We start from the raw sequence: 51,189 nt of genomic DNA on the forward strand, positions 1-51,189 counted from the left end.
CTGACCATCCACCGGGAGATCGACCTGGCCACTCACCGGGATTTCCGGTGACCACACCAGGAATTTTGATGGCCACCAGCCGGGAGAAATCTGGCCGCTCAACTGGAGAACGGCGTGTCCGCTAGCACTCGGATGGCGCGCCAATCGGCCGTCCTTAATCGTGATTAACGTCCACAGCTCGTCTGTCTCCTGAACGAGGCCGTAGTGCGACGACCCGTCGGCGGCCCTTCGACCATGCGCGCGCAACTGCGGCGGCTTATTGAGATCGGCGCGGGACCGAATGTCGCCATTCGGATCGTCCCGTTCCGGACTGGTGCCCATGCGGCGATCGAAGGTCCGTTCGTCCTGCTCTGCTTCCCCGAAGAGCACGCACCCGACGTCGCCTACGTCGAGGGAGCGATGGGTGACCTCTATTCGGAGAGTGTTGAAGAAGTGCAGCGCTAAACGCTGTTGTTCGAGCGTATATGTGACCTTGCGCTGGACGTCGAGGAGACCGCGACGATGATCGCGGCAGCGGCTGAGGAGTTGTAGTGCCCGACCAGGTTGAGCTTGCTGGCGTGTCGTGGCGGAAGAGCAGCTTCAGCGGTGGTGGAAACGACTGCGTAGAGATCGCGACGATCAACGACACCGTCGCCCTCAGGGACTCCAAGAGGCCGGGCGGCCCGCTCCTCCGGTTCTCTCACAGGGAATGGAACGCCTTCCTCGACCACCTGCGGGCCGGTGACCTCGTGCTTTAGCTTCTTTCGTGCCTGGCGGCTTCATCTGCGCCGCGTGGCGGCGTGGCTGTGCAGGACTCCGGCGGCAGGATATGAGGCACCCGCATGAGAGGACCTCCTGTGCAGAACGATCAGGGGCGTGTTTTTCGCGAAGCGTGGATCACCGGGGTGCGCAAGTACTACCCGGGGGAGCCCAAGCCGGGATATGTCGCGCCTTGGGATGAGACTCCCGAGTGGGAGCGGCAGGCTGCGGCGGCTGTGTACGGGCAGGTGCGGGAGTTCATCCTGGTCAGTGGGGGTGCCGCGGGCAGGCTGACGCGGGTGCAGAAGGGGCGGTTCGTGGCGTTGTGCTGGATCGCGCAGATTTACCGGCACTTCGAGGATCCCAAGCCTTCTTATGTGGCCGACTGGGATGAGATGCCGGAGTGGCAGCGGGAGACGGACGCCGACATCTTCGAGCGGATCGAGTCGGAGGCTTAGCGGGCCAGGGGCGAACGGCTCTCTGTCTGCCGAAGAGCTTCCTCGGTTGGGAGATGCCGTGGCCCCGTCCCGGTGGAGAGGACGGGGCCGGTCGACGTCGGGTCGGCTTGTCAGCCTGTGACGGCGATCTTGGCGCGGGGCTTCGGGTGGCCCTTGTGGTGAACGTATGGGCGCTCGTGGAACTTGTGGATCTTGTGTCTGGCGTGGTGGTGCCCCGGGTGATGTGAGGACCAGGACCTGTGGGCGCGGTGGTGGCCCCTGTGCCCGCCCTCGCCGATCACTCCCTGAAGGGTGTGGAGCGTCTGGACGTCCACCAGGCGGCCGTGGTCGTCACGGTGGTGCCCGCGGTCCCATTTCCGGTGTTCGTGGGCACGCGCCTTTGCCTCCTTCACATTCCGAGACCTTTCCTGGTCCCCCTCGTCTTCGCACTTCTCTTCCCCGGCATGATGAGCGCCGCCGGGGACGACGGGCGGTTTCGGCGTCGATGTGGGCGTCGATGTGGGTGTGGGTGTGGGCGTCGGAGGCGGTGTCGGAGGCGGTGTGGGCGTGGGTGTGGGTGTGGGAGGCGGTGTCGGAGGCGGTGTGGGTGTGGGTGTGGGCGTCGGAGGCGGTGTCGGAGGAATGGGGCCGCTGGTGATGACCTGGGTCAACGGCGGTGAGGCGCTGGAATCCAACTGGGGCGAGCCCGAATAGGTGGCGACGATCTGGTGCGTGCCCACGGGAAGGTTCGCGACCGTGAGGCCCGCGTGGCCGGTCGCGTCAAGAGGGGCCGAGCCGATGTTCCCTCCGTCGGAGGTGAACGCGACCGTGCCGGTAGGGACGAATCCGGCCGTGGCCGTCACCGTCGCGGTGAAGGTGACCGGAGTTCCCACCTGAGCCGTCGGGGCCGACGAGGTCAGTGTGGTCGCGGTGGTCCTGTCGGGAGGGATCAGGCAGTCGGACCGCGTGATGGTGTCCGAGTCCAGCGTGACGGCGCCGTTGCGGGCGAGGACGCGGCCGTTCACCTTCACACCGGTGGTCACGGTGATCGACGTGAGCGCGAGGATGGTGCCGACGAAGCTCGAACTCGTCCCCAGAGTGGCCGAGCTGCCGACTTGCCAGAAGATGTTGCACGCCTGAGCACCCCCGATGAGGGTCACCGTGCTGGCGGACGCGGTGATGAGGGTGGACGCCGCCTTGAAGATGAAGACCGCGTTCGGGTCGCCCTTGGCGTCGAGGGTCAGGTTCCCGGTGATCCCCAGGGTGCCCGCGGCCGAGGCGTACACGCCTGGCGTCAAGGTGGTGCCACCCAACTCGGTGGGCACCAGGGTGACGGGTGTCCGTCCGGCGGCGTCGTTGTAGGCGGTGGTCAGGTCGACCTGCGCCTGCACTGCGGCGGCGTCCGCCGCGTGGATGGCTCCGATCACGGTGCCGGGCGGAAAACCGGTCACCGAGGAACCGGGGCTGACTCCGAGATCTCCGGTGACGACCGTGGGGCCGGTGTTGGTGACCGCGGCGCCGGCGAGGACCGCATAGCTGGTGGCCGTGCCGAGGCCCACCGGAGCCTGCGCGGCCCCGGCGCTCTGTGGCGTGACGACGAGGACCCCGATGGCGACGATCACCGCGAGGGTCGCCGTCAGCGAGGATCGGAAGAGACTTCGTGGCACGGCACGAATGCGAGCGACATTTTTCATAAAGCCGTCCTCTGCTTTTAGTATTTCCCCGCCCGGGCGCTTGGTGATGGTGCGCCGCTCTTTCCAATCCTATCGATCAAGCGTGCCTTACTTGTTTTCCGACATGAAGTGAATTCGGGTGTGGCGGCTATTTTCTGATATAGGCTGAAATTTGTCTTTCCGCTGGTCAGGCATGATGAGCTGGCTCCGTGTCGCCGGCGGGGGATCAGGGTGGAGCTCGTTGAGCAGGTCACCCGTGGGTCAGGCCGAGGGTCGCCTAATGCGGTCGGACTATTAAGTCGGGAATGCTGCGCCAGAGCATCGGGCCGGACGCCCGTATCGTTGCCCGGTCCCGCCCGGGTGATCATCTGCGGCGCCGTCGGCGAGCCCGTCGGCGCGCACACGTCAGGTGTCTTCCGGGCGGACTCATTGACATGACCTCATGCGGCGGGGATGCTGAATGAAAGTATGCATTCGAGGTGGGGAGTGAAACCTAGTGATCGCATGCGGTCCGCCGGGCGAGGTCCATCCGGACGGCACGACGGCCGTGGCCGCCCTCGGCGGGCGCACCCGCGCCAGGGACCGGCAGGTGGGTGACCCGGCCAAGCCCGGAACGGCGGTCGCCTCGGAGGACGCGTCGCGGGTGGCCGCCCGCCTCAGGGAGATCTTCGAGGGCCATCGGCTGTCGCCCTCCCAGCGGCGGATCGCTCGCTACCTCCTGGAGCGCCCCGGCGAGGCCGTCTTCCTCACGAGCATCGACATCGCCGAGGCGGTCGGCACCAGCCAGCCGTCGGTGACGCGTTTCGCCTTCGCCCTGGGGTACACCGGCTTCCCGGAGTTCCGCGAGGATCTGAGGGCCGCGCTGCGCGACGGCCGGGGCTTGGATGCCGGGCCGGCCGGGTTGAACCACGTACAGGCCATGGTCGGCTCCGAGATCCGCAACCTGGAGTTGCTGCGCGACGGCCTCGGCGACACCCGGCGCCTCAAGGAGGTCGCCGCCGGGCTGGCCGCGTCCCGCCCGCTCCCGGTCATCGGCCTGCGCGTCTCCGCGCCGCTCGCCCACCTGTTCGGCTACCTGGCGGCCAAGGCTCATCCTGACGTCAGGGTCATCGACGCGGCGGGGTCGACCTTGGAGGACCGGCTGAGCCGGGCGGCCGACGCCGGGGCCACCTGGACGCTGGCGTTCGCGCTGCCCCGTTACCCGCGCGAGCTGCGCGACGGGCTCGTCTGGGCCAGGCGCGCGGGCCTTCGCGTCGCGCTCGTCAGCGATCACGCCGTCGGGGCGCTGGCCGAGCACGCCGACATCGTCCTGACGGCGCCGGTGAGCTCGCAGTTCGCCTTCGACTCCCAGGCCGCGCCGAGCGTGCTGTGCGTGGTGCTCGTCCACTCGATGCTGGACGCGCTGCCCACGCGGGAACAGGCGTCCATGGAGGACTTCGAGAACAGCGCGGCCGAACGCAGGGTGTTCCTGTCCGAATGACCGGTGTTCCCATGAAAGAACGACCCGGCACGTGCACAAAGGAGATGACGAGCGATGAGTGAGGACGCCGGGCGGGTGATCCGCGCGCCGCGGGGGACGGACCTGTCGTGCCGGGGGTGGCAGCAGGAGGCCGCGTTCCGGATGCTGCACAACAACCTCGACCCCGAGGTGGCCGAGCATCCGGACAAGCTGGTCGTGTACGGAGGGACCGGGAAGGCGGCGCGGGACTGGCCGTCGTTCGACGCCATCGCCCGCACGCTGCGCGGGCTGGAGCAGGACGAGACGCTGCTCGTGCAGTCGGGCCGCCCGGTCGGCGTGATGCGCACCCACGAGTGGGCGCCGCGCGTGCTGATCGCCAACTCGAACCTGGTGCCCGACTGGGCCACCTGGGAGGAGTTCCGGCGCCTGGAGGCCGCCGGGCTCACGATGTACGGCCAGATGACCGCCGGGTCGTGGATCTACATCGGCACGCAGGGCATCCTGCAGGGCACGTACGAGACCTTCGCCGCCGTCGCGGCCAAGCGGTTCGGCGGCAGCCTCGCCGGGACGATCACCCTCACCGCCGGGCTCGGCGGCATGGGCGGCGCGCAGCCGCTGGCGGTGACCATGAACGACGGCGTCGTGATCTGCGTCGAGTGCGACCCCTCGCGGATCGCCCGCCGCATCGAGCACCGCTACCTCGACGTCGAGGCCAAGGACCTGGACGACGCCCTTCGCCTCGCCGTGGAGGCCAGGGACGCCCGCCGTCCCCTGTCGATCGGCCTGCTCGGCAACGCCGCCGACGTGCTGCCCCGGCTGCTCGCCATGGACGCCCCCATCGACGTCGTCACCGACCAGACCTCGGCGCACGACCCGCTGTCCTACCTGCCGGTCGGCATGGCGTTCGAGGACATGCGCGACGAGGCCGCCAAGGACCCGGCCGGCTTCACCGAGCGCGCCCGCGCGTCCATGGCCGGGCACGTCGAGGCGATGGTCGGCTTCCTGGACAAGGGCGCGGAGGTGTTCGACTACGGCAACTCGATCCGCGGCGAGGCGAAGCTGGCCGGGTACGCGCGGGCCTTCGACTTTCCCGGCTTCGTGCCCGCCTACATCCGGCCGCTGTTCTGTGAGGGAAGGGGCCCGTTCCGCTGGGCCGCGCTGTCGGGCGACCCGCGCGACATCGCCGCGACCGACCGGGCGATGCTGGAGCTGTTCCCGGAGAACGAGTCCCTGGCCCGCTGGATCAAGCTCGCCGGCGAGCGCGTCGCCTTCCAGGGGCTGCCCGCGCGCATCTGCTGGCTCGGGTACGGCGAGCGGGACAAGGCCGGGCTGCGGTTCAACGAGATGGTCGCTTCCGGGGAGCTGCGTGCCCCCCTCGCCATCGGCCGTGACCACCTCGACTGCGGGTCGGTCGCCTCGCCGTACCGCGAGACCGAGGGCATGCTCGACGGCTCCGACGCGATCGCCGACTGGCCGCTGCTCAACGCCATGGTGAACGTCGCCTCCGGCGCGTCCTGGGTGTCGATCCACCACGGCGGCGGCGTCGGCATCGGCCGGTCCATCCACGCCGGGCAGGTCGCCGTCGCCGACGGCACCGAGCTGGCGGCCCGGAAGCTTGAGCGCGTGCTGACCAACGACCCCGGCATGGGCGTCATCCGGCACGTCGACGCCGGGTACGACAGGGCGGCCGAGGTCGCGGGGGAGCGCGGCGTGCCGATCCCGATGGCGGCCGGGGACACGACCGGGGAAGCGCGGTGATCGGCGCGTCCCACGGCCCGGCGTACCTCGAACAGGCGCAGGGCCGGGTCACGCCGGTCGGGACGGCCTTCGCGCGCGACTGGGCCGACCTGGCCGGCATCGGCGGCGGGGGAGCGGGCGGCTACCGCCGGTTCGCCTGGACCCCGGCCGACCTGGCCCTGCGCGCGTGGTTCCGCGAGCAGGCGGCCCGCCGGGACATGGCCTGCGAGCAGGACCGCAACGGCAACCTGTGGGCCTGGTGGGGCACCCCCGGCGCCGGCGCGGTGGTGACGGGCAGCCACCTGGACAGCGTCCCGGGCGGCGGCGCCTTCGACGGCCCGCTCGGCGTGGTCTCGGCCTTCCACGCGGTGGACGTGCTGCGCGAGCGCGGCGTCGTCCCCGCGCGGCCGATCGCGGTGGTGGACTTCGCCGACGAGGAGGGCGCCCGCTTCGGCGTGGCGTGCGTGGGCAGCCGGCTGCTCACCGGCGTGCTGGCCCCGCAGGACGCCCGCGCCCTGCGCGACGGCGACGGGGTGTCCCTGGCCGAGGCGATGCGCGCCGCGGGCGCCGACCCGGCCGCGATCGGCCGCGACGAGCGCGCCCTGGAGCGCATCGGCGTCTTCGTCGAGCTGCACGTCGAACAGGGGCGGGGCCTGGCCGGCCTCGACGCGCCGATCGGCGTGGCCACCGCGATCTGGCCGCACGGCCGGTGGCGCTGCACGTTCCACGGCGAGGGCGACCACGCGGGGACGACCCGGCTCGCCGACCGGCACGACCCCATGCTGCCGTTCGCCTCGGCCGTGCTCGCCGCCCGGGAGACCGCCGCGCGGCTCGGCGCGCTCGCGACGTTCGGCAAGGTGCGGGTCGAACCAGGAGGAACCAACGCGATCCCCTCGCGCGTCGACGCCTGGCTGGACGGCCGCGCGCCCGACGAGGCGACGGTGGCCCGCATGGTGGAGGAGATCTCCGACGCCGCCCGCGACGCGGGGAGACAGCACGGCGTGCGGGTCGAGGTGGCGGTGGAGTCCTCGACGCCGCTCGTCGAGTTCGGCGACGGCCTGCGCGACCGGATCTCCGCCGCGCTCGGCGGCGTCCCCGCCCTCCCGACCGGCGCGGGCCATGACGCGGGCATCCTGTCGGCCGAGGTCCCGGCCGCGATGCTGTTCGTCCGCAACCCGACCGGCGTCAGCCACAGCCCGGCCGAGCACGCCGAGACCGCGGACTGCGTCACCGGTATCTTCGCCCTGGCCGCCGTCCTGGAGGACCTGGCATGCCGGTGAGCCTCTATTACGCCGACCTCGCCTGGCTGGGCACGGGCGCTCCGGCCGTACGGCCGGGGGAGGACGACGTCACCGCGCGGCCCGGGGACGAGATCGCGCGGCGTGGGGACGAGAGCGCGCGGCCGGGCTGGGACCGCGTCGTGTCCGGCGTGGTCATCGAGGTCGCCGACGGGCGGATCACCGCCGTGCGAACCGGCGTCCCCGCGCCGCCGCCCGGGGCCGTCCACCTGCGCGGCCTCACCCTGCCCGGCCTGGCCAACGCGCACAGCCACGCCTTCCACCGGGCGCTGCGCGGGCGCACCCAGCGCGAGCGCGGCACGTTCTGGACGTGGCGCCGGCAGATGTACGAGGTCGCCGGGCGTCTCACGCCGGAGAACCACCACGCGCTCGCCCGGGCCGCCTACGCCGAGATGGCGCTCGCCGGGGTGACCTGCGTGGGCGAGTTCCACTACCTCCACCACGACGCCGGCGGACGCCCGTACCAGGCGGCCAACGCCATGGGAGAGGCGCTGATCGCCGCCGCCGCGGACGCCGGCATCAGGATCACGCTGCTGGACACCTGCTACCTGCGCGGCGGCTTCGCGGCACCGCTGGAAGGGCCGCAGCTGCGGTTCGGCGACGGGGACGCGCACGCGTGGGCCGAGCGGGCGGACGCCCTCAAAGGCGGCGGCCAAGCGAGAATCGGCGCCGCGATCCACTCCGTGCGCGCCGTCCCGGCCGGGGAGCTCGCCGTTGTGAGCGGCTGGGCGCGCGAGCGCGGCGCGCCGCTGCACTTCCACCTGTCCGAGCAGGTCGCCGAGAACGAGGCGTGCCTGGCCGCGCACGGACGCACCCCCGCCGAACTGCTCGACGCCCACGGCGTGCTGGGCCGGAACGCGACGGCCGTCCATGCCACGCACCTGACGCCGGGCGACGTGACGCTGCTCGGCGGGTCTGGGACGGGCGTGTGCATGTGCCCCACCACCGAACGCGACCTCGCCGACGGCGTCGGCCCGGCCCGCCGTCTGTTCGAGGCGGGCTCGCCGCTCTCGCTCGGCAGCGACAGCAACGCCGTGGTCGACCTCTTCGAGGAGGCGCGCGGCGTCGAGCTGGACGAACGGCTCGCCACCCGCGAACGCGGCCACTGGCGCGCCGCCGAGCTCCTGCGCGGCGCGACCTCCGGCGGGCACGCGGCGCTCGGCTGGCCGGACGCGGGCCGCATCGAGGCGGGCGCCCCCGCCGACCTGGTCGCCGTCGCCCTGGACTCGGTCCGCACGGCCGGCGCCTCCGAGGACGCCCCGCTGGAGACGGTGGTCTTCGCGGCCACGGCCGCCGACGTCCGCGAGGTGGTCGCCGGAGGCCGTCACATCGTCTCCCAGGGCCGCCACCTGCTCGTGGACGACGTCCCGGCGGCTCTCGCCGCCGCAGTGTCGGCCGTGACCTCGCCATTCACCCTCAAGCCGTCGACTTCGGAGCGGGTATGACTTCGCTGCTCATCGACCACATCGGCTCTCTGGTCACGAACGACCCCGGCCTCGGCGAGGGGCCGCTCGGGGTGATCGAGGACGCGGCGGTGGTCGTCCAGGACGGCGTCGTCGTGTGGGCGGGCCCCCGGGGCGGGACACCGGAGGGAGCGGCGAGGGACCGGTTCGACGCCGGAGGCCGGGCGGTGATCCCCGGGTTCGTGGACAGCCACGCCCACCTGGTCTTCGCCGGCGACCGGGCGCGGGAGTTCGAGGCGCGCATGTCGGGCCGCCCGTACACCGCCGGGGGCATCCGCACCACCGTGGCGGCGACCCGGGCCGCCACGGACGAGGGACTGCGGCGCAACGTGCGGCGGCTGGTGGCGGAGGCCCTGCGGTCGGGCACGACGACCGTCGAGTGCAAGTCCGGATACGGCCTCACGATCCAGGACGAGGAGCGCGGCCTGCGCCTGGCCGCCGAACACACTCCCGAGGTGACCTACCTCGGCGCGCACGTGGTCCCGCCCGAGTACGCCGGGAACCCGGACGCGTACGTCGACCTGGTGCGCGGCCCCATGCTGGACGCGTGCGCGCCGCACGCGCGGTGGATCGACGTCTTCTGCGAGCGCGGCGCCTTCGACGGCGACCAGACCCGGGCGATCCTCGAAGCGGGGGCGCGGCGCGGGCTGGTGCCGCGGGTGCACGCGGGCCAGCTCGGTCCGGGCCCGGGCGTCGCGGTCGCCGTCGAGCTCGGCGCCGCCTCGGCCGACCACGTCACCCACCTGACCGACGCCGACGTGGACGCCCTCGCGTCCGGGAGCACGGTCGCCACGCTGCTGCCGGGCGCGGAGTTCTCGACCCGCTCGCCCTACCCCGACGCGCGCCGCCTGCTGGACGCCGGGGTGACGGTCGCGCTGGCCGCGGACTGTAATCCCGGGTCCAGCTACACCACGAACATCCCGTTCTGCGTCGCCCTCGCCGTGCGGGACATGAACATGACCCCCGCTGAGGCCGTGTGGGCGGCCACCAAGGGCGGCGCCAGGGCCCTGCGCCGCACGGACGTCGGCCACCTCGCCCCCGGCGCCCGCGCCGACCTCGTCCTCCTGGACGCCCCCTCGTACATCCACCTCGCCTACCGCCCCGGCGTGCCCCTGGTCGCGCGCGTGTGGAAGGACGGCAGCCCGCAGCCTTGACGGACGGCGATCGCGCCGCCGGCGGTCAGATGAGGCCGAGGGCGAGCATCGCGTCCGCGACGCGGCGGAAGCCGGCGATGTTGGCGCCCGCCACGTAGTCTCCCGGCATCCCGAACTCGTCGGCCGCCGTCAGGCAGCGGTCGTGCACGTCGCGCATGATGTCGCGCAGCCGGTTCTCGGAGCGCTCGAACGTCCAGGAGTCGCGGGCGGCGTTCTGCTGCATCTCCATGGCGCTGGTGGCGACGCCGCCCGCGTTGGCGGCCTTGCCGGGCCCGAACGCGACGCCGGCCTCCCGGAACACGCGGATCGCGGCCGGGGTGGCGGGCATGTTGGCGCCCTCGGCGACCGCCAGGCACCCGGAGCGGACGAGCAGCCCGGCGTCGGCCTCGCCGATCTCGTTGTGCGTCGCGGACGGTATCGCCACCTCGCACGGCACCTCCCACATCGACCCGCCGGGGACGAACACCGCGTCGCGCCCGCGTCGCTCGGCGTAGACGTGCAGCGGAGCGCGCTCGACCTCCTTCACCTGCTTGAGCAGGGCGACGTCGAGGCCCTTCTCGTCCAGCACGTACCCGGAGGAGTCCGAGCACGTGACCGCCACCCCGCCGAGGTGCTGGATCTTCTCGATGGCGTGGACGGCGACGTTGCCGGCCCCCGAGACGACGACCCGCCGCCCGTCCAGGGACGTGCCGCGCACGGTGAGCATCTCGTCGACGAAGTACGCGCACCCGTACCCGGTGGCCTCCGTGCGCGCGTGCGCGCCGCCGTACGCGAGGCCCTTGCCGGTGATGACCCCGGACTCGTAGCGGTTGGTGACCCGCTTGTACTGGCCGAACAGGTAGCCGATCTCGCGGTGGCCGACCCCGATGTCCCCGGCGGGGACGTCGGTGTGCTCGCCGATGTGCCGGTGCAGCTCGGTCATGAAGCTCTGGCAGAAGCGCATGACCTCCCTCGGCGAGCGTCCCTTAGGGTCGAAGTCCGAGCCTCCCTTGCCGCCGCCGATCGCCAGGCCGGTGAGGCTGTTCTTGAAGATCTGCTCGAAGCCGAGGAACTTGACGATGCCCAGGTAGACCGAGGGATGGAAGCGCAGGCCGCCCTTGTAGGGGCCGAGCGCGCTGTTGAACTCGACCCGGAATCCCCGGTTGACGCGCACCTCGCCCCGGTCGTCCTCCCAGGGCACCCGGAAGATGATCTGCCGCTCCGGCTCGCAGATCCGCTCGACGATCTTCGACTCGGCGTACTCGGGATGGCGGACGAGCACGGGCCCGATGCTCTCCAGCACCTCCCGGACGGCCTGGTGGAACTCCGCCTCCCCGGGATTGCGGCGGACGACGTCGTCGTAGATCTCCGACGGACTCTGGTGCGACATCAAGGCTCCCCTCGGCGTCGGGCCGCCCCCCGGCCCTCCTTCAGGGTGCCGGGTGGCCGCCCCCGCGCCGCTTCGCCACGCCGCCTGGACCTCCTGGAGCCGCGGTCAGATGCAGGCCGTGTCCGCGACCGACCGGGCCTCCTCGGGCGCGAGCCTGCCGCCGCGGGCGAACTCGGCGGCGAACCCGTCCTCGCCGAGGGTGTGCCGGGCCCGTGCCTCGATGCGGTCGACGTCGCCGCGCTCGGCGGGCGAGCGCGGCAGGGCGCTGGACGCGCGGGTCGCGGCGGCGGCCCCGAGCAGTTGCGCGGCGGGCCCGGCGCACTCCGACAGCGCGAGCGCGCCGGCCAGGCCCTCCAGGGCGAGCGCCTTCCCGCGCGGCGCGTCCAGCCGGTCGGCGACGGCGAACGCCTCCAGGTGCAGGGCCTTGGCCGCCGGGGCGTCGCCGCGCTGCTCGGCGACGAAGCCCAGCTCGGCGAGGATCAGCCCCAGGTGCGGCGCGGGCTCCTGCGCGGCGTCCCTGCGGGGCGTGGAGTCGAGGACGTCCCGCAGGTGGCGCTCGGCGACGTCCAGCAGCCCGTCCTTGCGCGCGGCGAACGCGAGCCCCATCTCGGCGAACACCTGGAGCGGCCGGAAGGTCTGCTCCCTGGCCAGGCGCACGGCCTCCTCGCAGTACTCACGGGCCCGCGCGTAATCGCCCTGCTGCAGGGCGATCCAGCCCAGCCACGCCAGCCGCCCGGAGACGTCCGGCCACAGCGCGAGCTCCTCGGCCATGCGCAGGCCGTCGGCGTGCAGCGCGCGGGCCCGCTCGTAGTCGCCGGTCATCTCGGCGAGCGCGCCGAGCCAGCCGTTCGCCTGCAGCTCGCCCCAGCGGTCGCCGAGCGTCTCGAACAGCTCGGCGCTGCGCTCACCGTCGCGCCGCAGCGCGTCCACGTCGCCGCGCAGGTGTGCGAGCTTGGTCCGGGTCACCAGGGCCGCGGCGACGCCCCAATCGTCCCCGATGGCGCGGGAACCGTCCAGCGCGTGCTTCAGCAGCTCCTCGCTGGCGGCCAGGTCACCGGCGTCCAGTCCGGCGAAGGCCAGGAACCACTGCGACCGGGCCAGCCCGCACGCGTCCTCGACGCCGTCGTACGCGCGCAGCGCCGTCTCGCGCGGCTCGGCACGGGGGGCGTCCGCGGGGCCTGTGCCGCCCGTGTCGCCCTGGAGCAGGACGACGCCGGCGTGCCAGGCGGTGGCGCGTGCGCGCAAAGCGGCGTGCGGGTCGCCTTCGCCGTCCCCGCCTACGTCCATGGGCTGGGCCAGGGCCAGCGCGGCGGCCAGGGACCGCCGCGCCTCGGCGAGGCGTCCGCGCAGGAACCAGTACCAGGCGAGCGCGTTCACCATGCGCAGCGCGCACTCGGCGTGCCGGTCGGCGAGGGCGGCGTCCAGCGCGGCGCGCAGGTTGGCGGTGGCGCCGTCGAGGCGGGCCAGCCACCGGCGCTGGTCCTTGCCGTACAGATGGGGGGCGGCCTTCTCGGCCAGGTCGATGTAGTACTCGTGGTGGCGCCGCCGCACCTGCTCGAACTCGCCCGCCTCGTGCATGCGCTCCAGGCAGTAGGCCGACACCGACTCCAGCAGGCGGTAGCGGGGGCCGTCGACGCCGTGCACGGCCACCACCAGCGACCGGTCGACCAGGCGGGCCAGCAGGTCCAGGACGGCCGCGGCCGGCAGGTCCTCTCCCGAGCAGACGGACTCGGCGGCCTCCAGGGTGCAGCCGTCGGCGTGGACCGCCAGGCGGCGCAGCGCGATCCGCTCGGGCGCGGTCAGCAGTTCCCAGCTCCAGTCGATCATCGCGGTCAGGGTCTGCTGGCGCGGCGGCGCGCCCCGGTGGCCGGTGGCCAGCAGCCGGAAGCGGTCGTCCAGCCGGGCGACCAGCCCGTGCACGCCGAGGGTGGGCACCTTGGTCGCGGCCAGCTCCAGCGCCAGCGGGATGCCGTCGAGACGCCGGCACAGCACCGCGACGTCCGGGGCGGTGTCCTCGTCCAGGGTGAAGCCGCGCGTGGCGGCCGAGGCCCGCGTGACGAAGAGCCGGACGGCGCTGGACTGTTCGAGCTCGGCGGGGTCCTCGGCCGCCCCGCGACCGGGCACCCGCAGAGGGGGTACGTTCCAGACGACCTCGCCCGGCAGCGCGAGCGGCTCCTGGCTCGTGGCGAGGACGCGCAGGCCGGGGGCTGCCCGCAGCAGGGACTCGGCCAGCTCGGCGACCTGGTCGACGACGTGCTCGCAGTTGTCCAGGACGAGGAGCGTCCTGCGCGTGCGCAGCGCGGCGATCAGCCGCTCCAGCGGGGTCATGGGCCGGCCGGGGGCGCCGCCGTCGCGGATGTCCAGCGCCGACATGACCGCGTCGATCAGCGAGCCGAGAGCGTCGGGCGTGCCGAGCCGTTCCAGGACGGCCAGCTCGACCAGCCACACGCCGTCGGCGTAGGAGTCCACCAGGCCCCCGGCGGTCTCCAGGGCCAGCCGCGTCTTGCCGACGCCGCCGGGGCCGGTCAGCGTGACGAGCCGCGACGTCTGGAGCTGCGCGCGGACGTCGTCCACCGCCTCCTCCCGGCCGATGAGGTCGGTGAGCGGGGCGGGCAGGTTGGTGACCGGGCGCGCGGTGGCGGTGTGGCGTCCCGGCGGCGGGTCCAGCGAGGGGTCCTGGTTGAGGATCGCGCGGTGCAGGGCGACGAGATCCGCGCCCGGGTCCAGGCCCAGCTCGTCGGTGAGGCGGACGCGCAGCTCCTCGTAGCCGTCCAGCGCCTCGCTCTGCCGGCCGGCGCGGTACAGGGCCCGCATGTGCGCGGCGCGCAGCCGTTCGCGCAGCGGGTACCGCCGGAGGACCTCGGCGAGTTCGTCGGCGAGTAGCGTGTGCTCGCCGAGGGCGAGCCGCGCCTCGGCCTGGTCCTCGCAGGCGGTGAGCCGCTGCTCGTCGAGGCGGGCGACGGCGGGGCGGGTGAACGCGTCGTCGGCGAAGTCGGCGTAGGCGGGGCCGCGCCACAGGGCGAGCGCGTCCGCGAGCAGGGACGCTCGGACGCGGGGGTCGTCGGTGGCGCGGGCCTCGGCGACGAGGGCATGGAAGCGGCGCGCGTCCACGGCCTCGGCGGGGACGTCCAGCAGGTAGCCGGCGGGCCGGGCGACCAGGAGGTCGCGTGCGCCCGGTTCGGCGTCGTCGAGCGCGCGGCGGAGCTGGGACACCTTGGCGGACAACGCGCCCGCGGGGTTGCCGGGCGGCCTGTCGCCCCACAGGTCGTCGATGAGGCGGTCGGCGGGCACGGGCCGGGCGTCGTGCAGAAGAAGGTCGGCGAGCAGGGCGCGCACTTTCACGCCGGGGACGGTCACAGGATCACCGGTGGCCGTCCATACAGCGAGCGCTCCCAGAACCCCAAAACGCATGAATGCCACGATATCGCCACGCACCCTCAGGAATCACGACCTTTACGGGGGCACAGAGAGGACCCGTAAGCGAGTGAGCAACATGCCGTAAAACCTCTGCCCCAGAGTTAAACACAATAGGCCGGACACACGCGCGAAGGAGCCGCAGATGGCACCGCACGACGCCAGCCCGCAGGGCAGCGGACGCGGTCCGCGGCGTACGGGCGCCGGGCGAGCGGCCTCCCGTCCGGATCCCTCGCGCCGGCCCTTGAGCCGGGTGCGGAGAACGGCTCGCCTGCTCCGGCTTTCCCCGAGAAGGCCGCCCACCTGGGCGCCGACCACCGAACGCCCGCCAGGACGATCTTCGATGGATATGACGGAAGGGTTTTGAGATGAGCCAGAACGTGCAGGAGCAGACGTACCGATATCCCGGGATCGACGCCGCCGCCGTCGCCGCCCGCCTTTCGCGCCTCGGTTTCGCGGGCGCCGTTCACCGTCCGGACGACCCCGGATACGACGAATACCGGGAACCCCTATATGACACGATCGACCCCTACCCGGTGATCGTCGCCGAGGCTTCCGGGCCCGCGGACGTCCGCGCCGCCGTCCTCACCGCCCGCGAGGAGGAACTGCCGCTGGCCGTCCAGGTCACCGGGCACGGCACCTGGGTCCCCTCCGACGGAGGCGTCCTGCTCAGGACCGACTCCCAGGCGGCCGTCATGGTCGACCCGGACCGGCGGATCGCCCGCGTCGGCCCCGGCGCGCTGTGGGGCGAGGTGATCGCCGAGGCCAGGCGGTCCGGCCTCGCGCCGCTCGCCGGCTCCTCGGCCGTCGTCGGCGTCACGGGCTACACTCTCGGCGGCGGGGTCGGATGGCTGGGACGCAAGCACGGCTTCGCCGCCGACAGCGTGCTGCGCGCCGAGGTCGTCACCGCGGACGGCTCCCTCGTCACCGCGAGCCCGGACAGCCACCCCGCGCTGTTCTGGGCGCTGCGCGGAGGCGGCGCCAACTTCGGCGTCGTCACCGCGCTGGAGTTCCGGCTCTACCCGGTCCCCGAGGTCTACGCGGGCCAGTCGTACCACTCCATCGAACGCGGCGCCGAGACGCTCGACTTCTACCGGCGGTGGGCGGCCGAGGCCCCCGACGCGCTGAGCACCGCCATCGTCCTGCGGCGCGTTCCCGACACCGAGGACTTCCACGAGGCCGTGCGCGGCCGGCGCGTGCTCGTCGTCAAGGCCATGTACGCCGGCGACCCGGCGGAGGGCGAGCGGCTGCTGCGCCCGCTGCGCGAGGTGGCCGGGCCCGCCTTCCTGGACGACATCCGCCCGACGGCCTTCGCCGACGCGGTCATGGGCGGCCAGGCCGCGCCGTTCCTGGACTTCTACCACGAGCTGCCCGACCCGGTCGTGGACGCGCTCGCCACCGCGATCCAGGAGGACCCGGAGTCGCCGGTGGCCAGCGTGGAGCTCCGGCACTGGGGCGGCGCCATGTCCGCCCCCGGCCCGGACGCCGGGCCGATCGGCCCGCGCATGGCGCCGTTCGCCATCAGCGTGGACGCCGACGTGCCGGAGGTGACGGCGAAGCTCAGGCCGCACGGCACCGGCGCCACGTTCCTGAACTTCCTCGGCGACCCGGAACGGGTGCCCGCCGCCTACACGGCCGCCGACTACCGGCGGCTCGCCGAGGTGAAGCGGGACTACGACCCCTCCAACCTGTTCCGCCTGAACCACAACATCCCCCCGGCCATGCCACCCCACGCCGGCTGACCGCAGGCGCACGAAAGGGGGACCGGGCCGGCCCGGTCCCCCTTTCGTCGTGCCGCGCTGGGCCACCGGCACGCGCGCGACGCGGAAGGGGCGCGCACGGTGGCCGTGCGCGCCCCTCGGTGGTCGTTCGGTGATGTCAGTCGGCGGTCGTGGCCGGGCGGTAGGACAGGACGGCGATGCCGGAGTCGAAGGTGGTGGCCTCGGCGAGTTCGAGCAGGGCCTTGCTGCCCTCGCGGACGATCTGGGCGCCGGGGGCGGTGATGCCGACCAGGACGGGGTGGATCCAGATCTCCAGCTCGTCGAGCAGGCCGTGTTCGAGCAGGGTGTGGGCGAGCCGCCCGACGCCGTAGATGAGGATGTTGTCGCCGGGCTTGTTCTTCAGCTCGGTGATCTGCTTGATGACGTCGTCGCGGATGACCGTGACCGGGCCCCATTCCGTCTTGTCGATGGTGGTGGAGACGACGTATTTGGGCAGGGTGTTCATCCGGTGGGCGAACCCATCCAGGCCCTCCTGCTCGGCCATGGTGGGCCAGGCCTGGGCGAAGCCCTCGTAGGTGCCCTTCCCGAGCAGCAGGGTGTCGCTGGCGAACAGGGTGGCGCGGGCGCGCTGGCCGGCCTGTTCGTTGAAGTAGGGCATGGACCATTCGGGGTTGTCGATGACGCCGTCCAGCGAGGCGTACACTACGGCGATGATCTTGCGGGACACGGAAGCTCCAGGTGGTAGGTCGGGTGGCCGATTTGGACCGGACCCGCCCACGACCTCCGGGGCGCACCGGCGATCAGGGACGGTGCGCCCCAGAGGAGGCACACGGCCGGCCGGGGCGGGTCCGGGGGATGACCAGGCCAGGTCCGGGTTCAGGACGGACCTGGCCTGGAGACGTGGGGCCGGGTCAGGTGAGGGACTTGGTGACCAGGGCGGAGATGGGGGCGATGGTGGTGAAGTCGCCAGAGGTGAAGCGGGTCTTGGTGACGGCGAAGGCGATGTCGTTGGTCAGGTCGACATCGGCCACGCTGCCGCCGGCGCCCGGCCAGCCGATGATGGTGGCGCCGGCGGGCGCGTCGGGCACCGGGCGGCCGATCGAGTAGCCCAGCGCGTACTGGGTGGGCATGCCGAAGATCTGGTCGGTGTCGGCGACGGCCACCGCCGAGATCTCGGCCAGCCGCTCGGCCGACACCAGCGGCTTGGTCCCGGGAAGCTGCCCGGCCAGCGCCGCGTACACCTTGGCCACGCCACGCGCGGTCAGCGTGCCACCGGCCGGGATGTCGGCCTTGAGGTAGTCGTCGCGATTGCACAGCTCGGCCGACAGCTGCACGGCCGGCGGCGCGATCTTGAAGAAGGTCGGCATCATCGCGCGTAGCTGCTCGATGTCGATCTGCGGGCCCGTCTGCTCCAGCCGCGCGACCCGCGACAGCTCGGTCTCGGGGACGCCCAGGTAGATCTCCCGCTCCAGTCCCAGCGGCCGGGCGATCTGCTCGTGCAGGACCTGGGAGATGGGCTTGCCGGTGGCGCGGCGGACGATTTCGCCCAGGATGTAGCCGAAGGTCTGGGGGTGGTAGCCGACCTTGGTGCCCGGCTCCCACCACGGCTCGGTCCCGGCCAGCGCGGTGGTGATCTTGTCCCAGTCGAGCAGGTCGTCGGCGGTGGTGTCCTCGGGGACGCCCGGGACGCCGACGGTGAAGGCCAGCGCGTGGCGGATGGTCGCGGCCTGCTTGCCGTGCGCGGCGAACTCCGGCCACACCTCGGAGATGGGGGTGTCGTAGGAGAACACGCCCTGCTCGGCCAGCACGTGCACCACGGCGCTGGTGAGGGACTTGCCGGTGGAGCTGCTGTAGATCGGGGTGTCGCTGGTGATCGCGCGCCCGGTGGCCGGGTCGGTGCCGGCGACCGCGTCCACGACCAGGTCACCGTCCTTGTACACGGCGACCTGCAGCCCCCGCTCGGCTCCGGACTCGACCAGCTCGTCGATGGTGTTCTGCACCTGCTGCTGAAGGTCGCTCATGGCTATCGCTTCTGTTCTGTGATGGATGGGAGGGAGGTCTCAGGTCGTGTACGGACGCTCGGCCCGCGCGGCGCGCAGGGCGTGCGCCCACCAGGCGAGCTGGTCCAAGGTCGTCTTGATGGCGCTGTTGCAGTCCGCGCCCGGTCTCGGCCAGCTCCCGTCGGCGGCGAACAGCTCCCAGTAGCAGGGGAGGCTGATCGTGTTGCGGATCGGCACGGCGTGCAGTTCGGTGAAGACCTGGCGCAACTGGGCGACGGCGTGCAGTCCGCCCGACTCCCTGCCATAGGAGACGAAGGTGACGGGCTTGGCCTTCCATTCCTCGTAATACCAGTCGATGGCGGTCTTCAGCGGCGCCGGAAAGCTCTGGTTGTACTCGGGCGTGACGATGACGAAGGCGTCGGCGGCGGCGAGGCGGGGCGCGAGGGCGCGGACCTGGGGCGGGATGGCCTCGTCCTGGTCGGTGAGCGTCTCGGGCAGGCGGGTCTCGGCCAGGTCGATCAGGTCGACGTCGAGGTCTCCACGCCTGACGGCACGGGCGCTGAACCAGCGGGCCACCGTGGGGCCGAACCGGCCGTTACGGGTGCTGCCGATGATGACGGCCACCCGCAACCTATGGCTCTCCGGCATCTCCGGCCTCCTCAGCGCTCACGTCCGCCTCGACGTTCTCACTGTGCCCGGCGCCGTTTACGGTTTGTTGCTCACGGGCTTACGGCCCTCTGCTCACGTCCTCACGCCGGGGTGGCGGCGGCGCGTCAAAGCCGCGTCGGTTCTCCGGGCACAGCCGTCAGAAGGGCGTCAAGAGCAGATATCAGACGCCTTCTCTCGTCCTAGCGTGGCGTTCGAGGCGAATGTGAAGGGCCTCGAGAACCGCTGCCAGGAGGAAAGATCGTGGGAACCGAAGCCGATCCGCTGTTAGTGGTCCCGGTGCGAGGGGCCGACGTCGTGTCGCTGCGCCTGTTCCGGACGGTCGCCGGGGCGAGGACGGCCGTCGCTTTCTCCTCGCCCCTGGCGCTGACCAGGGTGCTCGGCGAGGGGCAGCACTGGATCCGCCTCAGCGAACCCGCCCTGCGGCACATGCTCGCCGATCTCGGTGTCACCGGGATCGTCCTCGACCCCGCGGGCGCCACGCCCGCCCGCGCCCCCGAGCGCGGCGTCGTGCGGGCCGCGTGATGTGCGTCCTGGCGCAGTCCCTGGAGACCACCGGAGACCTCACCGAGGACCCCGCCGTCCCCGCGGCCGAGGACTCCGCCGACATCCCCGAAGACCCCGCGGGAGGCGAGGCCCCATGTCTCTCATGACCGAAACCACCCACTGGCCGTGGTCCGCGACCACGGTGTTCGAGCCCGACGGCGACGCCACCGTCTCGGGAGCGTCCCTGACGGCGATCGCGAACCGGTTCGGCACGCCCACCTATGTCGTCGACGAGACCGACGTCCGCGGGCGGTGCCGCGCCTACCGGGCGGCCCTGCCGGACGCCGAGATCGCCTACGCGGCCAAGGCGTTCCTCTGCCGCGCGATGGCCGGCTGGATCCGCGCCGAGGGCCTCGGCCTGGACGTGTGCAGCGGCGGCGAACTGGCGGTCGCGCGGGCGTCCGGCTTCCCGGCGGAACGGATCCTCTTCCACGGCAACGCCAAGACGCCGCACGAGTTGCAGTACGCGGTCGCCGAGGGCGTGGGGCGGATCGTCGTGGACAACATCGCCGAGATCAACCGCCTAGCGGCGCTGGTCCCGGCGGGCCGGCGGCAGAAGGTGCTGATCCGGGTCATCCCCGACATCGACGCCGGAGTCTGCGCGGCCGTCCGCACCGGGGGAGAGGACCAGAAGTTCGGCCTCTCGATCGCCACGGGCGCCGCAGGCGACGCCGTGGGACGGGTCCTGGCGCAGCCCCGGCTGCGGCTCGCCGGCCTGCACTGCCACCTGGGCTCCCAGATCTGCGCGCCCGAGCCGTACGAGGCCGCCGCGCGGGTGATGGTCGAGCAGATGGCCCGCATCCGCGAAGGCCACGGGATCGCCCTGCCCGAGCTGGACCTCGGTGGCGGGCACGGCATCGCCTACCTCGAAGGAGAGCACGGGCTGGACATCCCGTCCTACGCCCGCCGGCTGACCGCGGCCGTCGAGGATCGGTGCGCCGGCCTCGGGCTGCCCGCGCCCCGGCTGATCGTCGAACCCGGGCGGGCCATCAGCGGGCCCGCGGGCCTGACCTTGTACCGGGTCATCTCCCTCAAGAAGGGCCTCAACCGGACGTACGTCGCCGTCGACGGCGGCATGAGCGACAACCCCCGCCACGCCCTGTACGGCGCGCCGTACGAGATGCGGCTGATCGGGCGCAGGACGCACGCGGGCACGCGCGCCGTGACCGTGGTCGGGCACCACTGCGAGGCCGGGGACACCCTCGCCGAGGACGTGCCGCTGCCCGCCGACGTCCACCCCGGCGACCTGATCGCCGTGGCCGCCACCGGCGCGTACCACCACTCGATGGCCTCGACCTACAACCTCACCGGCCGCCCGCCCGTGGTCGCCGTCGGCGAGGCCGGGCCCCGCCTGGTGGTCCGCAGGGAGGACCCGGACGATCTGATGCGCCGGGACGTCGGGTTCTAGGCCGGAGCCGTGACCTTGAGGATCTTGAGGAACTCGCGCATCCAGGCGGGGTGGTCCGGCCAGGCGCGGCCGGTGACCAGGTTGCCGTCGATGTGCGCCTCGCTGTCCACCCAGGTCGCCCCGGCCAGCTCGACGTCGGGCGCGCAGGCGGGGTAAGCGCTGCTCGACCGGCCCTTCAGCACACCGGCGGCGGCCAGGACCAGCGGGCCGTGGCACAGCGCGGCGATGGGCAGGCCGTTCTCGGCGAAGTGGCGCACGATGCGGCGGCAGTCGGCGTCGTTGCGGATGTACTCGGGCGCGCGCCCGCCAGGGATCACCAGCGCCGCGTAGGCGGACGGGTCGACGTCCGCGAAGGCGACGTCGGCGGGCCAGGAGTGGCCGGGCTTCTCGGTGTAGGTGTCGAAGCCGGCCACGAAGTCGTGCACGACGAACTGGAGCTTCTTGGCGCTCGGCGCGGCGATGTCGACCTCGTATCCCTCCTCAAGCAGCCGCTGGTACGGATACATCACCTCGAGATCCTCGGCCGCGTCACCGGTGATGATCAGAACTCTCGCCATCGCGGACACCCCTCCCTCGTCCGTGCGTCCTTCCCCGTCGATCGTGTCGAGCCGCCCCCTGCCCGGTCAACCACCAAGCTATGTCCCGTTCCGGTTCGTACGGGACACGACACCGGCGCCGGCGGCGACGGGCTAACCGCCCACCAGATCAGGAGGGCCGCCGCGCACACGCCGGCGACGGCCAGGACGACGGGCAGCGCGCGTCTGAGGTCCACGTAAGTGAGACGTCCGCTTCATCCGTTCGGTTCGCCGCGCCGGGGCCCATCGGGCCGGGGAAAGCAGAAAGCCCAGGCCGTCGGCCTGGGCTTCTGATGGTGGGCGATACTGGGATTGAACCAGTGGCCTCTACCGTGTCAAGGTAGCGCTCTCCCACTGAGCTAATCGCCCTCGATGAGGAATCAGAGCGGACGACGGGATTCGAACCCGCGACCCTCACCTTGGCAAGGTGATGCTCTACCAGCTGAGCCACGTCCGCGCGATCACCAAGAACCTCGGAGGGCCCTTGCCGACGCCTGGTACAACTTTACCGGATCCCGGAAGTGCGAGATCCCGTCGAGGTGGAGACGGGATTTGAACCCGTGTACGCGGCTTTGCAGGCCGCTGCCTCGCCTCTCGGCCACTCCACCAGGATCTTTCGAGCGGACGACGGGATTCGAACCCGCGACCCTCACCTTGGCAAGGTGATGCTCTACCAGCTGAGCCACGTCCGCGTGAGCCCCGGGAACGCTCCCCGGTCACGCAAAGACTCTAGCGCGTCCACGGACCTGGTGTGCGCAGTCCGCCGCGTGAGCCGTCTTCGAACGTGCGAACCTGACCGGCGGCCCGCCCTCCCGTGGCATCCTCGGGCGAGGTGGGCGGCGCGCGGCGCGTGACCGGCCGGTTCGCGGGTACTGGGCGTCCATGCCCCTGCCGGATCGGGAGCGCCCGGTGTGCTCGACGTGTCCATTGCCTGCTCGATGCCGGACGGCAAGCCCTTCTAGTGCGTATCCTTGCCCGAATTCGGGCAGAAATCTTGGCGTGTCATCTCTTTCCTGCGTAAAGTCCTGGCCTGTGTCAACGGCCCGGCATTCCTACGAGGATCTGATCACCCACCTGACCCGGACGACCTCCCTCGGCCCGGGGGAGGCGGCACGGGTCGTGGCGGAGGTGGTGGCCTACTTCTCCGAGTCCGTCGAGGAGTACGTCCGCCGCCGTCACAGTGAGATGAAGGCCCGAGGTCTCACCAACGATCAGATCTTCCCCGGTATCGCCGCCGAGCTGTCGGCCCGCCGCGTCGCGGCCCCCGAGCTGTCCCTGCGCCAACTGCGCCGCATCGTGTACGGCTAGCGCCAAGGAGATTGAAATGTGCGGAATCGTCGCTTATATCGGGCCGAAGGACGCGGCGCCGATCCTTCTGGAAGGACTGCAGCGCCTGGAGTACCGAGGCTACGACTCGGCCGGTCTCGTGGTGAACAACAAAGGGCTGAAAGTACGCAAGGTCAAGGGCAGGGTCGCCGACCTGGCCGGGGCCGTGCCCGCGCGGTTCAAGGGCGGTCTCGGCATCGGGCACACCCGCTGGGCCACGCACGGCGTGCCCAACGACGTCAACGCCCACCCCCACCTGGACACCAAGGAGCGCATCGCGGTCGTCCACAACGGCATCATCGAGAACGCCGACGAACTGCGCGCCAAGCTGATCGCCGACGGCGCCGTGTTCGTCTCCGAGACCGACACCGAGGTGCTCGCCCACCTGATCGCCCGCACCGTCCAGGACACCGGCTCGCTGGAGGAGGCCGTCAGGAAGGCGCTGAAGAGCGTCGTCGGCACCTACGGCATCGCCGTCGTGGACGCCGAGCGCGGCTCCGAGATCGTCGTCGCCCGCAACGGCAGCCCGATCGTGATCGGCATCGGCGAGAAGGAGATGTTCTGCGCCTCCGACGTCGCCGCGCTGGTCCGCTACACCCGCCAGGTCGTCCACCTGGAGGACGGCGAGCTCGCCGTGCTGAAGGCCGACGGCTTCCACACGTTCACCATGGACGCCCGCGCCACGTCCAAGGAGCCGCTGACCGTCGACTGGGACGCCGGGCACTACGACACCGGCGGGTACGAGCACTACCTGCTCAAGGAGATCTCCGACCAGCCCGAGTCGGTGGCGCGCACGCTGCGCGGGCGCCTCGACGACCGCTTCCACATCGCCCACCTGGGCGGGCTCAACCTCGACCCCCGCGAGACCCGCGCCTTCCGCCGCGTCAAGATCATCGGCTGTGGCTCGGCCTACTACGCCGGCCAGATCGGCGCCCAGCTCATCGAGGAGCTCGCCCGCATCCCCGCCGACGCCGAGCCCGCCTCCGAGTTCCGCTACCGCAGCCCCGTGGTCGAGCACGACACGTTGTACGTCGCCGTCAGCCAGTCGGGCGAGACCTACGACACGCTCGCCGCCGTCCAGGAGTTGAAGCGCAAGGGCGGGCGCGTGCTCGGCGTCGTCAACGCGGTCGGCAGCGCCATCGCCCGCGAGGTGGACGGCGGCGTCTACCTGCACGCGGGGCCCGAGGTCTCGGTGGCCTCCACCAAGGCGTTCACCTCGACGGCCGTCGCGTTCGCGCTGATCGCGCTGCACTTCGGCCGCGTCCGCGACCTGTCCCCCTCCGACGGGCGGCGCATCGCCGACGGGCTCAGGAGGCTGCCCGAGCAGATCGAGCGGATCGTCGAGCAGGGCGACGCCATCGCCGCCCTCGCCCGCAAGTACGCGCCCCACCCCGGCATGATGTTCGTCGGGCGGGTGCGCGGGTACCCGGTGGCCCGCGAGGGCGCGCAGAAGCTCAAGGAGATCTCCTACGTGCACGCCGAGGCGTACCCGGCGAGCGAGCTGAAGCACGGCCCGCTGGCGCTGATCGGCCCGGACATGCCCACGGTGGCGGTCGTCCCCGACGACGAGCTGCTCGACAAGAACCTCACCACCCTCGGGGAGATCCGCGCCCGGGGCGGCAAGGTGCTCATGATCGGCCACCGCGAGCCGGACGCCAAGCTGGCCGAGGACGTCATCGTGGTGCCGAAGAACGAGGTCGAGCTGGACCCGATCCTCCTCGGCATCCCCCTCCAGCTCTTCGCCTACCACGCGGCCGTCGCCCTGGAGCGCGACGTCGACAAGCCGCGCAACCTGGCCAAGAGCGTCACCGTCGAGTGACGTCTCCGGGCTGACCTGTCGACGCGTGCCCGCCCGGCTTCCCGGTCCCCGGACGGGCGCGCTCGTCCGGGGACCGGGACCCACCGTGCGGGGCACGGCCGGGCGGGTGGGTCGTACAGTCGTCGGGTGAGCAATCTGGAAAGCGATCCTCAGGAGACGGTGTGCGAGGGCTCGGCGCAGGCCGCGGGTGTCGCGCACGAGCTGCTGGAGGGACGGGACGTCGTCCTCGGCGGCACCCGGGGCATGAAGGTGACCCGCAGCCTCCCCGGCCGCGACCGCCGCATGGTCGGCGCGTGGTGCTTCGTCGACCACTACGGCCCCGAGCCCGCCGCCATGCGGGTGGCCCCCCACCCGCACACCGGCCTCCAGACGGTCACCTGGCTGCTCGAAGGGGAGGTCCTGCACCGCGACAGCCTCGGCAGCGAGCAGGTGATCACCCCCGGGCGGCTGAACCTCATGACGGCCGGCCGCGCGATCTCCCACGCCGAGGAGTCGCCGGTGGAGGGCGTCCTGCACGGCGTCCAGCTCTGGGTGGCGCTCCCCGACGCGTCCCGGCACACCGAGCCGGCGTTCGACCATCACCCCGACCTGCCGGTGCTGACCGGGCCGGGCGTCAGGACGACCGTCATCATCGGCGAGCTCGGCGGGGCGACCTCACCCGCGCGCGCCTACACCCCGCTCGTCGGCGCCGAGCTGGCCCTGGAGGAGGGCGCGGCGACCACCCTGCACGTCCGGCCCGACTTCGAGTACGCCGCGCTGGTGATGAGCGGCGCGGCCGAGGTGGACGGCGCCGCCCTGGAGCCAGGGCCGCTGCTGTACCTCGGGCAGGGGCGCACCGAGCTGGCCTTCGCCGCGGGACCCGCGAGCCGGGTGCTGCTGCTCGGCGGCGAGCCGTTCGAGGAGCGGCTCGTCATGTGGTGGAACTTCGTCGGCCGCACCCACGAGGAGATCGAGCGGTTCCGCAAGGAATGGGCGGAGGGCACCGCGTTCGGCGCCGTCGAGGGCTTCGACGGCGCGCCGCTGCCCGCCCCGGCCCTGCCCGGCGCCCGCCTGAAGGCCCGCCCCCGCCACCGCTGAGGAACCGCCGGGGCTGACGGACCGTCCGACGCCGCCGGCGAGCCCCCGTCACCGGACGGTCCGGCGCCCGGCCGTCCGGTGACGCTCACCCGCCCGTGACGGCGGGCCGGACGCGGGGCAGGCCGAACGTCTCGAACAGCCCGGGGCTCATGAAGTTCGCCACGTGGGTGATGCCCGCCGGGGCCACCGTCAGCACCTGCAGGGTGAAGGCCCTGTAGCCGCCGTCCTCGCCGTCTCGCAGGTACAGCCCGAACGCGGGCCGGCCGTTGGCGGTGACCGGCACCAGGAGGACGCGGCCCGGGCGTGCCGGGCACACCGTCTCCAGATGGCGGGCGATGCGCTCGCGGCCCTGATACCAGGCGGTGTAGGGCGGCATCTCCCAGACGGCGTCGGCCCTGAACAGCTCGACGATCGCGCCGACGTCCTTGCGCTCGAAGGCCGCGACGTACCGGTCGAGCAGCTCGCGCTCGCGGGCCGCCGTGGGCTCCGCGACGGTCTCCTCGCTCGGCGACACGCGGGCGAGCTGGGCGCGGGCGCGCTGCAGGAGGCTGTTCACCGCCGTCGTCGTGAGGTCCAGCATCGACGCGACCTCGGCGGCCCGCCACTGCATGACGTCCCGGAGGATCAGCACGGCCCGCTGGCGCGGCGGCAGGTGCTGCAGGGCCGCGACGAACGCCAGGCGCACGCTCTCGCGCGAGGTCACGATCGCGGCCGGGTCGGCGGGGGCCGCCCCGGCGAGCGCGTCGGGCAGCGGCTCCAGCCAGGTGACCTCGGGCAGGGCGGTCAGAGGATCGGCGGGGTCGGCTCCGGGCCCGCCCAGACCGGTGGGCAGGGCGCGGCGGCCTCGGCTCCGCAGGGCCGTCAGGCACGCGGACGTCGCGATGCGGTACAGCCACGTCCGCAGCGACGAGCGCCCCTCGAAGCCGTCGAAGGAACGCCACGCGCGCAGGTAGGTCTCCTGCACCAGGTCTTCCGCGTCGTGCACCGAGCCCGTCATCCGATAGCAGTGGGCCAGGAGCTCGCGCCGGAACGGATCGGCCAGGCGAGGGAAGTCCTGCCTCGGATGGGTGTGTGCTGGTTCGACCTGGGTTCTCGTCATGACCGTGACCTTTCGTCCCCCTCATTCGGCGCCGGCCGAGGGCCGTCGGCCCAGCCCACCGGTGTCCGTCCCTGTATAGCGCCCGCCTACGACGAAAACGTGAGCCAGGCGCCGTCCGGGTGGCTGAGAGACGGCGGAGCCGGGAGTGGGTGGTCTGGGAGAATGGCGGGCGTGTGGATCCGCGGCCTGGTCGCCCCGCTCGTCAGCGGCACGACGTACCGGCGCGCCGTCCACCTGCTGCTCGGCGCGGTCCTGCTCCTGCCGTACGTCCTGCTCGGCGTGGCCTTCGCCGGCATGTTCGCCGTCCCCGGCGCGCCGTACGGGCTGCTCGTGCTCGTGCTCGCCCTCGTCGCCGTGATCGGCCTGGTGCCGCCGTTCCTGCGCGGCACGCGCGCCCTGGAGATCGCGGCCGCGCGCTCGCTGCTCGGCGTGGCCCTTCCCGACCCGCCCGTGACGGCCGAGCCCGGCCGGGCAGGGCGTGAGACCCGCCTGCGGGCGGCCCTGTGGTTCGCGGTCCACTTGGTCGCCGGGGGACTGGTCGGGTTACTACTGCTCATCCCGCTGGTGATGGGGCTGGCGTTCGCCGGCGAGTCGCTCGGCATCGTGAGCGGCGCCCTCGACGGGATGTGGCTCGGGCCGCTGGACCGGCACGGCAGCCTGTGGCTCGGGTTGCTCGGCGTGCTCATGCCGGTCGGCGTGCTCTACGCCGTCGCCGGGCTCGGCGGCCTCGCGGCCGTGATGGCGCCGGTGCTGCTCGGCCCGTCCTCCTCCGAGCGGATCGCCGCGCTGGAGGCGCGCGCCGCCAGGCTGGCCGAGCGCAACCGCCTGGCCCGCGAGCTTCACGACTCCATCGGCCACGCGCTGACCGTGACGACGTTACAGGCCGCCGCCGCGCGCGAGCTGCTGCGCACCGATCCGGACTTCGCGGGCCGCGCCCTCGCCGCCATCGAGGAGACCGGCCGCGCCGCGGCGGAGGACCTGGACCGCGTGCTCGGCATGCTGCGCGAGCCCGACCCCGCCGAGGCGCCCGCGTTCGCGGGCGACCGCATGGCCGGAATCGCGGACGGTGGCACGTTCGGGATCATCGGTGACGGCACGGCCGGGTTCGCGGACGGTGGCGTCCGTCCTGTCGGCGGCTCGTCCGAGGACGGCGCCCCCCACCACGGGCTGGCCGACCTGGGCCGCCTCGTGGAACACTCGCGTGGCACGGGCGTCGAGGTGCGCGCCCAGGTCGTGGGGCCGGTGGCGGAGCTGTCGGCCCCCGTGTCGCGCGAGGGGTATCGCATCATCCAGGAGAGCCTCACCAACGTGCTGCGGCACGCGGGCCCGGTCCCGGTGGCGGTGCGCGTCGCCGCCGACGCCCGCACGCTGGCCATCGACGTGACCAACCCCGTGACCGGCTCCCTCGTGCGCCGCGAGGGCGGGCGGGGGCTGGCGGGCATGCGCGAGCGCGTCATCCTGCTCGGCGGCTCCATGTCCGCCGGGCCTGACGGCGGGCGGTGGAAGGTGTCCGTACGCCTGCCGGTGGAACGGCCCCGATGAATGCGCCCGTATTCCGCCCTGTTGCCGATACCTCGATACGCGTGGGCATCGTCGACGACGAGGAGCTGATCCGGGTGGGGCTGCGCGTCATCGTCGACGCACAGCCCGATCTGGAGGTCGTCGGCGAGGCGGCCGACGGGGCCGAGGTGATGGCGTTGGTGGCGCGCTCCCGCCCCGACGTGCTGCTCATGGACGTGCGGATGCCCGCCATCGACGGCATCGAGGCGACGCGCCGCCTGCTGGCCGCCTCCGCCGCGCCCCCGAAGGTGCTCGTCGTCACCACGTTCGAGAACGACGACCACGTGTACGAGGCGCTGCGGGCGGGCGCGAGCGGCTTCCTGCTCAAGCGCGCCCGCCCGGCGGAGGTGGTGCAGGCCGTGCGGGTGGTGGCGCGGGGAGAGTCTCTGGTGTTCCCGGCCGCGATCCGCCGCCTGGCCGGCGCCCACGGGCGCGGGCCCGCGGCCACGGGCCCGGCCGCCGACCGGCTGCGCCGCGCCCGGCTGACCGAACGGGAGGAGGCCGTCCTGCGGCTCATGGCCACCGGCCTGTCCAACGCCGAGATCGCCGCCCACCTCGTGGTCGGAGCCGAGACCGTCAAGACCCATGTCGGCAACATCCTCACCAAACTCGCCGTCCGTGACCGCACGCAGGCGGTGATCGCCGCCTACGAGTCCGGCTTCGTCAGCCCCGAGGGGTGACCGGGAGGGCCCGCCTCGGAGGCCGGAGGGCCGGACGCGCGGGACACGAGCTCGCCGCACATGCCGTCGAGGGCCGCGCGCGCCGGGGAGTCCGGCAGGGCGCCGAGGGCGCGCCGGGCCCGGTCCGCGTACCGCTCGACCTCGGCGCGGGCCTGGGCGAGGCCCGGGGAGTCCCGCAGCAGGCGGGTCACGGCGGCCAGGCGGTTCGCGTCCGTGATCGGCCCCCGGGCCACCAGCCTGCGCAGCCTCGCCGGTCCGCGGCCCCGCCCCCGCAGGGCCCGCAGCATCGGCAGCGTGGGCACGCCCTGCCGCAGGTCCGCGCCCGCGGGTTTCCCCGCGCGCGCGGACGGCTCGGCGAGGTCGAGCACGTCGTCGCACAACTGGAAGGCGATGCCGTACGCCTCCGCGAACTCGCCGAGCGCGTCGCGGAGCTCGGGGCGCGCCCCCGCGGCGTGCGCCCCGAGCCGCGCGGCCAGCGCGAACAACGCGGCCGTCTTGTCGGCGATGACCCTCATGTAGTACCGCTCGGGGTCACCGTTCCGTACGTCGCGACGTCCCCCCCGGTCGCCGCATCGCACGGTGGAGCCCGGTCCCGGGACGGCGGCCCGCGTCCTGGCATGCTGGTGCCGGCCGGTGGCCACGCCGGCGGCTTCGCGGATCTGCCCGGCGACGAGGCGGGTCAGCATCCTGGCCTGCTCCTCGGCGGCGGCCGGTCCGAGGGGCGCGGCCAGTTCGGCGGACTTGGCGACCAGGTAGTCCCCGGCGAGGATGGCCACGCGGTTCCCCCACCGCGCGTTGACGCTGGGCACGCCGCGGCGCGTCGCGGCCTCGTCCATCACGTCGTCGTGGTACAGCGACGCCACGTGCGCCAGCTCGACGGCCGCCGCCGCGCGGATCACGCCGGGCCGTCCGGGGTCGCCGAACGTCGCGGCGAGCAGGGCGATCCTCGGGCGCAGCCGCTTGCCGCCCGCGCCGAGCAGGTGCGTGGCGACGGAGGTCAGGAAGGGGTCGCCCGGGCTGCGCAGGGACGAGGCCAGCAGATCCTCCACCTCGGCCAGCGCCCGCCGCGTCCACATGGCCAGGCCGTCGTCCGTGCCGGGGGCGCCGGTCGGGGAGACGCGGTCGCCGCTCCGGTCGGGGACGCGGTGGTGCCGGCGGGAGGGCGCCGGTCCGGCGGCGAGGGTGGCGGGTTCGGGAACCCCGCGCATGTCAGCCCTCCCGCCCGCAGGTCCGGCAGGCGCCGCGGCGTCGCGGGGCCGATGAGGGCTGCGGGGGCGGCCCCGGAGTGGCGGGCGACACCGGCGACGAGGACGAACTCGCCGTGTGCTGTGCCATCGACACGATGATCTCCTTGGCGGGAACACGAATTCAGCGCACTCCCACGTTCCCGCCCGGCCCGCCCCCGGCGACTCCCCCCACATCGGGAACTCCCTCCCCCGCATGGGGGACACGTCCGGAGCCCTCCCTCCGGGCGGCTCTACTCCACCCGGCCGTTCCCTTCACTTCCGGCTCGGCCGCGATCACACCTGGTGCGGCGCGCGCGGTCGCCGAGGAGCGACCCGCGGATGGTCTGTACGGGGCCGGGCGGGGGCCGTGTGTGGGGGCGGTGATCTGGGCATTTAGGTGATATCGGGGGAAAGGGCGTGAACCATGCGTCGTCGCCAGGTGCTCGCGCTCGGGGCGGGGCTTGTCGCAATGGCCACCGGATGCGGGAGCGCCACCGACTCCCGCAGGCTCGCCTCCGCCACGGTGTCGATGGTGGTTCCAGGGCCGGCGGGCGGCGAGACGGACATGATCGCCCGGTCGCTCAAAGGAGTGGCCGAGCGCGAGGCGCTGGCCGGGGCGGTGCGGGTCGTCAACCGTCCCCTGGAGTCGGCGCTGGCCGAGTTCACCCGCGCCCGGCAACCCGGCCTGATGCTGATGGCCGAGCCCGAGCTGGTCGGGACGGTGCGGGCCGTCCGCCAGGCCACCGCCTTCGCCGGCACCACCCCGCTGGCCCGCCTCTGCGGCGAGTGGGAGCTCCTCGTCGTCCCGGCGGCCTCGCGGCTGGCGACGTTCGGCGCGTTCGCCGACGCGCTGCGGCGCGACCCGTCCCGGCTCGCCGTCGCGGGCAGGAACACGGGCGGGGTCGACCACGTCCTGCTCGGCATGCTGGCCCAGAGCCTCGGCGTCGACCCGCGCCTGGTCCGGTACGCGGCCTATCCGACCTGCGAGGAGGCCGTCGCCGCGCTGGCCGCCGGACGCGTTCCCGTCGCCATCTCCGGGCACGCGGCGGTGCGGGCGCGCGTGCGGTCGGGGGAGCTGCGGGTGCTCGCGGTGTCCTCGCCCGACCGCCTCGCGGGCGTCGAGGCCCCGACCCTGCTGGAGTCGGACGTCCACCTGTACTGCGCGAACTGGCGGGGCCTGCTGGGCCCGGCCGGCCTGGCAGAGACCGACAGGGCGGCCCTGGTCCAGATGTGCCGCGGCGTCGCCGACTCCCCGCGCTGGCAGGCGATCTGCGTGCGCAACGGCTGGACCCCGCTGTACCTGGACGGCGACGACTTCCGCCAATGGCTGGGCGTGGAGTCCGCCCGCCTCGGCCGCGCCCTCGGCGACCTCGGCGTCCGCGTCTAGAGCCACGCCGTGCCGGGCCGCTCGTGCCTCTCCCGCCGGTCGTTGCCCCGCGCCGCCATCTGGGCGGCCATGCCGCGTACACCCGGCGCCACTCGTCCCTCGTGCCGGTGGTCATGCTCGGTGCGTAGGGCCGACACAACTTATAGGGGTTGTTGCCGGGCAGGCCACTAGATGTAGGATCCATGCTCGTCGCTGGTTCGCTCCTCGGGGCGAGGCAAGAGGGAATCCCGGTGTGAATCCGGAACTGCCCCGCAGCGGTGAGCGGGAACGACCGCCGTCACATCAGCACTGGGCCGCCCGCGGCCTGGGAAGCGACGGCCATTAGGCGTGTGGAGTGCGCCCGCGAGTCCGAAGACCTGCCGGTGACGTCGTCCAGGCCCCGAGGGAGGGCCGCGAGACGGAGTGACCGGCATGCCCGCCCGCGGGCGCCCGGTCGTGCTCCGCCGTGCCCTTCCGCCCGGGGTGATCCGAGCGCACGAAGGAGACAGCACGTGACGGTGACTGATTCGCGGCCGAGGCGGCGGCCGGACGGGGGGAGCGAGCACAGGCGGCTCGCCATCGAGGAGGCCGCCGCCCGGGTCATCGCCGACCCCGCCAACTCCCGCGTCGCCGCGCGGCTGCTCGCCGAGGAGATCGCCGAGGAGGCGGCGGCGCACGGCGTGCGGTCGTTCTCGGAGTCGATCGCGGCCACGCACGCGGTGGGGCTGGTCCAGGACCGCCTGGCCGGCTTCGTCCGGGACGACGCGGCCGTGCTGGACGGGCTGGTGGACCCCGCCGGCGACGACCGTTTCGAGTACTTCGGGCTGCGCACCGTCTACGACCGCTACCTGTTGCGTCACCCCGTGACCCGGGGCGTGCTGGAGCGCCCGCAGCACTTCTTCCTGCGCGTGGCCTGCGGGCTGGCGGACACCGTCGCCGAGGCGGGCGAGCTGTACCGGCTGATCTCCACGCTGTCGTACATGCCGAGCTCGCCGACGCTGTTCAACTCCGGCACCCGCCGCCCGCAGCTCTCGTCGTGCTTCCTGCTGGACTCGCCGCGCGACGAGCTGGACGCGATCTACGAGCGGTACGGCCAGGTGGCGCGCCTGTCGAAGTACGCCGGGGGCATCGGCATCGCCTGGACCCGGGTCCGCTCGCGCGGCTCGCTGATCCGGGGCACCAACGGCCACTCCAACGGCATCGTCCCGTGGCTGCGCACGCTGGACGCGAGCGTGGCCGCCGTCAACCAGGGCGGGCGGCGCAAGGGCGCGGCCTGCGTCTACCTCGAACCGTGGCACGCCGACGTCGAGGAGTTCCTGGAGTTGCGCGACAACACCGGCGAGGAGGCCCGGCGCACGCACAACCTGAACCTGGCCAACTGGATCCCCGACGAGTTCATGCGCCGGGTCGAGGCCGACGGCGAGTGGTCGCTGTTCGACCCCAAGGAGGTCCCGGAGCTCACCGACCTGTGGGGCGAGGCGTTCGACGCCGCCTACCGCGAGGCCGAGGCCGCCGGCCGGCACGTCAGGAAGGTGCCCGCCAGGGCCCTGTACGGGCGCATGATGCGCACGCTGGCCCAGACGGGCAACGGCTGGATGACCTTCAAGGACGCCTCCAACCGCGCCTCCAACCAGACGGCGCTGCCGCGGAACGTGATCCACCTGTCCAACCTGTGCACCGAGATCCTGGAGGTGACCAGCGACGCCGAGACCGCGGTGTGCAACCTCGGCTCGGTCAACCTCGCCGCCCACCTGGTGGAGGGCGGCCTCGACTGGGAGCGGCTGCGCGCCACGGTGGCGACGGCCGTGCGGTTCCTCGACAGGTCCATCGACCGGGGCTACTACCCGACACCCGAGGCGGAGGCGGCGAACAAGCGCTGGCGGCCGATCGGCCTGGGAGTGATGGGCCTGGCCGACGTGTTCTTCGCGCTGCGGCTGCCGTTCGACTCGCCGGAGGCGCTGGCGCTCTCCACCCGGATCAGCGAGGAGATGGCGCTGGCCGCGTACCGGACGTCGTGCGATCTCGCCGAGGCGCACGGCGCGCACCCGTCGTACGCCGACACGCGGGCGGCGCGCGGGGTCCTGCACCTCGACCACTATCCGGCGGCGCGGCCCGTCCACCCCGGCGAGTGGGCCGTCCTGCGCGAGCGGATCGCGGCCACCGGCCTGCGCAACTCGCTGATGATCGCGATTGCGCCCACGGCCACCATCGCCTCGATCGCGGGATGTTACGAGTGCGTCGAGCCGCAGGTGTCCAACGTGTTCAAGCGCGAGACCCTGTCGGGCGAGTTCCTGCAGGTCAACCGCTATCTCGTGCGCGACCTCCAGGAGCGCGGGCTGTGGACGCCGCAGGTCAGGGACGCGGTCAAGCGCGCCGACGGCTCCGTCCAGGACATCGCGGCGATCCCGGCGGACCTGAAGGAGCTGTACCGCACCGCGTGGGAGCTGCCGCAGAAGGCGCTGATCGACCTCGCCGCCGCGCGCCAGCCGTACATCGACCAGTCGCAGTCGCTGAACCTCTTCATGGCGACCCCTACCATCGGCAAGCTCTCGTCGATGTACGCCTACGCGTGGCGGGCGGGCCTGAAGACGACGTACTACCTGCGTTCGCGCCCGGCCACCCGCATCGCGCAGACGACGGTCGCCGCGGAGCCGGCCGAGCCGGCCGCCCGGACGGACACAGGACCGGACACAGGACCGGGCGCCGTCTCCGTGCCCGAGGCCGTCGCCTGCTCCCTGGAGAACCCCGAGATCTGTGAGGCGTGCCAGTGATGCTGCTCGACCCCGGCATGAACCTGACCCTGCGCCCGATGCGCTACCCGGAGTTCTACGAGCGGTACCGGGCCGCGATCCGCAACACCTGGACGGTCGAGGAGGTCGACCTCCAGTCCGACCTCGCCGACCTGGCCAAGCTCGGCGCGGGGGAGCGGCACCTGATCAACCGGCTGGTGGCCTTCTTCGCCACCGGCGACTCGATCGTGGCCAACAACCTCGTGCTGAACCTCTACCAGCACGTCAACGCCCCCGAGGCGCGGCTGTACCTGTCGCGGCAGCTCTTCGAGGAGGCCGTGCACGTGCAGTTCTACCTGACGCTGCTGGACACCTACCTGCCCGACCACGACGAGCGGGCCAAGGCGTTCGCGGCGGTCGAGCACATCCCGTCCATCAGGGACAAGGCCGAGTTCTGCTTCCGCTGGATCGACTCGATCAACGGGCTGAGCCGCCTGGAGACGCGGGACGACCGCCGGGCGTTCCTGCTCAACCTGATCTGCTTCGCCGCGTGCATCGAGGGGTTGTTCTTCTACGGCGCCTTCGCGTACGTGTACTGGCTGCGCTCGCGCGGGCTGCTCGGCGGGCTGGCGACGGGGACGAACTGGGTGTTCCGCGACGAGTCCATGCACATGGAGTTCGCGTTCTCGGTCGTGGACACCGTGCGCGCCGAGGAGCCGGACCTCTTCGACGACGAGCTGGGCGACCAGGTGACCCGGATGGTCGAGGAGGCGGTGGCGGCCGAGCTGGCGTTCGCCCGCGACCTGTGCGGCGACGGCCTGGCGGGGATGAGCGCCGAGCGCATGCGCGAGTACCTGGAGTACGTCGCCGACCGGCGCCTGGCCCGGCTCGGGCTGGCGGTGCGGTACGGGACGGCCAACCCGTTCGCCTTCATGGAGCTCCAGGACGTGCAGGAGCTGGCGAACTTCTTCGAACGGCGGGTCTCCGCCTACCAGGTGGCGGTGGAGGGCAGCGTCAGCTTCGACGAGGCCTTCTGACCCTCGTCCCACGCCGTTTCTCCGAGGCGGCCGGCCGTCCCGCAGCCGCCTTGTGATCCTTGTCACTCTATTTCTAGATTCATGGCCGGATGTCTGGTTATGGATCGCCCGAGCCGGCGCGTGGCCCCCGCGGCCCACGCCGGTGGCGGGCACCCGCGACGCCGGGATTTACGCCTTTCGCCTGCACACGATAAGAAAGGACGACGAAAGGGGCACTGTCGGTGTCGTCGGTAGCAAGCTGGATACTTCTGGTGGTCGTGGTGCTCGCCGCGATCGTCGCGGTCGAGTTGGTCAGACGGGTGCTGCGGTCCCGTCACGTCAACGGACGGTTCTCCCTCGCGGGCCCGCTGGTCCAGCGCTGCACGTGGCCGAGCTTCGCGACCGCGGCCCTGGTCGCGTTCAACACCGTGTACGCGCCGAACATGTTCGGGAAGCAGAACACCTCCGGGACCCCGGACGCGCCCTCGACCACGACCGCCGCCGTGGTCGAGCAGGCCGTCACCCTCCTGCTCATCGCCTGCGTCGCCTGGCTGGTCATCCAGGCCGCGTACGCGGTGACGGACGTGGTGCTGGCGAGGCTCAGCACGGTCGAGGGGGAGGGGAACCGCAGGGCGCGGCGCATCCGCACCCAGATCGCGCTCGTCCGCCGCGTCGCCGCCGCCGTGATCATCATCGTGGACATGGGCGCCATGCTGTTCAGCTTCCCTGCCGTCCGCGCGCTCGGCGCCGGGCTGCTGGCCTCGGCGGGCATCGCGGGCGTGGTCGCGGGCATCGCCGCCCAGTCCACGCTGAGCAACCTCATCGCCGGGCTCCAGCTCGCCTTCAGCGACGCCATCCGCCTCGACGACGCCGTCGTGGTCGGCGGCGAGTGGGGCCGCATAGAGGAACTGACCCTCACCTACGTCGTCGTGCGGCTGTGGGACGAGCGGCGGCTCATCCTGCCGGTCTCCTACTTCACCACGACGCCGTTCGAGAACTGGACCCGCTACGAGAGCCGCGTCATCGGGCACGTCCTGCTGTACGTCGACTGGTCGGTGCCCGTGGACGAGCTGCGGGCCGAGCTGTACCGCCGCCTGCGCGACCACCCCCTGTGGGACCAGAAGGACTGGACCATCCAGGTCACCGACGTCCAGCCCAACGGCCTGGTCGAGCTGCGGGCCCTGATGAGCGCCTCGGACGCGCCGAGCGTGTGGGACCTGAAGTGCGACATGCGCGAGCACCTGGTGGCCTACGTTCGCGACCACTACCCCGAGGCGCTGCCCCGCCTGCGCGTGGAGGACTTCCCGCCCGCCGGGCGCGGCGACGGATCCGCCCCCGGGGCGGACGGGTCCGCCGCGAAACCGGGAAGGTCCCCCGTACGCGCCGGCGCCCTGCGGCCGCCCGGCGGTCCGTACCCCGACGACACCCCCGACTCCCAGGCCGACGGCGGCCCGGTGCGCTGAGCCGGCGGGTCAGTTCTGCTGCGGGCGCAGGAGGCGGGTGGCACCGGCGATGAGCGCCGTGGCGAGGATCCACCCCGACGCGATGAGGATGTTCGCCAGCCACTGCGTCCAGCCCACCGGCTCCCAGGCGGCCCGCTGCTCGAAGACGCTCACCGGGACCAGCAGGTCGAGGGTGTAGGGGAAGGAGTGGAAGACGCGCCGCTCGTCCAGGCCGACCTGCGCCGGGGGGTTGAGCGTGAACACCACCGTCCCGACGGCGAGCAGCAGCCCGAACCACACCCCCGCCAGCCACGCGCGGTGCCCGTACCCGACGGCCACGTCCAGCGCGTAGCCGCCGACCCTGCCGGGCATGTCCAGGGTGGCGCGCCGGGCCCGCTGCTTGGCGAGCAGGACGGCGCGGGCGTCCGCGTCGTGGCCGATCCTGCGGTACCACGCGGCGAGCTGCTCGTAGGGCTGCGGCCGGTAGCCCGCGGGGTCGCGTCCCAGCCAGGACAGGCGCTCGGCCAGGGGAGTTCCGCCTCGCAGCGACTCGAAGGTGAGCCCGTTGAGCTCCACGCCGCCGGGGTAGGCGCCCGGGGAGTCGAGGAGGACGCCGATCCGGGAGTAGCCCAGGTTGACCCTGCCGCTCACCGACGCGGGGGTGAGGATCAGCTCGTCGACCTGCATGTGGCTGAGGTGGAGGCAACGGCCGGGGGCGCTGAGCACCGCCCGGTCGAACGACAGCACCCCCGCCACCCGGGCGCCGCGCAGCCGTACGGTGCCCTCGGCGGTGAAGCCGGCGCTGAGCTCGGCGCTGGACGCCTGCATGTGATCGGCGTAGATCGCGTGCTTTCCTGTGCCCTTGATCACCGCTCGCTCTAGGTACAGGCCGCTGTTGAAGCGGGCGCCGATCATCCGCAGCCCGCCGTTGGTGCGCAGGTCACGGCAGAAGGCGCCGCCGTCCACGGTCAGGCCGCCCGCCCACAGCGCCCAGTGGTCCTGGTCCCACCCGCGCTCGCGCCGCTCCGCCTCGCTGAACGGGCGGCGGACGTCCTCCTTGTCGCTCTCCGAGGCTCCGAGGGGGACCGGCGCGTTCAGTGTGGCCCGCGCCAGCCGCAACTGGCCGGTGATGTGGGCGTTGTCGAGCCATACCCCGGCACGCACCGTGCAGGCGTCCAGCTCCAGCAGCCCGTCCACCGTGCACCGGGCCGCCCGGATCCGGTAGATGTCGCAGCCGCGGAACCGCAGGCCCTTGGCGGTGCTGTCGGTCAGCGAGACGATGCCCGGCAGGTGGCAGTTGTGCAGATGCAGCTTGGTGGTGAGCGACGCGTCGGACAGGTTGAGTTCGCCCGCTATGCGCGCCCCGGCGAGCCGCAGCCCCGCGACCTGCCCCGGTCCGGCGGGGTTCGCCCCGAGCATCAGCGCGGCGACGACCTCGGCGCGCACCGTGCGATGCCGGCCCCACGTGGAGCCCTTCGCCGGGTCGTCGGTCTCGGGGTCGCCGGTGCGCAGGTCGACCCAGGCTCCGGAGGGATAGGCGTCCCAGACCCGGCGTTCCGCAGGGGTCAGCCGCCAGAACGGCCGTGATCTCCGCACATTGGGGACTCTAGCGTGAGATATCCCGCCCGGTCCGGCCTTGATCGGTTTCCCACCCGCGCCGATTCCTCGCCGCTCCCGCCGATCCTCCCACGCCCGCCGGGCACGGGATGACGTACGGGAACGTCAGTCGCGCTCGATGTGCATGGCCCGCTCCTCGGCGGACAGGTCGCCGTCGTCCGCGCCGACCTCCTGCGCCCACTCCTCGGACTCCACGTCGGGGTGCGCGCCCTCGTCCGGGGCGACGAAGCGGTACTCGTCGCGCGGCGTGCGGGAGCGCTCCGGGGCCTCCTGCCACACCCGGCGCGAGATGCCGTCGCGCTCGTCGGGAGCGTCCTCGACGATCTCGTGACCGATGGGCAGGTTGTCGGTCCATTCCTCGATCTGGGTCAACTGTTCGTCATCGCCCATGTTGTCGGGCCCGCGTGTCGTCTCGGTCATACCTAAGGCCCTACCCCCGAACGGTCATGTGTTGCCCATCGGCCGCCATGCTATCGGGCAACGCCTGCTAGATCCTGGATCGGGCGGGGGGCTACCTCTCGACGATCTCGTTCTTGCCGATCACGACCACGCCCTCGCGGGTCACGGCGAAGCGCGAGCGGTCGTACTCGACGTCCAGGCCGATGCGCGCGCCGTCCGGGATGACCACGTTCTTGTCGATGATCGCGCGCCGCACGACGGCGCCCCGGCCGATCTTGACCCCTCCCATGAGCACCGAGTCCTCCACCTGGGAGTGGGAGTGCAGGACGACCCCCGGCGACAGGATCGACCGGGAGGCCATGCCGCCGGAGACGATCACGCCGGGGGACACCAGCGAGTCGATCGCGCGCCCGACCCGGTCGCCGTCGTTGTGCACGAACTTGGCCGGCGGGTGCGGGTCGTGGCCGGTGTAGATCGGCCAGCGGTCGTTGTAGAGGTTGAACACCGGGTGCACCGACACCAGGTCCATGTGCGCGTCGTAATAGGCGTCGAGCGTCCCGACGTCGCGCCAGTAGCCGCGGTCGCGCTCGGTGGAGCCGGGGACGACGTTGTGCGCGAAGTCGTACACCTCGGCGCCGCCGGACTTCACGAACATCGGGATGATGTTGCCGCCCAGGTCGTGTTTGCTGCTCGGGTCCAGCGCGTCCTCGCGCAGCGCGTCGATCATGGCCTGCGTCCTGAAGACGTAGTTGCCCATCGAGGCGTAGACCTGGTCGGGGGCGTCCGGCAGGCCCACGGCGTCGGTGGGCTTCTCGCGGAACGCGACGATGCGGTGCCCGGCCGGGTCGGTCTCGATCACCCCGAACTGGTCGGCGAGGGACAGCGGCTGGCGGATGGCGGCCACCGTCACGTCCGCGCCGGAGTCGATGTGCTGGTCCACCATCTGGCGCGGGTCCATGCGGTAGATGTGGTCGGCGCCGAAGACGATGCAGTGCTCGGGCAGCTCGTCGTAGATCAGGTTGAGGTTCTGGAACAGCGCGTCGGCGGACCCGGCGAACCAGCGCGGGCCGAGCCGTTGCTGGGCGGGCACCGGCGTCACGTAGTTGCCGAGCATGGTGGACATGCGCCACGTCCGCGAGACATGCCGGTCGAGGCTGTGGCTCTTGTACTGGGTGAGGACGACCATCCTGAGGAAACCGCCGTTGGCCAGGTTCGACAGGACGAAGTCGACCAGGCGGTAGATCCCGCCGAAGGGCACCGCGGGCTTGGCGCGGTCGGCGGTCAGCGGCATCAGGCGCTTGCCCTCGCCACCGGCCAGCACGATCGCGAGGATTCTCGTCGTCATAGCACCGACGTTACCCGGCTTTTCCCTGCTAAACCCGACGAAACACCGTCGAACGCTAAGGTCGAGTCATGCGAGTCGATCTCCTGACCCGAGAATACCCGCCGGAGGTCTACGGCGGGGCCGGAGTCCATGTGGAATACCTTGCCAGGGAGCTGCGGAACCTGGCCGACGTGCGGGTACGCTGCTTCGGCGCCCCCCGGCGGGAGCCCGGGGTGCACGCCTACCCCGTTCCGGACGGCCTGGCGGGCGCGAACGCGGCGCTGCAGGTGCTCGGCGTCGACCTGGAGATCGCGGCGGCCTGCGCGGGCGCGGACCTGGTCCACAGCCACACCTGGTACGCCAACTTCGCCGGCCACACCGCCAAGATGCTGCACGGCGTCCCGCACGTCGTCACCACGCACAGCCTGGAGCCGCTGCGCCCGTGGAAGGCCGAACAGCTCGGCGGCGGGTACACCCTGTCCTCCTGGGCCGAGCGGACGGCGCTCCTGGCCGCCGACGCGGTGATCGCCGTGTCGGAGGGCATGCGGCGCGACGTGCTGACCTGCTACCCCGAGATCGCGCCCGAGCGCGTCACCGTGATCCACAATGGTATCGACACCGGCCAGTACGCGCCCGACCCCGGCACGGAGGTCCTGCTCCGGCACGGCATCGACCCCGCGCGTCCGTACGTCGTCTTCGTCGGCCGCATCACCCGCCAGAAGGGGCTCGTCCACCTGCTGCGCGCCGCCCGCGCGTTCGACCCCGCGGCGCAGCTCGTGCTGTGCGCGGGCGCCCCCGACACGCCGGAGATCGCCGCCGAGGTCACCGGCCTGGTGGACGAGCTGCGGGCGAGCCGTGCCGGGGTGGTGTGGATCTCCGAGATGCTGCCGAGGCCGGAGGTCATCCAGATCCTCACGCACGCGACCGTGTTCGTCTGCCCGTCGGTGTACGAGCCGATGGGCATCGTGAACCTGGAGGCCATGGCCTGCGAGACCGCCGTCGTGGCGACCGCGACCGGGGGGATCCCCGAGGTGGTGGCCGACGGCGAGACCGGGCTGCTCGTCCCCATCGACCAGGGTGCCGACGGCGAGCCCCACGACCCGGAGGCGTTCGCCGCGGCCATGGCCAGGGGAGTGAACACCCTGCTCGCCGACCCCGCCAAGGCCGCCGGGATGGGGTCGGCCGGCCGCCGCCGCGCCGTGGAGCACTTCTCCTGGCCCGCCATCGCCGCGCGCACCCGGGAGCTGTACGCGTCCCTGGTGTGACCCCGCGCGACGTTGAGGGGATGGGCGGCAACAAAACCGGTGGCCGGCGCGTCCAACGAGGCATGAGAAGCAAGAACGTGGCGCGTCTCGCGCTGGCCGCCGGGGTGGCGGCCGCCGCGCTGAGCGCGTCGGGGGTTACGGCGGCGGGGGCTTCGACGGCGAAGACGTCGGCGTCTGGGGCCTCGGTGGCGAGCGTTTCCCAGGCGCAGGTGGGGCCTGGGCGGTGTCACACCTCGGCGCTCGCCGCGCGTGCCGGGCGGGTGGACGCCGGGGCGGGGCAGCGCTACGCGCCCGTGGTCCTGACGAACAGGTCGTCCCGGACCTGCTGGGTGTACGGGTACGTCGGCCTGATCATGATCGACGGCCGGGGGGACGTGCTGCGCACCAGGACGCGCAGGGACGGCACCACACCGCGCAAGGTCACGCTGCGGCCCCGGGCGTCGGCGTACACGACCCTGCACTGGACCGAGGTCAGGTCCGGGCGCGAGACCGCCTGCCCGGCGTCGGCCCGCCTGATCATCCTGCCGCCGGACGAGGTCGGCACCCACCTGGAGATCCCGTTCAGGGCGGCCCCCTGCGACGACGGACGGCTGGACGTGTCCCCGCTGGCGGCCGGGCGTCGGGGGCCGGCTCGGTAGACTGGCGGCGTGCTCGCGATCGATCGGGTCAGGATGGCCTTCACCGACCGCCACGGGGGAGTCAGCTCGGGGCCGTACGGCACGCGTAACCTCGGCGGGTCGGTGGGGGACGACCCCGCCGCCGTGGCCGAGAACCGGGCACTGACCGCCCGGGGCTTCGGGCTCGATCCCGGCGGCGTGGTGTTCATGCGGCAGGTGCACGGCCGGGACGTGAGCTACGTGACCGGGCCGTTCGGGGCCGATCCCCCCTCGCTCGACGGGGTCTTCACCGACAGGCCGGGGCTGGGGCTGGCCGTGCTGGCCGCCGACTGCGCGCCCGTCCTGGTCGCCGACCCCGTCCTCGGGATGGTCGGCGGCGCGCACTCCGGCCGGGTGGGCACGGCGGCCGGCGTGGTGAGCGCGCTGGTGGAGGCGATGCGGGCGCACGGCGCGGGCGACCTGGTCGCGATGGTCGGCCCGCTCGCCTGCGGTTCCTGCTACGAGGTGTCCGGCGAGCTGCGCGAGGAGGTCTGCGCGGTGGTTCCCGAGGCGTGGTCGTCCACCCCCACGGGCGCCCCGGCCCTGGACCTGCGGGCCGGGATCTCGGCCCAGCTCGCGCGGGCCGGGGTGGACGACGTCCGGCACGACGACCGGTGCACGATCGAGACCGCCGACCTGTTCTCTCATCGCCGCGAGAGGCTGACCGGCAGGTTCGCCGGGTACGTCTGGCTCACCGGCTGATCGGCGGCCGGTACCGTCCCCCGGCGTCCCGCCGCCAGGTCGCGCGCGGATCGGCGGGCGGACCACGGCGTCCGCAGAGCGGCCCGCCGCCGCATCGGCGTGATCAGCGCCAGGCCGGTCAGCAGGGCGGCGGCTGCGAGCATCGGTGCCACCCCCGTGGTGAAGCCGGTCACGGTGAGGGTGAGCAGGCCCGCGCCCACCAGGGCCGTCGCCACCGCCACCCGGACGGCGCCGGGCCGCGCGCCGGAAGCGGACGGGGGCTCCTCGAAGCGGGCGAACAGCCGGATCAGCGGGCGGGCGGCCAGCGCGAGCGCGGCCAGCCAGAGCGGCCATCCGGCGAGCCAGGCCGCGCTCGCGGGCGCCGGGGTGGCGAGGCCCAGGCCGACGACGGCGACCCCGGCGACCACGAACAGGGCACTCATGTGCCAGAGGTAGACGGTCATCATGCGCGGGCCCGCCCACGCCATGACGCGGGCCACGCGCGGCCGGGACGCCAGGCGCACGAGACGGGGACGCAGCAGCATCGCCAGCCCGATCTGCCCGAACGCCACCCCGAGCAGCGCGACCGTCGGCGGGGCCATGTTGGAGACCGCCCCCGGCAGCCCGATCATGCTCCCCGGGTACGGGCCGAAGGCGACCAGCGCGGCGGCGGCGCCGAACCCGCCGGCCGCCATGAGCCGGAACCCGGCCAGGCGCCCGCTCGCGTACAGGAAGCCGAGCTGGTGCACGGCCGGCCAGACGAACGCGACGTTGAGGAACCCCGCCGCCTCGAATCCGTTGAACCGGACGACGTCGGTCAGCACGGCGGCCACGGCCATCGCGGCGGGCACGCGCCACCCGAACCGTTCGCCGAGCCGGAGCAGCACCGGCGTCGCCGCGACGGCCACCAGGTAGATCGCGAGGAACCACAGAAGCTGCCCGGCCAGGCGGGCGGCCGTCTGCACGGGCTGGTCCGGCAGTCCGAGCGCGAGGAGCAGGTGGGGGAGCGGGATCCACACCGCGGCCAGGGGGAGCACCGGCCAGGCGAGCCGGCGCACGCGACCGGCCAGCCAGCGCGCGTCCCCGCCCCCGCGGGAGACGTGCGACCGGTGGCTGATCGCGTTGGCGGCCCCGCCGGCGAAGAAGACCAGCGGCATGACCTGGGTGATCCAGGTGATGACGAACGCGCCCGGCGAGGCGAAGGCGTTGCCCGTGGTGATCTGCCCGTCCGGGCCGCCGGTGTAGGAGAGGACGGGGATGCTCCAGTGCTCCAGCACCACCATTCCGATGCCGAACAGGCGCAACAGGTCGATGAACAGGTCGCGCCCCGGCCTGGCCTGGCGGGGGAGTGAGGACGACGGGCCGCCGCGTCCCGCCCGTGCCTCGGTGACCGGGCCGGCCGGAGCGGCCGCAGTGGCGTCTGGCCGATGGCGCCCGGGTGGGGCGACGGTGGTGGGGGGCGGGGGACCGGCCGGGTTCGCGGGCATGGGAGACCTCGTGTCGTGAGGGGAGCCAGGTGTCCGGGAAGCCCCGCTCCGGCGGGATCCCGATGGACTCGACCCTCTCGCCGGCGCCCCCGCCGGCGCACTGACGGATACGGGTGTCTTCGGAGAAGATCACCTGACCGCGCGCGGTAGGGCTGGCCCTACCATCGGGCGACCTGTGCGCCGGGTCGATCGGCTCGGGCGGGGCTCGTACCTTTGACGGCATGACCTCCCCTTTCAAGCGGCTCGGCGCCGACACGCGGTACACGTTGCTCGGTCTCCCCCTGGCGATCCTGAGCTTCTGCCTGCTGGTGCCGGGCCTGGCCGCCGGGACCGGCCTGGTCGTCGTGTGGATCGGTCTGCCGGTGCTCGCGCTGACCCTCGTGGCGGCCCGGGGCCTGGCCAACGTCGAGCGGAGCCGGCTGCCCGAGATCCTCGGCCGCCCGGTCGCCCTGCCGCGCCGCAAGAGCGCGCCCGCGGGATCGCGCTGGCCGCGCCGCATGATCCAGCCGGTCCTGGACATGCAGTCATGGCTCGACCTGCTGCACGGCATCGTGGTCTTCCCGGTGGCGATCGTCACGTTCGTCGTCACCGTGACGTGGTGGGCCCTGGCGCTGACCGGCCTGACCTACCCCCTCTACGGGTGGATCACCTCCAGCATTCCCGGCAACGTGCAGCTCCCCGAGCTGCTCGGGCTCGGCAGGGGCTACACCGTGGACTCGCTGTTCTACGTCGCCCTCGGCGCGATCGCCGGCCTCACCCTGCCCCTGGTCCTGCGGGGCGCCGCCCTGCTGCGGGCCGGGCTCGGACGGGCGCTGCTCACCAGCGTGGCCGAGCTGCGCGAGCGCATCGACGACCTGACCGAGGGACGCGCCGCCGCCGTGTCCGCGGAGGCGGGCGCGCTGCGCCGGCTGGAGCGCGACATCCACGACGGGCCGCAGCAGCGCCTGGTGTACCTGGCGATGGAGCTGTCGCGGGCCCAGCGCCAGCTCAAGAAGGACCCGCAGGCCGCGCACGCCACGCTGGCGGAGGCCATCACGGCGACCCGCGAGACGCTGGACGAGCTGCGCGCGCTGTCGCGGGGCATCGCGCCGCCGATCCTCAGCGACCGTGGCCTGGCCCCCGCGCTGGCGGCGCTCGCCGGCCGCTGCACCGTCCAGGTCGACCTCGACGTGCAGACGGTCGAGAGGTACACCGCCGTGGTGGAGAACACCGTCTACTACGTGGCGGCCGAGACGCTGACCAACATCGCCAAGCACAGCCGCGCCGAGCTGTGCACGCTGTCGCTCACCCGCCTGGGGGACACGCTGGTGCTCAGCATCGGCGATGATGGGGTCGGCGGCGCGCACGTCGCCAAGGGACACGGCCTGGCGGGCCTGGCCGACCGGCTTCGCGCGGTCGACGGCGAGCTGGTCGTGCAGTCGCCGGCCGGGGGGCCGACCTTGATCGTCGCGGAGGTGCCGTGCGGGTAGTCGTGGCCGATGACGCCGTCCTCATCCGATCCGGCCTGATCAGGCTGCTGGAGGAGTTCGGCTGCGAGGTGGTGGACGCGGTCGGCGACGGCGACGCGCTGGTGAAGTCCGTCGCCGCCCACCGTCCGGACATCTCGGTCGTGGACGTGCGCATGCCGCCGAGCTTCACCGACGAGGGCCTGCGGGCGGCGGTGGAGGCGCGCCGGCGGGTGCCCGGCTCCCCGATCATGATCCTCTCGCAGTACGTCGAGGTCTCCTACGCCGACGACCTCCTCGCGGACGCGCGGGGCGCGGTCGGCTACCTGCTGAAGGACCGCGTGGCCGACGTGGACGAGTTCCTGGAGGGACTGCGCCGCGTGGCCGCAGGAGGAACCGTGTTCGACCCCCAGGTGGTGGCCCAGTTGATGGTGAGGCGGCGGCGCGACGATCCGCTGGGGTCGCTGACCCCGCGCGAGCGCGAGGTCCTCGGGCTGATGGCCGAGGGCAGGTCGAACCCGGCGATCGGCCGTCAGCTCGTCATCACCGACGGAGCGGTCGAGAAGCACGTCAGGAGCATCTTCAACAAGCTCGGCCTCTACGCAGACGACGGCGACCAGCACCGCCGGGTGCTCGCGGTGCTCGCCTACCTGCGGTCCTGAGACGGGCGGCCACGGCGTCAACCGGGGGCCGGCGACGGGGGCGCGCCGTGGTGAGCGGGGACGATGACGGGCGCCCCGCCGCGGTCAGCCGGGGACGACGACGGTGACCGACGTGAGCAGGTGCCGGAAGCCGAGCCGTTCGTACAGCCGCCGGGCCGGATTGCCCTCGGTCACGGCGAGGCCGAGCGCGGGCAGGCCGTGCAGGGTGGCGAGCGCGAGCGCGCGGCGCAGCATGACGGCGCCCAGCCCGGCGTACTGCGGGCTCGGGTCGCGGAAGACGTCGTAGACCCACGGGCCGCCCAGCGGCGGCGGGTCGCCGCGGTCGCCGACGAGCACGCCCGCGACGACGCGCCCGTCCCGCAGGAGCAGCCCGCCGCAGGGCAGCAGCGGACCGTAGGACCGCCCGGCGAGCAGCGGTTCCAGCTCCTTTTCGAGCAGCTCGGCGTCGTCGACCGGGTGGTGGTCGGGGTGGCCGGGCCCGTAGGCGGCGCGCCAGGCGGGGAACACCTCGGCGGCGGGGACGGCGTCGCAGGAGACCACGCCGTAGCCGGTCTCGGCCCACTCGGCGGGGGCGGGGGCGGCGCGCAGGTCGCGCGAGTGGACGTGGGCGTGCCGCCTCGGGCGTGCTCCGGCGGCGAGCAGGCGCCGTCCGAGGTCCTCGCCGCCGGAGATGATCCAGCCCGGCATGTCGCGCAGGATCACCTCGACCGCACCGGGGGCGAGCTCCTCGGCGAGGTCGGCGCAGCGGCGCCCCTCACGGGTGCCTTCGACGTAGCTGAGCACCGGGCGTCCGGCCTGGTCGGTGGCCGTCCTGCGGCTGAGAGTCTCCACGTCGACCAAGTTAGGGCCGGTCAGGGCCCGCAGCCACTTATTTTCGGGCTGTTTGCCCCGTTGTGTCCACTTGTGCGTTGATCATCCGGCGGGTATTTACAGGAGTCAGATGATCATTCAAGATCACGAAATTTCTGTAACGTTCTGGTACCAGCGGTGGTGGGGAGACGCTAGTGTGATCGCGCGCGCAAATGTCCCGATAGATCCCGAAGGCACCCAGCAGCACGTTGACCCGGTTTGTACCCGGGGAGCGTTATGTGGCGGAGGACGGGATGAAAGAAACGCGGCATAGACGGGCCCCCCAGCGGTCTCGGTCACGAGGTCCTCTGGTGGTCGGGCTGTTCACGTCCACGTCGCTGATCGCCGGGACGGCTCTCTTCGGAGCGTCGGTCTTCGGTGAAGTACAGAGCTTCCTCATCTTCTACTCGGGGGTGTTCACACTCGTTGGACTGACCGCAACGGTGCTGGCCGGGCTGGCCGCCACCGATCGAATCCTCCTCGCGGTACGGCACCGTGTCCTCCTCCAGGGCGTCCATCGGGCGGCCGCCGTCCTGTCCGTCGGCTTCCTCATCACCCACGTCGTCCTCCAGATCATGCGCGGCCGGTTGGGCGCCGCGGAGGCGTTCCTCCCGTTCGGACGGGCCGGACAGGCGGTCGGACTGGGCACCATCGCCGCGTACCTGCTGATCCTCGCCGCCGCGACCGGCGCGTTCCGCGGCCGCTTCGCGACCATGACCAGACCCTGGGTCTGGCGAACCCTGCACGTCACGGCATATCTGTGCTGGCCACTCGCGATCGTGCACGGGCTGACCGCGGGCCGCGAGCCCGCCTACTGGGTGACCTTGAGCTATGTCGCCTCCCTCGTCGCGGTCGGGCTCGGCCTGCTCGTGCGGATGGTCGTCACCGTCGGCCCCAAGGCCGGCGGCCCCGCGGTCCGTCCGTCCAACATCGGGCGCAAGGCCGAGTACATCCGCGTCGACGACGTCTTCGACGAGGAATTCTGGGTGACCTTGAGAAAGGAGGTGCGGCGATGAGGGCCGACGGCGTCCCCGATGTCTTCAGGATCGGCCCCGGCCGGCTCACGGCCGGTCTGGACAGCTCGCCCCGCCTCGACTACGACACGCACCGCAGGGTGCACGGCCGGCTCCCGCGGCTGCCGATCGACGACCTGATCGCCCTGGCCGAGCTGGGCGACCTGCGCGGACGCGGCGGCGCGGGCTTCCCGTTCGCCCGCAAGCTCCGCGCAGTGATCGACTCCGCGGGCCGCCGCGGCGCGCCCATCACGGTGGTCGTCAACGCGACCGAGGGCGAGCCGGCGGCGGCCAAGGACAAGGTGCTGCTCACCCGTGCCCCGCACCTCATCCTGGACGGCGCCGACCTGGTGGCGCGGGCGCTGGACGCCCGCGAGATCGTCGTGGGCGTCGCCCACGGCGGGCCGGGGGAGCGCTCGCTGCTCAACGCCGTGCACGAGCGCGGCATGACCGACGTCGTCCGGGTCGTGCGCATGCCCGACCGGTTCATCTCCGGCGAGGGCGGCGCGCTGGTCGCGGGCATCAACGGCGAGCGGCCGATCCCTCCCGGCCGCAAGGTGCGCTCCAGCGACATCGGCGTCGGCGGAATGCCCACGATGCTCTCCAACGCCGAGACGTACGCCCAGCTCGCACTGCTGGCGATGCTCGGCGTGGACCTGTACTCCTCGGTCGGCACCCCGCTGGAACCGGGCACGGTCCTGCTGACCGTCACCGGGTCCGCGCGGCGGCCCGCCGTCGTCGAGACCCCGACCGGCGTGCGGCTGCGCGAGGTGCTCGACCTGTGCGACGCCGTGGTCGGCAGGGGCGTCCTGCTCGGCGGCTACCACGGCAAATGGATGCCGGCCGAGGCGGTCGAGCAGGCCGAGGTGTCGCGCGCCGGGTTCGAGGCGCTCGGCGGAGCCCTCGGCGCGGGCATCGTCATCCCGCTCGGCGAGGGCACCTGCCCGCTCGGCGAGACCGCCCGGGTGGCGCGGTACATGGCCGAGCAGAGCGCCGGCCAGTGCGGGCCGTGCTACATGGGGCTGCCCGACCTGGCGCGGGCGTTCGGCGCGCTCGCCGACGGCGACGGGCACATCGAGGCGGTCAGGCGCGCCGCCGACGGCGTGCGCGGCCGGGGCGCGTGCGGCCACCCCGACGGCACCTCGCGGTTCGTCCTCTCGGCGATCGACGTCTTCGCCGAGGACATCATGACGCACGCCGCGTACGGCACCTGCGGGCTGCCGGTGCGGGGCGTGCTCCCCCTGCCCGCGGAGACCAGCCGCGCCAAGGCGCAGGAGGCCCAGCTCAGCGTCGACTGGTCGCGGTGCGAGGGCCATGGCCTGTGCGCCCACGTCGTGCCCGAGCTGATCAGCCTGGACCAGCACGGGTACCCGGTGGTCAGCACGGCGTCGGTGCCGTTCCAGCTCGAAGGGGACGCGCGCAGGGCGATCGAGATGTGTCCCGCCCTCGCCCTGCGCCTGGCCCCCGCCCCCGCCGAGGCGAGGAGATGAGAGCGCGCAGCCTCGAAAAACCCCCGTCACCCCCGGCCCGCGTACGGGCGTTCGCGGCCCCCGCCGCCCGGATTCCCGTCGCCGCCGCACTCAGGCGACGGGGATCTCCAGCAGGCGGACGCCGTCGTCCCTGCGGACCTCGAAGCGGACGATGTCCGTCCGCGCCAGCGCGGTCGCGCCCGTGAGCCGCAGCGGATCGGGATGCCCGGGGACGCCGAAACCGCCCCCGGGCGGCACCCGCCAGCCCGACACGATGTCGGTGTCACCGCTGCGGGCGACGGCCACCAGGCTGCACCGCTCGGGCCCGGTGACGCCGCTGAGCTGGAAGCCGACCTCGGTTCCCCAGCTGCGGGCCACCAGCCCGACCCTGCCGCTGACCCCGGTGTCGGGGCTGGTGCCCTCCCTGACGTCGGGGGTCGTGGCCGCGCCCGTCGGGCCCGCCGCCACGACCGGGTTCGCGCCCGGCCACAGACGGGACGTCGCCACGCCGCCGGTGACGCCGATGAACAGCACCGCGGCCACGCCCAGCACCATGGCGCGCCGGCGCCGCGCCCGCGCCGCCGCGAGCTCCTCCCGCGTCGGCTCCCCCCAGGAGTCGGAGGTGCGCCGGTGACCGGGACCGGAGGAGCGGGAGCGCCGCTGGGGTGACCACAGGTCTGTGACGACGCCGTCGGCCCGCGGATCGGAGACCGCGCCGTTCGCCGTGCCCCGGGCCGCGCCGTTCGTCGTGGTCGCCGGGTCACCGAGGCCGCCCAGGCCGCGCTTGAGCGCGTCGAGCGCGTCGGGCAGTTCGTACATCTCGCGCAGCTCGTTCTGGCAGCTCACGCAGTCGAGCAGATGGCGGTCGAACGCCTCGGAGTCCTCCTTGTTCAGGGCTCCGAGGATGTATGCCGCCACCTCGACATGAGGGGGCGAATCCATCAGACCGGTCACCCCCTCTCCTTCATCGTCTTCTGGAGGGCGCGAAGCGCGTAGTACACCCGGGACTTGACCGTCCCGGGCGGAACTCCCAGCACCTCGGCCGCCTCATTGATCGTACGGTCGTGAAGGTAGGTCTGCACGAGCGCTTCCCGGTGTTCCTCCGAGAGGCTGTACAGGGCCTCCGATACCACCATCGCCGACAGCATCGGTTCCGATCCGTCGGGGATGGCGACGCTGTCAAGCCGGTCAGGTTCGACCTCCTGCGGACGCACGGAGCGTTGCCTGCGCGCGTCGATGACGATCCTGCGGGCCACGGTCATGAGCCATGCCCACAAGAGGCCGGGCTCCCTGTTCAGCTTCCCCGCGTTCCGCCACGCGCGGA

44 protein-coding genes, 4 tRNA genes and 1 riboswitch are annotated in these 51,189 nt (G+C 72.8%); of the genes, 28 read left to right on the forward strand and 20 right to left on the reverse strand.

What is annotated here, in order from left to right; genetic code table 11:
- The first annotated feature begins 204 nt into the window (after positions 1-204).
- From DQ384_RS44310 to DQ384_RS33310, 3 genes are all read left to right on the forward strand, one after another.
- A complete protein-coding gene (locus DQ384_RS44310; RefSeq protein ID WP_425451544.1) occupies positions 205-444 on the forward strand; it encodes a Scr1 family TA system antitoxin-like transcriptional regulator in 240 nt (79 codons plus the stop codon).
- Positions 445-530: 86 nt separating this feature from the next.
- Positions 531-737: a DUF397 domain-containing protein gene (locus DQ384_RS33305; protein ID WP_114032857.1), complete on the forward strand. Its 207-nt coding sequence runs from the start codon at positions 531-533 to the stop codon at positions 735-737.
- Between the two features lie 99 nt (positions 738-836).
- Positions 837-1,196, forward strand: coding sequence for a hypothetical protein (locus DQ384_RS33310; protein WP_245966955.1), 360 nt, complete (start codon positions 837-839; stop codon positions 1,194-1,196).
- A gap of 110 nt (positions 1,197-1,306) precedes the next feature.
- Here the strand turns inward: DQ384_RS33310 and DQ384_RS33315 are convergent, their stop codons facing one another.
- Positions 1,307-2,842 (reverse strand): ice-binding family protein, encoded by a 1,536-nt coding sequence (locus DQ384_RS33315; protein WP_220183272.1) that lies wholly within the window; start codon positions 2,840-2,842, stop codon positions 1,307-1,309.
- Between the two features lie 502 nt (positions 2,843-3,344).
- On the opposite strand from DQ384_RS33315, the gene DQ384_RS33320 reads away from it, so the two are divergent.
- Genes DQ384_RS33320 through hutI form a run of 5 tightly spaced genes read left to right on the forward strand, consistent with a single transcriptional unit; the run spans position 3,345 to position 9,959 of the window.
- Positions 3,345-4,328, forward strand: coding sequence for a MurR/RpiR family transcriptional regulator (locus DQ384_RS33320; protein ID WP_220183273.1), 984 nt, complete (start codon positions 3,345-3,347; stop codon positions 4,326-4,328).
- A 54-nt stretch (positions 4,329-4,382) separates the two neighbouring features.
- Positions 4,383-6,065 carry a urocanate hydratase gene (gene hutU / locus DQ384_RS33325; RefSeq protein WP_114032860.1) on the forward strand — a complete coding sequence of 561 codons (1,683 nt, stop codon included), beginning with the start codon at positions 4,383-4,385 and terminating at the stop codon, positions 6,063-6,065.
- Positions 6,062-7,324: an allantoate amidohydrolase gene (locus tag DQ384_RS33330; protein WP_114032861.1), complete on the forward strand. Its 1,263-nt coding sequence runs from the start codon at positions 6,062-6,064 to the stop codon at positions 7,322-7,324. The genes hutU and DQ384_RS33330 overlap by 4 nt, the downstream gene beginning before the upstream one ends.
- On the forward strand, positions 7,315-8,787 hold the full coding sequence (locus tag DQ384_RS33335; protein WP_114032862.1) for a formimidoylglutamate deiminase: 1,473 nt from the start codon (positions 7,315-7,317) through the stop codon (positions 8,785-8,787). The genes DQ384_RS33330 and DQ384_RS33335 overlap by 10 nt, the downstream gene beginning before the upstream one ends.
- On the forward strand, positions 8,784-9,959 hold the full coding sequence (gene hutI, locus DQ384_RS33340) for an imidazolonepropionase (protein WP_114032863.1): 1,176 nt from the start codon (positions 8,784-8,786) through the stop codon (positions 9,957-9,959). The genes DQ384_RS33335 and hutI overlap by 4 nt, the downstream gene beginning before the upstream one ends.
- Before the next feature lie 25 nt (positions 9,960-9,984).
- Here the strand turns inward: hutI and gdhA are convergent, their stop codons facing one another.
- Positions 9,985-11,328 carry an NADP-specific glutamate dehydrogenase gene (gene gdhA / locus DQ384_RS33345; protein ID WP_114032864.1) on the reverse strand — a complete coding sequence of 448 codons (1,344 nt, stop codon included), beginning with the start codon at positions 11,326-11,328 and terminating at the stop codon, positions 9,985-9,987.
- Between the two features lie 105 nt (positions 11,329-11,433).
- On the reverse strand, positions 11,434-14,739 hold the full coding sequence (locus DQ384_RS33350; protein ID WP_114032865.1) for an ATP-binding protein: 3,306 nt from the start codon (positions 14,737-14,739) through the stop codon (positions 11,434-11,436).
- Positions 14,740-15,110: 371 nt separating this feature from the next.
- Between DQ384_RS33350 and DQ384_RS33355 the strand changes: the two genes are divergently transcribed.
- On the forward strand, positions 15,111-16,484 hold the full coding sequence (locus DQ384_RS33355) for an FAD-binding oxidoreductase (protein WP_114032866.1): 1,374 nt from the start codon (positions 15,111-15,113) through the stop codon (positions 16,482-16,484).
- A gap of 136 nt (positions 16,485-16,620) precedes the next feature.
- On the opposite strand, the gene DQ384_RS33360 is transcribed toward DQ384_RS33355, so the two are convergent.
- The 3 genes from DQ384_RS33360 to DQ384_RS33370 form a co-directional block, all read right to left on the reverse strand.
- Positions 16,621-17,190 (reverse strand): dihydrofolate reductase family protein, encoded by a 570-nt coding sequence (locus tag DQ384_RS33360; RefSeq protein ID WP_114032867.1) that lies wholly within the window; start codon positions 17,188-17,190, stop codon positions 16,621-16,623.
- A 184-nt stretch (positions 17,191-17,374) separates the two neighbouring features.
- Complete coding sequence (locus tag DQ384_RS33365) at positions 17,375-18,484, reverse strand: serine hydrolase domain-containing protein (RefSeq protein ID WP_114032868.1); 1,110 nt, start codon at positions 18,482-18,484, stop codon at positions 17,375-17,377.
- A 39-nt stretch (positions 18,485-18,523) separates the two neighbouring features.
- Entirely contained in the window at positions 18,524-19,111 is a 588-nt protein-coding gene (locus DQ384_RS33370) for an NADPH-dependent FMN reductase (protein WP_114032869.1), read from the reverse strand.
- Between the two features lie 261 nt (positions 19,112-19,372).
- On the opposite strand from DQ384_RS33370, the gene DQ384_RS33375 reads away from it, so the two are divergent.
- Genes DQ384_RS33375 through lysA form a run of 3 tightly spaced genes read left to right on the forward strand, consistent with a single transcriptional unit; the run spans position 19,373 to position 21,083 of the window.
- Positions 19,373-19,654, forward strand: a complete 282-nt coding sequence (locus tag DQ384_RS33375; protein WP_220183274.1) for an SAV_915 family protein — start codon at positions 19,373-19,375, stop codon at positions 19,652-19,654.
- On the forward strand, positions 19,651-19,782 hold the full coding sequence (locus tag DQ384_RS43835) for a hypothetical protein (RefSeq protein ID WP_281274156.1): 132 nt from the start codon (positions 19,651-19,653) through the stop codon (positions 19,780-19,782). The genes DQ384_RS33375 and DQ384_RS43835 overlap by 4 nt, the downstream gene beginning before the upstream one ends.
- Positions 19,779-21,083, forward strand: a complete 1,305-nt coding sequence (gene lysA, locus DQ384_RS33380) for a diaminopimelate decarboxylase (protein WP_220183275.1) — start codon at positions 19,779-19,781, stop codon at positions 21,081-21,083. Before DQ384_RS43835 ends, lysA begins: the two co-directional genes overlap by 4 nt.
- Here the strand turns inward: lysA and DQ384_RS33385 are convergent.
- From DQ384_RS33385 to DQ384_RS33405, 5 genes are all read right to left on the reverse strand, one after another.
- Positions 21,080-21,640, reverse strand: coding sequence for a DJ-1/PfpI family protein (locus tag DQ384_RS33385; RefSeq protein WP_114032954.1), 561 nt, complete (start codon positions 21,638-21,640; stop codon positions 21,080-21,082). The genes lysA and DQ384_RS33385 overlap by 4 nt on opposite strands.
- A gap of 312 nt (positions 21,641-21,952) precedes the next feature.
- Positions 21,953-22,027 (reverse strand) — tRNA-Val (locus DQ384_RS33390).
- A 15-nt stretch (positions 22,028-22,042) separates the two neighbouring features.
- Positions 22,043-22,115, reverse strand: a tRNA-Gly gene (locus DQ384_RS33395).
- An 80-nt stretch (positions 22,116-22,195) separates the two neighbouring features.
- Positions 22,196-22,266, reverse strand: a tRNA-Cys gene (locus tag DQ384_RS33400).
- An 11-nt stretch (positions 22,267-22,277) separates the two neighbouring features.
- Positions 22,278-22,350 (reverse strand) — tRNA-Gly (locus DQ384_RS33405).
- A 340-nt stretch (positions 22,351-22,690) separates the two neighbouring features.
- Between DQ384_RS33405 and DQ384_RS33410 the strand changes: the two genes are divergently transcribed.
- The 3 genes from DQ384_RS33410 (at position 22,691) to DQ384_RS33420 (ending at position 25,880) form a co-directional block, all read left to right on the forward strand.
- Positions 22,691-22,966, forward strand: a complete 276-nt coding sequence (locus DQ384_RS33410; RefSeq protein WP_114032872.1) for a hypothetical protein — start codon at positions 22,691-22,693, stop codon at positions 22,964-22,966.
- Positions 22,967-22,982: 16 nt separating this feature from the next.
- Positions 22,983-24,803, forward strand: coding sequence for a glutamine--fructose-6-phosphate transaminase (isomerizing) (glmS, locus tag DQ384_RS33415; protein WP_114032873.1), 1,821 nt, complete (start codon positions 22,983-22,985; stop codon positions 24,801-24,803).
- A 126-nt stretch (positions 24,804-24,929) separates the two neighbouring features.
- On the forward strand, positions 24,930-25,880 hold the full coding sequence (locus tag DQ384_RS33420) for a pirin family protein (protein WP_220183276.1): 951 nt from the start codon (positions 24,930-24,932) through the stop codon (positions 25,878-25,880).
- A gap of 85 nt (positions 25,881-25,965) precedes the next feature.
- Here DQ384_RS33420 and DQ384_RS33425 read toward each other — a convergent pair whose 3' ends face one another.
- On the reverse strand, positions 25,966-26,979 hold the full coding sequence (locus tag DQ384_RS33425; RefSeq protein ID WP_114032874.1) for a sigma-70 family RNA polymerase sigma factor: 1,014 nt from the start codon (positions 26,977-26,979) through the stop codon (positions 25,966-25,968).
- A gap of 171 nt (positions 26,980-27,150) precedes the next feature.
- Here DQ384_RS33425 and DQ384_RS33430 point away from each other — a divergent pair, with 171 nt between their 5' ends.
- Together DQ384_RS33430 and DQ384_RS33435 are read left to right on the forward strand one after the other, a co-directional pair.
- The gene (locus tag DQ384_RS33430; protein WP_181871555.1) at positions 27,151-28,521 is read left to right on the forward strand and encodes a sensor histidine kinase; all 1,371 of its coding nucleotides are present in this window, start codon (positions 27,151-27,153) and stop codon (positions 28,519-28,521) included.
- Positions 28,518-29,219, forward strand: a complete 702-nt coding sequence (locus DQ384_RS33435) for a response regulator transcription factor (RefSeq protein WP_114032875.1) — start codon at positions 28,518-28,520, stop codon at positions 29,217-29,219. Before DQ384_RS33430 ends, DQ384_RS33435 begins: the two co-directional genes overlap by 4 nt.
- Here the strand turns inward: DQ384_RS33435 and DQ384_RS33440 are convergent.
- Positions 29,186-30,427, reverse strand: coding sequence for a polyprenyl synthetase family protein (locus tag DQ384_RS33440; RefSeq protein WP_220183277.1), 1,242 nt, complete (start codon positions 30,425-30,427; stop codon positions 29,186-29,188). The genes DQ384_RS33435 and DQ384_RS33440 overlap by 34 nt on opposite strands.
- A gap of 442 nt (positions 30,428-30,869) precedes the next feature.
- Between DQ384_RS33440 and DQ384_RS33445 the strand changes: the two genes are divergently transcribed.
- The 4 genes from DQ384_RS33445 to DQ384_RS33460 all read left to right on the forward strand — a co-directional run bounded on the left by DQ384_RS33445 (position 30,870) and on the right by DQ384_RS33460 (position 37,019).
- The gene (locus DQ384_RS33445; protein ID WP_114032876.1) at positions 30,870-31,832 is read left to right on the forward strand and encodes a Bug family tripartite tricarboxylate transporter substrate binding protein; all 963 of its coding nucleotides are present in this window, start codon (positions 30,870-30,872) and stop codon (positions 31,830-31,832) included.
- A 176-nt stretch (positions 31,833-32,008) separates the two neighbouring features.
- A riboswitch (cobalamin riboswitch) is annotated at positions 32,009-32,210 on the forward strand.
- Positions 32,211-32,323: 113 nt separating this feature from the next.
- Positions 32,324-34,582, forward strand: coding sequence for a ribonucleoside-diphosphate reductase subunit alpha (locus DQ384_RS33450; protein ID WP_114032877.1), 2,259 nt, complete (start codon positions 32,324-32,326; stop codon positions 34,580-34,582).
- Positions 34,582-35,577: a ribonucleotide-diphosphate reductase subunit beta gene (locus DQ384_RS33455; protein ID WP_114032878.1), complete on the forward strand. Its 996-nt coding sequence runs from the start codon at positions 34,582-34,584 to the stop codon at positions 35,575-35,577. The genes DQ384_RS33450 and DQ384_RS33455 overlap by 1 nt, the downstream gene beginning before the upstream one ends.
- Before the next feature lie 221 nt (positions 35,578-35,798).
- Complete coding sequence (locus DQ384_RS33460) at positions 35,799-37,019, forward strand: mechanosensitive ion channel family protein (RefSeq protein WP_114032879.1); 1,221 nt, start codon at positions 35,799-35,801, stop codon at positions 37,017-37,019.
- Between the two features lie 9 nt (positions 37,020-37,028).
- On the opposite strand, the gene DQ384_RS33465 is transcribed toward DQ384_RS33460, so the two are convergent.
- The 3 genes from DQ384_RS33465 to glgC form a co-directional block, all read right to left on the reverse strand.
- A complete protein-coding gene (locus DQ384_RS33465) occupies positions 37,029-38,594 on the reverse strand; it encodes an oxidoreductase (RefSeq protein ID WP_114032880.1) in 1,566 nt (521 codons plus the stop codon).
- Positions 38,595-38,720: 126 nt separating this feature from the next.
- Positions 38,721-39,035: a DUF5709 domain-containing protein gene (locus DQ384_RS33470; RefSeq protein ID WP_114032881.1), complete on the reverse strand. Its 315-nt coding sequence runs from the start codon at positions 39,033-39,035 to the stop codon at positions 38,721-38,723.
- A gap of 91 nt (positions 39,036-39,126) precedes the next feature.
- Complete coding sequence (glgC, locus tag DQ384_RS33475; protein ID WP_114032882.1) at positions 39,127-40,359, reverse strand: glucose-1-phosphate adenylyltransferase; 1,233 nt, start codon at positions 40,357-40,359, stop codon at positions 39,127-39,129.
- A 68-nt stretch (positions 40,360-40,427) separates the two neighbouring features.
- On the opposite strand from glgC, the gene glgA reads away from it, so the two are divergent.
- From glgA to pgeF, 3 genes are all read left to right on the forward strand, one after another.
- Positions 40,428-41,603, forward strand: coding sequence for a glycogen synthase (glgA, locus tag DQ384_RS33480; protein WP_114032883.1), 1,176 nt, complete (start codon positions 40,428-40,430; stop codon positions 41,601-41,603).
- 62 nt (positions 41,604-41,665) lie between these two features.
- The gene (locus DQ384_RS33485; protein WP_147268984.1) at positions 41,666-42,241 is read left to right on the forward strand and encodes a DUF4232 domain-containing protein; all 576 of its coding nucleotides are present in this window, start codon (positions 41,666-41,668) and stop codon (positions 42,239-42,241) included.
- 33 nt (positions 42,242-42,274) lie between these two features.
- Positions 42,275-42,961, forward strand: coding sequence for a peptidoglycan editing factor PgeF (gene pgeF, locus DQ384_RS33490; RefSeq protein ID WP_114032885.1), 687 nt, complete (start codon positions 42,275-42,277; stop codon positions 42,959-42,961).
- Here pgeF and DQ384_RS33495 read toward each other — a convergent pair.
- Complete coding sequence (locus DQ384_RS33495; protein ID WP_181871556.1) at positions 42,904-44,427, reverse strand: acyltransferase family protein; 1,524 nt, start codon at positions 44,425-44,427, stop codon at positions 42,904-42,906. The two genes, pgeF and DQ384_RS33495, sit on opposite strands and share 58 nt — an antisense overlap.
- Before the next feature lie 221 nt (positions 44,428-44,648).
- Between DQ384_RS33495 and DQ384_RS33500 the strand changes: the two genes are divergently transcribed.
- Together DQ384_RS33500 and DQ384_RS33505 are read left to right on the forward strand one after the other, a co-directional pair.
- Positions 44,649-45,896: a sensor histidine kinase gene (locus DQ384_RS33500; RefSeq protein ID WP_114032886.1), complete on the forward strand. Its 1,248-nt coding sequence runs from the start codon at positions 44,649-44,651 to the stop codon at positions 45,894-45,896.
- Positions 45,887-46,534 carry a response regulator gene (locus DQ384_RS33505; protein WP_114032887.1) on the forward strand — a complete coding sequence of 216 codons (648 nt, stop codon included), beginning with the start codon at positions 45,887-45,889 and terminating at the stop codon, positions 46,532-46,534. The genes DQ384_RS33500 and DQ384_RS33505 overlap by 10 nt, the downstream gene beginning before the upstream one ends.
- A gap of 84 nt (positions 46,535-46,618) precedes the next feature.
- Here DQ384_RS33505 and DQ384_RS43840 read toward each other — a convergent pair whose 3' ends face one another.
- A complete protein-coding gene (locus tag DQ384_RS43840; RefSeq protein WP_114032958.1) occupies positions 46,619-47,365 on the reverse strand; it encodes a GNAT family N-acetyltransferase in 747 nt (248 codons plus the stop codon).
- A gap of 329 nt (positions 47,366-47,694) precedes the next feature.
- Between DQ384_RS43840 and DQ384_RS33515 the strand changes: the two genes are divergently transcribed.
- Together DQ384_RS33515 and DQ384_RS33520 are read left to right on the forward strand one after the other, a co-directional pair.
- The gene (locus DQ384_RS33515) at positions 47,695-48,399 is read left to right on the forward strand and encodes a hypothetical protein (protein ID WP_114032888.1); all 705 of its coding nucleotides are present in this window, start codon (positions 47,695-47,697) and stop codon (positions 48,397-48,399) included.
- A complete protein-coding gene (locus DQ384_RS33520) occupies positions 48,396-49,886 on the forward strand; it encodes an NADH-quinone oxidoreductase subunit NuoF family protein (protein ID WP_114032889.1) in 1,491 nt (496 codons plus the stop codon). Before DQ384_RS33515 ends, DQ384_RS33520 begins: the two co-directional genes overlap by 4 nt.
- A 90-nt stretch (positions 49,887-49,976) precedes the next feature.
- Here the strand turns inward: DQ384_RS33520 and DQ384_RS33525 are convergent, their stop codons facing one another.
- The gene (locus DQ384_RS33525) at positions 49,977-50,819 is read right to left on the reverse strand and encodes an anti-sigma factor (protein ID WP_114032890.1); all 843 of its coding nucleotides are present in this window, start codon (positions 50,817-50,819) and stop codon (positions 49,977-49,979) included.
- Positions 50,816-51,189, reverse strand: a 374-nt coding sequence (locus tag DQ384_RS33530) for a sigma-70 family RNA polymerase sigma factor (protein WP_245966956.1), incomplete at its 5' end; no start/stop codon positions are given. The genes DQ384_RS33525 and DQ384_RS33530, both read right to left, overlap by 4 nt.

This window comes from Sphaerisporangium album (assembly GCF_003323745.1).
GTDB lineage: Bacteria > Actinomycetota > Actinomycetes > Streptosporangiales > Streptosporangiaceae > Sphaerisporangium > Sphaerisporangium album.

Excerpts from the sequence above, each read along its gene's own strand:
- lysA (WP_220183275.1), top strand. The coding sequence starts at position 19,779 with ATGACCGAAACCACCCACTGGCCGTGGTCCGCGACCACGGTGTTCGAG.
- DQ384_RS33385 (WP_114032954.1), bottom strand. The coding sequence starts at position 21,640 with ATGGCGAGAGTTCTGATCATCACCGGTGACGCGGCCGAGGATCTCGAG.
- DQ384_RS33485 (WP_147268984.1), top strand. The coding sequence starts at position 41,666 with ATGAGAAGCAAGAACGTGGCGCGTCTCGCGCTGGCCGCCGGGGTGGCG.
- hutU (WP_114032860.1), top strand. The coding sequence starts at position 4,383 with ATGAGTGAGGACGCCGGGCGGGTGATCCGCGCGCCGCGGGGGACGGAC.
- DQ384_RS33365 (WP_114032868.1), bottom strand. The coding sequence starts at position 18,484 with ATGAGCGACCTTCAGCAGCAGGTGCAGAACACCATCGACGAGCTGGTC.
- DQ384_RS33470 (WP_114032881.1), bottom strand. The coding sequence starts at position 39,035 with ATGACCGAGACGACACGCGGGCCCGACAACATGGGCGATGACGAACAG.
- DQ384_RS33370 (WP_114032869.1), bottom strand. The coding sequence starts at position 19,111 with ATGCCGGAGAGCCATAGGTTGCGGGTGGCCGTCATCATCGGCAGCACC.
- DQ384_RS33440 (WP_220183277.1), bottom strand. The coding sequence starts at position 30,427 with ATGCGCGGGGTTCCCGAACCCGCCACCCTCGCCGCCGGACCGGCGCCC.
- DQ384_RS33520 (WP_114032889.1), top strand. The coding sequence starts at position 48,396 with ATGAGGGCCGACGGCGTCCCCGATGTCTTCAGGATCGGCCCCGGCCGG.
- glmS (WP_114032873.1), top strand. The coding sequence starts at position 22,983 with ATGTGCGGAATCGTCGCTTATATCGGGCCGAAGGACGCGGCGCCGATC.
- DQ384_RS33495 (WP_181871556.1), bottom strand. The coding sequence starts at position 44,427 with ATGCCCGCGAACCCGGCCGGTCCCCCGCCCCCCACCACCGTCGCCCCA.
- DQ384_RS33455 (WP_114032878.1), top strand. The coding sequence starts at position 34,582 with ATGCTGCTCGACCCCGGCATGAACCTGACCCTGCGCCCGATGCGCTAC.
- DQ384_RS33335 (WP_114032862.1), top strand. The coding sequence starts at position 7,315 with ATGCCGGTGAGCCTCTATTACGCCGACCTCGCCTGGCTGGGCACGGGC.
- pgeF (WP_114032885.1), top strand. The coding sequence starts at position 42,275 with ATGGCCTTCACCGACCGCCACGGGGGAGTCAGCTCGGGGCCGTACGGC.
- DQ384_RS33350 (WP_114032865.1), bottom strand. The coding sequence starts at position 14,739 with ATGCGTTTTGGGGTTCTGGGAGCGCTCGCTGTATGGACGGCCACCGGT.
- DQ384_RS33445 (WP_114032876.1), top strand. The coding sequence starts at position 30,870 with ATGCGTCGTCGCCAGGTGCTCGCGCTCGGGGCGGGGCTTGTCGCAATG.
- DQ384_RS33355 (WP_114032866.1), top strand. The coding sequence starts at position 15,111 with ATGAGCCAGAACGTGCAGGAGCAGACGTACCGATATCCCGGGATCGAC.
- DQ384_RS33425 (WP_114032874.1), bottom strand. The coding sequence starts at position 26,979 with ATGACGAGAACCCAGGTCGAACCAGCACACACCCATCCGAGGCAGGAC.
- glgC (WP_114032882.1), bottom strand. The coding sequence starts at position 40,359 with ATGACGACGAGAATCCTCGCGATCGTGCTGGCCGGTGGCGAGGGCAAG.
- gdhA (WP_114032864.1), bottom strand. The coding sequence starts at position 11,328 with ATGTCGCACCAGAGTCCGTCGGAGATCTACGACGACGTCGTCCGCCGC.
- DQ384_RS33500 (WP_114032886.1), top strand. The coding sequence starts at position 44,649 with ATGACCTCCCCTTTCAAGCGGCTCGGCGCCGACACGCGGTACACGTTG.
- glgA (WP_114032883.1), top strand. The coding sequence starts at position 40,428 with ATGCGAGTCGATCTCCTGACCCGAGAATACCCGCCGGAGGTCTACGGC.
- DQ384_RS33435 (WP_114032875.1), top strand. The coding sequence starts at position 28,518 with ATGAATGCGCCCGTATTCCGCCCTGTTGCCGATACCTCGATACGCGTG.
- hutI (WP_114032863.1), top strand. The coding sequence starts at position 8,784 with ATGACTTCGCTGCTCATCGACCACATCGGCTCTCTGGTCACGAACGAC.